The organism is Microbacterium sp. SORGH_AS_0454 (assembly GCF_031453395.1).
Taxonomy (GTDB): domain Bacteria; phylum Actinomycetota; class Actinomycetes; order Actinomycetales; family Microbacteriaceae; genus Microbacterium.
Map to the genome: position 1 here is coordinate 3,528,843 of NZ_JAVIYS010000001.1, position 40,536 is coordinate 3,569,378.

Genomic DNA, 40,536 nt, shown 5'->3' on the forward strand with positions numbered 1-40,536 from the left:
GTACGTGACCTCTTCGGCTGCGTCCGCGGGCGCGGGGCGAAGGGACGTGGTTTCGATGTCCGTCATGAAACACTCCTCCCCGCTCTTCCCGCGACTATACCTCGGAAATAATAGTTAGACAAACTAGTTACTAGCCTAGTATGTTCTAAGTGCAGTTAATCGCTTTCGAAGGGAGTACCCCATGGGCCACCTGTTCTACGGCACCTCGACCGACTCGATCCAGATCCCGGATCGCCTGCTCTCCCACATCAAGGTCGTCACGACCACCAAGCTTCGACGCAGCGAAAGCTTCACGCTCAGCTGGACGCACGTAGACGGCGCCCCCGGCCGCTCCACCCTGTGGCTGCAGCCCGCCATCCCTCTGCGCTTCGTCTTCGACTCCGCTGAGCCCGAGACCCTCAATTCCACCGCGCTGAAGAACATGGCCGACATGGCCAACTCCTCGGCCGGTCTCGTCGTCGACCTCGAGGTCGAGATTCCCGCGAGCGACAGTGCACAGCGTCCGCAGACGGTCCGCGCCAGCGTCCCCGCCCGCCGTACCCTTTCCGCGGCGGCCTGACATGACGACCCCGACGTCCACGTCCCCCGCTCCCCTGACGGCGGCCCGCGTCCTGTGGGCGAAGGTCGACACCGGTTTCTGGGTCGCTCACCGCGGCGGCGAGTATTTCGGCTGCGTCGACCAGGTCGCCGGTGGGTTCGTCTCCCGCGATGCTCACGGCGTACCGGTCGGCCGCTACGACACCCTCGACACGGCCAAGGCGTCGCTGCGTTCGACCACTCACCCGGCGAACGTCTCGCGCCGTCGCCGGTTCGAGCGCGCGACCGTGCTCACCGCTACCGGCGTGGGCGGTACGACCCTCGCCCTCGCGTTGACCGCCGGCGCCTTGGCACCGTACCTGTGATGGTCGTGGGCGACATCGAGCTTCGCGACGAAGCAGACGATTTCGAGGATGCCGCGAGCGCGGACTTCACCGAGCGCTTCGGCGTTCGTCCCCTGTGAGAGCGTCCACCCCCTGGACACGGACGGTGGTCCGTGACACCGTCGCTCCACACCGACGACGAAGAGGATGACCATGACGCATCACGACGGACGCGCGAACGACGCACCCGACCACGACTCCTCCGGGGCGGGAAGCGAGTCTCCCGAAGAGGGCGCCGCAGCCCAGCAGGATGCCGACGAGGCGGTCACCACCGAGGGGTCGCCCACCGGCCGCATCGACTGATCGTCAGAACGCGTACCGCACCCGGCAATACGGGAGCTTGAGCGCGATGAGGTCGCCCAGAGCGGCAACCGCTTGCGCCTTGAGCGGATGGCGATAGCGCACGTTCACCGCCCCGTTCTGCGACCTCTTCTCTTCTTGGACGGCGGGAGTCCACAGGAGTTCTTCCCCCTTCGGATGCCACCCGAGGTTGACCTCGTGGAGCCCTTCGTTGTGAGTGAGGAAGATCACCTCGCACGCGAGTTGTGCCTTCGCCCGGGCATGGAGGGCGGCGTCGAGCTGGTCGAACAGCTCCGCCCAGTCGGCCAGCCACGTCGGGGTGAGGATGACGGGTGAGAAGTTGACGTGCACCTCGTACCCGGCGTCGACGAAATCGTTGATGGCCGCGATCCGGGCGGCCATGGGCGAGGTGCGCAGGTCGGTGACCTTCGCCGTGGCCGCGGGCATGAGCGAGAAGCGGATGCGCGTCCGCCCCGCCGGGTCCCAATCCAGCATGTCGCGGTTGACGAACTTCGTCGCGAAAGACGCCTTCGCGGTGGGCGTCATGCGGAAGAGCTCACAGACGTCGCGTACGTTGTCGCTGATCATCGCGTCGACGGAGCAGTCGCCGTTCTCGCCGATGTCGTAGACCCAGGAATCGGGATCGCACTGGTTCGGCTCGGTTTTCGGCCCGCGCGCCGCCACATGCCGCGCGAGATGCCGGCTGATCTGGTCGATGTTCGCGAAGACCGTGATGGGGTTGCTGTACCCCTTGCGCCTCGGCACGTAGCAGTAACTGCACGCCATCGCGCAGCCGTTCGAGAGCGACGGGGCGATGAAGTCGGCGGATCGCCCGTTCACCCGCGTCGTCACGCTCTTCTTCACACCCAGCACCAGCGCCTCGGTCTTGATGCGCACCCAGCGCGCGACGTTGGTCTCGTCGCCGTGCACCTCGGGGATCTGCCAGTGCGAAGCGATGGGCACGATGTCGGCCTCGGGCCAGCGCGCGACGATCTCCCGGCCGCGCTCGAGCTCGAGAGCAGCGTCCTCCGCGTAGATGCGGGTGACGCGCAGCAGATCCTTGCGCTCGACAGGCATGGTCCTGTTCTACTCGGGGGTTCCGACATCGGTGGCGCCGGGCATCGGCTGGCAGCGCGGGCACCACCAGGTCCGCCGCTGCTCGGGGTCGTTCTGCACCTCGTCGCGCACCCGCACGCGGGTTCCGCAACGCAGGCAGGGCCGCCCCGCGCGCCCCGCCACCCAATGCGACGCCCCCTTCCGGCGGTCACCGGTCGTGACCTGGTACATGCCGGGCACGGTCGCCGAGATCCGCAGGCACCGTGCGGCGAGCGCCGTGAGCGCGTCGAGGTCGGTCATCCCGATGGGGGCGAAGGGGTGGATGCCGCGGAGGAAGGCGAGCTCGTTGACCCAGAGGTTGCCGAGCCCCGCGACGGCGGTCTGGTCCAGAAGCGCCGCGACGAAGGGCCGGTCGGGGCGTGACGAGAGTCGGCGCACCGCCTCGGCGGCATCCCAGTCGTCGCGCAGCGGGTCGGGACCGAGGTATCCGATCACATCGCTCTCGCTCGCGGTGGGGACGAGCTCGACGACGGGGAGATCGAGACCCCACACCTCTCGCCCGTCGTCGAGTCGTAGGCGCACCCGCGCCGTCTCGCGCACCGCGGACGGCAGGGAACGCCCTGCCCGCGTGATGGTCCAGCTCCCCTGCATGCGCAGGTGGGTGTGCAGGGTGGACCCGTCGTCGAAACGGGTGAGCAGGTGCTTGCCGAAGGTGTCGTATCCCTCGATGCGAAGACCCCCGAGAGAGCGCCCGGCGGCGTTGCCCGACCGCAGCTCCCCGTCTTGCACGCGCGCACCGAGGGTCGCGGCCTCGAGGCGTCTCCGGAGTCGGTAGACGCTGTCGCCCTCGGGCACGGCTACCGTGCGGCTACGTGCAGCTGGTCGTCGCGGGGAGCGAGGTCGGGGCGCAGGCGCGTGCCGAACTCGTGCCGGAGTGCGCTGAGCGCGGCCTGCCATCCCGCCAGGCCGTGCACGCCCGGGCCGGGGCTCGTCGACGACGAGCACAGGTATACGCCCTTCATCGGTGTGCGCCAGGGGTCGGGGCTGTAGACCGGGCGTCCCAGGAGCTGCGTGAGCGTGGGGGCGCCGGCCGAGATGTCGCCGCCGGGGAAGTTCGGGTTCCACGCCGCGATATCGACGGCCGTCCGAGACGACGAGGCCAGCACGGTATCGCGAAATCCCGGGGCGAACCGCTCGATCTGACGCACGACCGCCTCTTCACGATCGGCGGGGCTCCCCGACGGCACGTGGGTGTACGCCCACAGGACGTGTTTGCCCTCGGGCGCGCGGGTCGAGTCGAACAGCGTCGGTTGGGCGGCCAGGACGTAGGGGGCGTCGGGGAGGTCTCCCCGGGCCACCGCGTTCTCGGCCTCGGCGATCTCGGCGCGCGTGCCGCCGATGTGCACCGTGCCGGCGCGGGCGACATCGGCGTGGGCCCACGGCACGGGATCCGACAGGGCGAAGTCGACCTTGGCGACGCCGCCGCCGTAGCGGAACCTCTCGAGCACACGACGGTAGGACGCCGGCATCCGGTCACCGCAGAGCCGGATCAGCGAGCGCGGGGTCGTGTCCAGGAGCACGGCGCGGGCCGGAGGCAGCTCGTCGAGGGAGGTCACCTCGACACCGGCGCGCAGCACTCCCCCGTGAGCGCGGATGTCGGCGATCATCGCGTCGGCGATCGCCTGGCTGCCGCCGACGGGAATCGGCCACCCGCGGCCGTGACCGTAGGTGGCGAGCACGAGGCCCGCTCCCCCGGCGGCGAGGCTCGGCTGGTGCAGGATCGTGTGAGCCGAGACGCCGGTGATGAGGCTCGGTACGACCTCTTCCCGGAAACGCGCGTTCCACCACGGCCCGCCCTGCTCGAGAGCCCGGATGCCGAAGAAGAATGCCGCGAGGGGATCACCCGGGACGCGGAGAAGGGCATTCCCGGTGAAGTCGGCGACCCCGCGCAGGTGATCGACGAGGGGGCGCATGAGGCGCTCGTAGGCCGGACCGTCGGCACCGAGTCCCTCGGCTGCTCGCGACAGGTCGCGGTACGCCAGCCCCGCGCGGCCGCCGTCGAGCGGATGGGCGTACGAGACCTCGGGGACGACGAGAGGAACACGTCGGTCGAGACCGAACTCGCGGAAGAACCACGACTCCAGCGCCAGCGGATGCACGGCTGAGCCCACATCGTGCCGGAAACCGGGGAGGGTGAGTTCCGCGGTCGAGGCGGCACCGCCGAAGGTGTCGTTCCTCTCGTACACGGCGACCGAAAGCCCCGACCGAGCCAGTGTGACGGCGGCGGCGAGCCCGTTCGGGCCGGAGCCGACGATGATCGCGTCGTAGCTCTCGCTCATCGGTCGATCGGCTCCTTCTCGGCGGTGGACTCGTGGCCGAGCGCCGCCGCACCGCCCGTCGATCCGGGGGCGCCGCCCTCGGCCAGATAGGCCAGGCGGTGCAGGGTCTCGGCGTTGCGGTAGCGCGTGATCGCATCGAAGACCGTGTCGGGCAGAAGCGTCGTCGGGCCCGTGACGGGCTCCTCTTGGATACGTACGACGCAGCGATCACCGCGGGCCTTCACATCGATCGCCACGCGCGCGACGCCGATGAGTCCGCCATGGGGCTCGAGCACCGCGCGACGCGGCGGATCCCACTCGCGCATGACCGTGTTGTCGTTGACGACGAGCGGCCACGAGCCGAAGGAGTGGTGCAGCGTCGCCCCCTCGGCGGGCCACGACTCGGAGACATCGCGTATGCGTGAGGTGCCCACCACCCAGAGGGGATACAGCCATCCGTTCGCGAGGACCCGGAAAACGTCGTCGGGCGTGCAGTGCATCAGACGCACGTTTCGTGCCATGGGGCGTTCCTCCTCGGCATCCGGACCGACGGCGAAGACCCGATGGCCTTACCGACACCGCCCACGCTACGGCCCCTCTCGGACAACCGTCTCGGAGGTTGCGCCCGGACGCATCGCCCGATAGCGCTCAGGCGGCGGACGGGAGCACGAACCACGCGCGCGTGCCGCCCGCGGGAGAAACGTCGAGACCGATCGTGCCGCGGTGCGCCTCGACGATGCGCCGGCAGGTCGCAAGACCGATGCCGATCCCCTGCACCTCGGCACCATGGCCGCGCTGCATCGGCTCGAAGACGCGCTCGCGCAACTCGGGGTCGAGCGCATCGCCGTTGTCGTCGACGGTGATGCGCCACCCGTCGGAGAGGACCTCGACGCTCACCGCGATACGCGGTGCCCTCTCGGCCGCGACCGTGAACTTCACCGCGTTGGCGATGAGGTTCTGCAGAAGGACCCGCAGCAGCGTGTCATCGGCGTGCACGAACGACGTGCTCTCGACCATCACCTCGGCACCCGTGTTCGTGAGTGCGCCGTCGAGGTCCTCGAGGACGGCGTCGACCGTGTCGGACACATCGACCTGGGTCATGTGCGGGCGGGCGCCGCCCATTCGAGCGAAGTCGAGCAGATCGGTGACCATCGACGTCATGCGCCCGGCCGCGGCCTCCGCGCGGGCCAGCGCTTGAGCGGCGCGCGGGGCATCGACCATCTCGGGGCTGTCGGCCGCCAGTTCGAGAAAGCCCGTCAACGCGGTGAGGGGGTTGCGCAGATCGTGACTGACCTGCATGGCGAAACTCTCGAGTTGGGCGTTGGACTCGATCAGATCGCGCTGGACCCGGCGCAGTTCGAGAACGTCGATCACCTGGTGCGCGAGCAGATCGAGGGCGCGGCTGCTGGCATCCGAGAGTTCTCCCACCTCCGTGTCGAAGACGCAGAGCGTGCCGATCGCGACACCGGCCGGGGTGATGAGGGGGCTCGACGCGTAGAAGCGCGTGTGGGCGATCTCGCCGGTCACGAAGGCGTTCTGCGCGAAACGCGGATCGAGACGGGCGTCGGGGACGACGACGCGACCGGGAGTGCTGATGACGGCGGCGCACATCGAGTCCTCGCGGGCGCACGACGCGACCTGGATGCCGACCGCCGCGACCTGGTGCTGCATGCGGTCGTCGATGATGTTGATCACCGCGGTGGGCACGTTGCACACGGTCGCGGCGAGCTCGACGAGCCCCTGGAGGTCGGGCTCGGTGGGCTCGCCGACCAAGCGGTACTGCGCGATGGCATCGCGCCTCGTCACGTCATGTGCCGTGGACATGTGGTCCCCTCGTCCCTGAGAGCCCCGCCCGAAAGCCCCGCCCGAAAGCCTATCCGCACCGGGATACACCGCGGCCGTCCGATGGGAAAGGGGCTCGCCAACTCCTCCCACACCGCGGAGAGTCGAGCAATGAGTACTCCGACCTTCCCGCAGACCCCGTCCGACCCCTCGCAGCCCACTCCCTCGGAGCCCACCGCCCCGAACCCCTCCGAGCCGACGGTTCCGACGCCCGCGGAGCCGACCATTCCCCTCCCGCCCGAGACGGAGCCCGCACCCGCCGGCGCGTCGGACTCCTCCGCCGGAGCGTTCGCACGGACGGACGAAGACGCGACGGGGTCGGCGGAGATGGATGCCGACAACGCCGCGGAACAGGACGTCATCGACGCCGTCGACCCCGGCGGACAGCCCGACTGACCCCGGGGCCTGACAAGAGGGGCGGCGCCGAACTCGGCGCCGCCCCTCTTGTCAGGTCAGTATCGGATCACGGGTTGCCGCGCGTCCACAGCAGCAGGATCGCGACCGCCTGGAGCACGAGGCATCCGACCAGGATCGCCGTGCGACGACGCGGGGTCGACGACCACCGCTCGTCGCCGAGCAGGGGCGCCATCGGCATGAGCAGGCGGAACGTGCTCTGCTGCGGCAGGAACACCGCGAAGATGTACACGCCGTAGCTGAAGCCGTAGGCGACGACCATGAGGCCGAGCTTGCGGACGGGGCGCGACCACATCAGCGCTGCGAAAGCGACGATCAACGCGATGACCAGGACGATGCCGACGACGCCCAGGTGCGTACCCGCCTGACGGAACCACGGGGTGAACGGCGTGAACTCATCGTTGCCCACGTAGTCCAGCCACCAGCCGAGCTCGGTGCGGATGTAGGCGTTGTGCGTGCCCGTGACGTACTGCGCGATGTGGTTCCACGACAGACCCGCCGCGGCGATGACGAGACCGGATGCCATGAGCGAGAGCCACTCCCGCATCGGGAACGGATCGACCTTACGGCGGAAGAAACGCACGAGGAACACGATGCCGAGAGCCAGGCCCAGAGCCAGCACGCCCGGACGGGTGTAGGCCGTGATGAGGCCGATCGGCAGGATCCACAGGTAGCGCCGTTTGATCGCGAGCAGCATGCCCGCGAACATCAGCAGCATGAACAGGCCCTCGCTGTAGCCGATCACGAAGAGGAACGACATCGGGGCGAAGGAGAAGAAGACGACGGCCCACCAGGCGGGCTGCGGCTTGGTGACCGTGCGCATCAGCACGAAGAGCAGCCAGGTGGCGCCGAGGCTCGCCCCCAGGCTCAGGAGAACAGCGATGGGCTGCCAGCCGAGACCCGTGGCACCCGAGAGCACGCGGACCATCGTCGGGAAGACCGGGAGGAACGCCCAGTTGTTGGGCAGGATGTCGCCCGAGACGTTCATCGGCAACGACATGGGATAGCCCTGGGCGGCGATCTGACCGTAGCGGTCGGCATCCCACCCCGTGAGGTAGTCGAAGAAGGTGCCGAGTCGCTCGCTGTCGGGACCGAATCCCCAGCGCGCGGCCTTGGCGATCGAGTAGAAGCCCCACAGCATCGCGAAGTTGACCACGCGGGCGATGGCCCACAGGATCAGGACCTTGGTGAACGCGCCGCGCTCGATCGGGACGATGCCCTCGGGCTTGCGGAGGACGTCGTGACCGTACTGGCGCAGGGAACGACCGAGGCGCGAACCGCGCAGACGGTCGAGACGACTCGGTCGTGCGATGACGCGCGACGGACGCGTCGGGGAGACAAGCTCGCTCGGCGGTGCGCTCACTCGGAACCTTTCACAGGGGGAAGATGTGGGCGAGTGACGACGGTGTCTGGCCCGGACAAGTGCAGTTGGAGAGGATGGTACCGGATGAAACCGTGCGTTCCATCCGGTTGACTTTCGGGAAAATGACCTGGTCAGTGGCTGTCGCCCACGAGCTTCAGACCGACCACGCATCCCACCAGCCCCAGCACGAGCAGCGCCTTGACCACCGAGACGGTCTCGGTCCCGCTGACCATCGCGACCACGATCGTCAGCGCCGCGCCGATCCCGACCCACACCGCATAGGCGGTGCCCGTGGGGATCTCGCGCATCGCGAAGGCGAGGCCGCCCATGGACGCCACGAGCGCGACGCCGAAGATCACGCTCGGCCAGAGCTTGGTGAAGCCCTCGGTACGGCCGAGGGCGGTGGCCCAGACGGCCTCGAGGACGCCGGACAGGATGAGGACGATCCACGACATGGCTGTGCTCCTTGGCCAGTCTTGTCGCAGTCCGGGTACTGATCCCTCGTCCGGGGACGCGGGGGGCGTCCAGTCCCGAAGGTAGCGCGCCGACCTGGGCAGAACCCGGGCACCGCGGCATCCGCCCCTCTCGAGCCACGCATAAACGCTCTGCGCGCGCGGAAACACGCTCTGCTCGCGTTTCTGCGTGCACATCGCGTTTATGCGCGGGGATTGGGCCGGGGCGGGGGGCCGGGGCGTTGGGCCGGCGACCGGGGCGGCGGGGCGTCGGCCGGGGCGGAGCGGCGGCCGGGGCGGCGCGCCGACCTGGGCAAAACCCGGGCACCGCGGCATCCGCCCCTCTCGAGCCACGCATAAACGCTCTGCGCACGCGGAAACACGCTCTGCTCGCGTTTCTGCGTGCACATCGCGTTTATGCGCGGGGATTGGGCCGGGGCGGGGGGGCGGGCGGCCGGGGCGGCGGCCGGGGCGGCGGGGCGTCGGCCGGGGCGGGGGCGGCGACCGGAGCGGCGAGGCGGCGACGAGGCGGCGGCGCTGCGGGCCCGGCGTTGGGCCGGGCGTTCGGCGGGGCCGGGGGGGGCGGGGTGCCGGCATCCGGGGTCAGATCAGGAAGATGGATGCCGACCCGGGGTTGTGCGCGTGGACGAGGACGCCGAAGACCACGGCGTCGAAGAGCAGGTGCACCGTCACGACGTACCAGAGCGAGCGGGTCTTGAGGAAGAGGAACCCCTGCACGATCGCGAAGGGGATCGTCAGCAGCGGCCCCCACGCCTGATAGCCCAGCTCCCACAGGAACGACACGAACACGATCGCCTGCAGCAGGTTCGCGGTGAGGTCGGGGAAGTGTCGACGCAGCAGCGCGAAGACGGTGCAGATGAAGAAGAGCTCGTCCCAGATACCGACCGCGCCGACGCCCACGAACAGACGAGCGATGAGCTCGGGGGTGACGACCTCGGGCCAGTTGCGGTAGACGCCCGAGGTGATGAAGTAGAACGGCAGGATCAGGTAGCCGAGCACGATGACACCGCCGAGCCAGGCCCACTGCCACCAGGTCCATCGTCCGCCGCCACGCCACGGGAAGCGGATCGCGTTGTCGCGGTAGACGAAGCGCGAGATGACGTAGGGCACGACGACGGCCCCGCCCAGGGCGAGGGTGAAACGCACGAACGCGGCGTTGTCGAGTTCGGCGTGCAGCGGGATGAGGCTCACGATGAACTGGCCGATCGCGACGAGCGAGACATCGCGGGCGATGCTCGGCTCGTCGCCGCGAGCCAGCGCCACGCCGCCCCGGCGGTCGACCAGGATCCCGGATGCCACCGCGAGCGCGAGCAGGATCCAGCCCAGCCATACGACCTGGACGACGAACAGCGCCGGCGCAGCGAGGCACACCAACAGCGCCGGGACGAGCTTGGGCGTCCAGGTGGAACGCTCGCGGACCGGCACCGCGGTGTGCGCGGTCACGGCGAGACCCGCGTGTAGCTCAGGTCGCGGATGTCGCGGCCGACGCGCAGCCCCTTGCGCTCGAAGGCGGTGAGCACGCGGCCGTCGAAGCGCTCTGCCCACTCCCCCGCGAACGCGCGCTCGAAGCCGGGCGCTGCGTCGAGCACGTCGCGCATCTGATCGGCGTAGTCCTGCCAGTCCGTCGCGAGGCGCAGGGTGCCCCCGGGGCGCAGGGCCTGGGCGGCGATACGCGCGAAGTCGGGGGCGACGAGGCGACGCTTGGTGTGCTTGTTCTTGTGCCAGGGATCGGGGAAGAAGACCCAGAGCTCGTCGACGGATGCCGGCGGGAGCAGGTGCTCGAGAGCCTCGGGGGCGTTGGCCTCGACCAGGCGCAGGTTCTTCACGCCCTCGCGGTCGGCGTCGAGCATGGTGCGGGCGAGACCGGCGGTGAACACCTCGACGGCGAGGAAGTCGCTGTCGGAGTCGGCCGCTGCGGCGGAGACGATCTGGTGGCCCTGACCGGAGCCGATCTCGACCACGAGGCGGGCCGTGCGTCCGTAGACCTCGGCCGGGTCGATGGCCGTGCCCGCCTTCACGCTGGTCGTGGCCGCGGCGCGCTCGACAGGGAGCAGGTAGAACGGCGAGAGCTCGGCCCACGCGCGGTCCTGCGCCTCGGACATGCGGCCGCTGCGGCGGACGAAGGACACCGGCTTGTCACGGAAGACGGGGGTGGAGTCCATGGCATCCAGGCTAGGCGTCGCGGCGTCGGGAGTGTGCCGCACGGGCACCTTGCGGCCGCTCACGGGACGGTCACGAAATCGATGAGTTCCTCGACACGGCCGAGCAGGGCCGGCTCGAGGTCGCGGAAGGTGGTGACCTTCGACAGGATGTGCTGCCACGCGCGAGCCGTGTCGGCCTGCTCCTCGGCGGGCCAGCCGAGCGCCCGGCAGACGCCGACCTTCCACTCGATCCCGCGCGGCACCTCGGGCCATGCGGCGATGCCGAGCGCCCGGGGCGTGACGCACTGCCACACGTCAACGAAGGGGTGGCCGACGATGCGCACGTGCGCGCCGTGACGGCCCCGCGCGATCTTCTCGGCGATCCGCGACTCCTTGGAGTTCGGCACGAGGTGGTCCACGAGCACGCCGTACCGACGCTCGGCGGTGGGGGGCTCGGCATCCAGAGTCTGCTCGAGAAGGTCGACGCCCTCGAGGAACTCGACCACGACTCCCTCGGCGCGCAGGTCCGCACCCCACACCTTCTCGACGAGCTCGGCGTCGTGCTTTCCCTCGACGAAGATGCGGCTGGCGCGGGCGGTACGCGCGCGCTGGTCGGCCACGGCGAAGGACCCGGATGCCGTCCGCGTGCGCCCCTTCGCCGCGGCGGCGGGCGCCTTCAGCACCACGGGCTTGCCGTCGACGAGGAAGCCTCCGCCGAGCGGGAACAGCCGGCGCTTGCCGAAGCGGTCTTCGAGCTCGACGTTCGAGCCCTCGATGCGGGTCACCGCGCCGACGAAGCCGTCGCCCGCGATCTCCACGACGAGATCCGCGGATGCCGCGACCTCGGCGGGCCTGATGCGTCCGGCGTCGCGCCACCCGCGGGCGAGCACGTCGGTTCCGTAGCGGTCGTCCATGGTGTACCTCCGAGCGTCCGAGCCTAAGCGGCGCTCGCGTGCGCTCACAGCGGACGCGCCGCTCCTACCCCGGTGTCGGCGGTCGTTTATAGGGTGGACGCATCCGGCAACCGAAGGGGACTGCATGCGAAAGCCGAACGTGCTGCGCACGATGACGGTGCTGCTGCTCGCGTTCGTCGGAGTCCTGGTCGCTCCCCTCAGCGCCGCGGCGATCCCCCCGCCGACGCTCGGATCGAGCTATGTGCTCGACCAGGCGAACGTGCTCACCGATTCGCAAGAGGCCGATGTCCAGCGGCGCCTGCTCACGCTGTCGGAGCAGACGGGGCTCGACCTCTGGGTCGTGTACGTCGACGGCTTCCAGGATCCGACCGGTGCGGACGATTGGGCGAACGAGACCGCCAACCGCAACAACCTCGGCCCTCACCAGTATCTGCTCGCGGTCGCCATCGAGGGCGATACCTTCCAGTACTACCTCTCGGGCGACGTCGATGCGGGCGGGATCTCGGCGGCCCAGCTCACCTCGATCGAGCAGGACCAGGTGCAGCCGGCGCTCGAGGCGGGCGACGACGCGGGCGCGGCGGTCGCCGCGGCCGACGGCCTGCGCACCGCGCACGCGAAAGCGGGCGGCAACATGCCGAACCCTCCCCCGACGCCGGCGACGCAGAGCGGCCCGGCCATCGTGCCGATCGTCCTGGTCGGCGTGCTGTTGCTCGCTATCGCCGCCGGCCTCGTCTGGCTGGCCGTGCGTCGACGCCGTCGAGCGACGACGCCCGGTGCGGGTGGCACCCCGATCGAGAGCATCGACGACCTCTCCCGTCGCGCCGGTTCCGCCCTCGTGTCCACCGACGACGCCGTCAAGACGAGCGAGCAGGAGCTCGGCTTCGCCCGCGCGCAGTTCGGCGACGCCGCCGCAGCTCCCTTCGTCGAGGTGCTCGACCAGGCCAAGGCCGACCTCGACCGGGCGTTCTCGATCCAGCAGCAGCTCGACGACAGCACCCCCGAGACCCCCGAGCAGCAGCGCGCCGGCTATACCGAGATCCTGCGGTTGTGCACGGCCGCCGACGAGGCTCTGGATGCCAAGGCGTCCGCCTTCGACGAACTGCGCGCTCTCGAGGCAGACGCCCCCGGCGCCCTGGCCGCGATCCGCAGCCAGCACGCGACGGTCGCCGCGGGCCTGAGCGAGGCGGAGGCGAGACTCGCTCGCCTGACCGAACGCTTCAGCGACGACGCGCTCTCCCCCGTCGCCGACAACCCGGCCCAGGCTCGAGCGCGGCTCGAGCTCGCAAGCTCCCAGGAAGCGGAAGCCGCCGCCGCTCTCGCCGCCGGTCGCACCGGAGAAGCGGCCGTCGCCATCCGCGCAGCGCAAGCGGCCGTGGCCCAGGCCGACACCCTCGAGCGCGCCGTGGGTGCCCTAGAGGCATCCCTGTCGGACGCGAACCGACGCGCCTCGGCCCTCGTCGCGGAGATCGAGGGCGACCTCGCGGCGGCCGCCCGGCTGCCCGATCCCGACGGACGAGTCGCCGCCGCGGCGGCCTCGGCGCGGTCGCAGCTCGATGACGCGCGCGGTGCGCTCTCAGTGTCGCGCCCCCACCCCGCGCAAGCGATCGAGACACTGCAGCAGGCGAACGCCACCATCGACGCGGTGCTCGACGAGGCCCGCGACGCGGCCGAGCGTCGACGCCACGCCGAGAGCGAGCTCGACACGACACTCGCTCAGGCGCGCGCCCGGGTGACCGCGACCGAGGACTTCATCTCCACGCGTCGCGGGGCAGTGGGGGCCACAGCGCGCACGCGTCTCGCCGAGGCCGGTGCCGCCCTCGTGCAGGCCGAGCAATTGCGCATCGCCGACCCGGTCGCGGCCCTCGCCGCGGCCCAGCGCGCGGCCCAGCTCGCGGCCGCCGCCGATTCCGCGGCACAGAACGACGTCGGCGCCTTCGGCGGCGCAGCCGCCGGCGGCGGAGGCGACATGATGGGCGCGATCCTCGGCGGCATCGCCGTGAACGCCATTCTCGGCGGCGGGCGCTCGCGCGGTGGCTTCGGCGGTGGCGGACTGGGCGGCCTCGGCGGCCTCGGCGGCGGGTTCTCCGGCGGGAGCGGGCGCTCGCGCAGCGGAGGCTTCTCCAGCGGCGGACGCTCTCGAAGCGGCGGCGGCGGAGGCTTCTCGGGCGGTGGTCGCAGCCGCGCCGGCGGCGGGCGGGGATCGCGCCGCTAGTCCACCCCTCGCGGCCACGCCGTCCGATCACAGACAATTCGTAGAATCCGCCACCAGACTCGACATCGTCGCCCTCAGGAAGGAACACCCCGCATGGCCAAGCAGTCCATCTTCGGTCGCATCCAGACCCTCGTCCGCGCGAACGTCAACGCGCTCCTCGACCAGGCCGAGGACCCGCAGAAGATGCTCGACCAGCTCGTCCGCGACTACTCGAACTCGATCGCCGACGCCGAGTCGGCCATCGCCGAGACGATCGGCAACCTGCGCCTGCTCGAGCGCGACCACCAGGAAGACGTCCAGGCGGCGGCCGAGTGGGGCAACAAGGCCCTCGCCGCCAGCCGCAAGGGCGACGAACTGCGCGCCGGCGGCAACCTGAGCGAAGCCGACAAGTTCGACAACCTCGCCAAGATCGCCCTCCAGCGTCAGATCACCGCCGAGGGAGAGGCCAAGGCCGCCGCCCCCACCATCGCCGCGCAGACCGAGGTCGTCGACAAGCTCAAAGACGGCCTGAACGGCATGAAGACCAAGCTCGAGCAGCTCAAGGCCAAGCGCAACGAGCTCACCGCTCGCGCCAAGGTCGCCGAGGCGCAGAACAAGGTGCACGACGCCGTCAAGTCGATCGACGTGCTCGACCCGACGAGCGAGCTCGGCCGCTTCGAAGACAAGATCCGCCGCCAGGAGGCCCTCGCCGCCGGCAAGCAGGAGCTCGCCGCCTCGAGCATCGACGCGCAGTTCAACGCTCTCGAAGACGTCGGAGAGCTCACCGAGGTCGAAGCCCGTCTCGCGGCTCTCAAGGTCGGCGGTCCGCAGCGTGCCGCCATCGACGCACCGAGCCCCGACCAGGTCTGATCCACGACCGCGAGTGCACCGCCCGATCGATCAGGCGGTGCACTCGCGTCTCCCGCCGAGGGGAACCGCCATGACCCGATTCATCGTCGCTCCGCAGTGGCAGGGGTCGTCCTCCTCGCGCGCGATGCAGCTCGTCGACGGGGCCGAGGCCATCGCCGGCGACCTGCCGCGCGCCTCGACGATCGTCCTCGAACCCCCGGCCGAAGCCGGCGACGCGCAGGGCACCCGTGTGCAGCGCCACAGCGCGATCGTCCGCATGCGCGAGCGCATCGATGAAGCCGTCCGCGCCTCCGACGAACCCGCCGTGGTCGTGGGCGGCGACTGCGGAATCGCCCTGGGGGCCGTGTCGGCGATCGCGGGAGACGATCTCGCGGTCGTGTGGATCGACGCTCACCCCGCTCTGAACACCCCCGAATCCTCCCCGAGCGGAGCGTTCACCGGCATGGTGCTAAGGGCTATCGCCGGGGAGGGCGAGGCGCTCCTGCGCCTCGAGCCCGGCATCGCACCCTCGCGCCTCGTGCTCGTGGCCCCCCGTGCGTGGGATCCCGAAGAAGAGGCTTTCGTCGCCGCCCACGGGATCACCGTGGTCCGCGCCGAGGAGCTCGTCTCCCCCGACGCTCTGGCCGACGCCGTCGCCGCCACGGGAGCGACACGTGTGCACGTGCACGTCGGCCTCGACGCCCTCGATCCCGCCGACATCGGCGGCATCGCCCAGGCCGTGCCCTTCGGCGCGCGCACGGCCGAGGTCGTGGCATCCATTCGCCGCCTGCGCGAGCTGCTCCCGCTCGCGGGAGCGACACTGACCGAGTTCTCCCCCTCGAGCCCGGCGGCCGCCGTCGATGACCTGGGGACGATCCTGCGTCTGATCGGAGCGCTGGCATGAGCCCCCTCCCCCTGCCCCCGGAGGGCTGGCGCGAGCGAGCCGAACGGGCGGTGGCGCGCGGCCGCCGTTTCGACCGGTTCCTCCCCGGCGTCCTGCTCGACTCCCCCCTCAGCCGCGTCGGCTACTGGTACGGCTGCGCGGTGGGCTGGATCTGGGGGTCGATGTGGAGCACGGGCCGCATCGAGAAGCGTCTCGGTCTGTGGGTGTTCCGCGGGCTCCCGTCGTGGGCGTTCCCCCGCGGGGGCGTATGCGTGGGCGGCTGCTTCCTCACCGGCGACGACCGGCCGACCGACATCGTGCTCGGGCACGAGGCGGTCCACAAACGCCAATGGCGTCGGTACGGCTTCCTCATGCCGCTGCTCTACGCCCTGGCCGGGCGCGATCCCCTGCGCAATCGGTTCGAGATCGAGGCGGGACTCGTCGAGGGCAACTACGTCCGCCGCGGGGCTTGACCCACCGAACGAGAGCTAGCGGCCCGAGGGATTCTCCCCGCGCACGATCACAGCGAACGGGGCGGATGCCGAGCGAGACGGCGCGTATCGCCCAGCTTGCATCCGTCGAGGAGCGGGGGTGGCGCTTCAGCGCGCGGTGGCGAGGCCGAAGCGCTCGGGAGTGTGAATGGCCTGCGCGTCGACGCCGTGACGCGTGACGAGGTCGTCCACGATCTCGGCGGTGCCGAGGTATGCGCCGAGCAGGATGACGCGCGTGGCGTCGTCGTCGCAGCACAGCATCTCGCCGGCCCAGCCCGAGACGGCGCGGGCGAGGGCTTCACCGGCTGCGCAGCCGCGACCGGTACCGGGGGCACCGCCGCGACGCGAGCGGTCGAGCCAGGTCAGGGTCATGCGGGCGGGGGCCGTGATCGACCCGATCCACGACGCGTCGGGGACTTCGACGAACACGCGGCCGGTCGAGCAGATCGGCAGCGTCGCGAGCAGGGCTTCGAGCTCGGCGAGCGAGGTCTCGTCGGCCGTCACGAGGTGCTGCACGCGCGTGTGACGCGAGGCGCGACACGCTGCCGCATTGTGCTCGGTGGGGATCGACATGATGCCTCCACTATACCCGCGACATAGGTTTGCCTAACCTGTGTCCCTGCCCAGTATCTCGACATCGACACGATGCCGCGGGGGCGGCCCGGTCAGTCGATCAGCACCTCTCGCAATCGGTCGATCTCGCCCTGGGACATCCCGTTCGCGCGGAGGTAGCCCGCCGGCGAGCCGAAGTCCCGGTCGACCCGTTGCAGCAGCGCACGCATGACCGGGGCGGGCGAGCGGGTCGCGAGGGCTTCGGCGTGGACGTTGTCGGGGTGCACGGCGCGGATCGCCGCGAGGACCCGCGCATTGCGCTCGGCGGGGAGGAACTCCTCGGTGCGGGCGTAGTCGGCGATCACCGCCTCTCGATCGACCTCAGCCGCGGCGAGCGCGATCGCGACGGTCACCCCGGTGCGGTCCTTCCCCACGGTGCAGTGCACGAGCGCGGGCTGCGCGCCCAGGATGCCGCGGATCGCCGACACCACCCGCTCTGCGGAATCGTCGACGAGGGCGGCGTACATGTCGTCGAGGCTCAGGTCGCGCGCGAAGAAAGAGGCGACCGAGCCGAGGAACAGCGGCTCGTGCTGGATCTCGACCGCGGTATCGAGGCGGCTGGGAGCATGGGCGACCTCCGATTCGTCGCGCAGATCGATCACGCGTCGGATGCCGAGATCTCGGAGAGTCCGAGCGCCCGCGTCGTCGACGGCGACGAGGTTGCCGGAGCGGTAGAGCACGCCCGCGCGCGTGCGACGGTCTCGCGCCGGAAGTCCGCCGACGTCGCGGAAGTTCACCGCGCCCGAGACGAGCGAGCCGCTCATGCGGCGCCGTCCGCGTGCACGTGAGGCTCGCGCGGGCGCGTCGTCGCCGCAGGCGCGGCATCCGGGGCGATCGGCATCGGAGAGGAAGCGCGGGGCGGCACGGGGTATCGACCCGCGATGGCGACGCGATTGAAGGAATTGATGGCCACGAGCACCCAGCTGAGCGCGACGTACTCGGCCTCGCTCAGGATGCCGCCCGCTTGGTCGTAGACCTCGTCGGGGATGCCGTCCTCGTGGATGAAGGTGAACGACTCGGTCAGCTCGAGGGCGGCTCTTTCGCGCTCATCGAAGACGCCCGACTCCCGCCACGTCGCGATCTGGGCGATCACATCGGCGTCGAGCCCGGCTTTCACCGCGGCATCCACGTGCATACGCACGCAGTAGGCGCACCCGTTGAGCTGGGAGGCATGGATCTGGACGATCTCGCGCAGCCGCGCGTCGATGCCGGCCTCGGCGGCGAGTCGGCCGACGGTGCTCGAGAACGAGCGCAGAGCGGCGTACGCCTCGGGAGCCGACTTCGACAGGTGCACGCGCCGTTCTTCGCCCATGACCACAGCCTACGGCGGCTCCGCTCGGGTGGGGAGGGAAACGGTGACGCTCCGTGGCGCGGTGGTAGCGGCATCCCGTTCGCGGTGGAAGGCTGTTCCAATGCCCGAGCGCGACGAGTTCTCGTTCCTCCCCGCCCAGGCGGCCGATGTCGGCCGCGACCTCCCTCCCGTCGAACGGGTGCGGCTCACTCTCGCCGACGACCGCACGCTCAGCGGGCTGCGCTGGGGCGGGGCGCCCCCGGTGGTCACGCTGTTGCACGGCGCCGGTTTGAACGCCCACACCTGGGACACGACGCTCCTGCACCTGGGGGTGCCTGCTCTGGCTCTCGACCTCCCCGGCCACGGCGATTCGTCGTGGCGCGATGATGCGGCGTACGTCGCGCGCGTCCTCGCCCCCGATGTCGTCTCGGCCCTCGAGCGGTGGACGACGGCGCCGCAGGTGCTCGTGGGGCACTCGCTGGGCGGTCTCACGGCGGCCGCGGTCGCGGCATCCCGTCCCGATCTCGTCTCTCGCCTCGCGGTCGTCGACATCACATCGGGGGTCGACCCGAGCGCGGGTCCCGCGCAGATCCGCGCGTTCTTCGCCGGCCCCACCGACTGGTCGTCGCGGGAAGAACTCGTCGAACGCGCCCTCTCGTTCGGCCTGGGCGGTTCGCCCGAGGCCGCAGCGCGCGGGGTGTTCCTCAACTCGCGTCTGCGCCCCGACGGACGGGTCGAGTGGAAGCATCACTTCGCTCACCTCGCCGCGGCCGCCGCGAACGCCGGGGCCGATGCCACGACCCCGGATGCCGTGAAGGCTGTGCTGTCGGCAACCGGATGGGACGACCTGGGCGGGGTCACCGCACCCGTCACGCTCGTGCGCGGCGAGCGCGGTTTCGTCACGAAGACGGATGCCGAGGAGCTCGCGCGGCGTGTGCCCGGGGCCGACGTCCGGGTTCTGTCCGCCGGGCACAACGCGCAGGAGGAAGATCCCGAGGGCCTGGCGCGTTTGATCCGATCGCTCCTGACCACCCCCTGACCCGCCGACCCGAACCCGGTCGTCCCGCGTCGCGCACCGTCACAGACGGCGTCGAGGGAATACGGGTGAAAGTAGGCTGTTGCCACCCCTGCTCGGCATCCACAGCACCCTGATGCCTCGGCCTGCGAAAGGACACACCCCGCAATGCTGCGCCGCACCGCTCTCGCCACGAGCATGCTCCTGATCGGAGCCCTCCTGCTCACCTCGTGCACCGGCTCGAATACGACGCCGAACCCCACCGGAGAAGCCGACCCGAACGCCACCCTCACGGTGCGTCTGTCGCTGGAGCCGTCGAACCTCGACATCCGCCGCACCAGCGGCGCCTCGCTCGAGCAGGCTCTCATCGACAACGTCTACCAGGGCCTGGTCACCCGCAACGGCGACGACTCCAACGCGATCGCCCCGGCACTCGCCACGGCGTGGACGGTGTCTCCCGACGGACTCACCTACACCTTCACCCTCCGTCAGGGGGTGACCTTCCACGACGGCAGCGCGCTCACGGCCGAGGACGTCGTCACCTCGCTGCAGACGGCCAAGGACGACCCCACCATCCAGAACAGCTCCGACCTGGCGAACGTGGCCTCGATCGCGTCCCCCGACGCCTCCACGGTGGTCGTGACGCTCGCGAAGCCCAACATCGACTTCCTCTTCGCGATGACGGGCCGCGCGGGCCTCATCTTCAAGAGCGGCGACACGACCAACTTCCAGACCGCCGCCAACGGCACCGGTCCCTTCCGGGTCGAGAGCCGCAACGCCGGGCAGAGCCTGACCCTCTCGCGCTACGACGGATACTGGGGCGACAAGGCCGGCGTCGCCGAGGTCGTGCTCGACTACATTCCCGACCAGAGCGCCGCGACCAACGCGGCCGTCGCCGGCGACGTCGACGTGGCCCTCGAGATCGACCCCGAGCTGCGCGACCAGATCGAGGGCACGAACAACTTCTCGATCGAATCGGGTCTGACCACCGACAAGGGCACGCTGGCCTTCAACAACCAGCGCGCGCCGCTCAACGACCAGCGCGTGCGCGAGGCGCTGCGTCTGGCGATCGACCACAAGGCGCTCATCGACACCCTCGGCTCCGGCAGCGAGCTCTACGGCCCCATCGCCCCGCTCGACCCCGGCTACGAAGACCTGTCGGGAAGCATCTCGTACAACCCCGACCGCGCCCGCGAGCTTCTCGCGCAGGCGGGCGCCGAGAACCTCACCCTCACGCTGACCATCCCCAACGTCTACCCCACGACGATCCCGACCTTCCTCGTGTCGTCGTTCGCCGACGTGGGCGTGACCCTCAAGGTCAACTCGGTCGATTTCAGCACGTGGCTCCAGAACGTCTACAAGAACCACGACTACGACCTGAGCTTCGTGCGCCACGTCGAGGCCCGCGACTTCGGCAACTGGGCGAACCCCTCGTACTACTTCGGCTACGACAACGCCGAGGTGCAGGGCCTGTACGCCCAGGCGTTGGCGACCACCGACCAGCAGCAGTCCTCCGACCTGCTCGCCGAGGCCGCCCGCATCGTGAGCGACGAGGATGCCGCTGACTGGCTGTTCCTGTCGACACCGTTGACCGCGGTCGGCACGAACGTGGCGAACTTCCCGAAGAACTCCCTCAACGTGCGCCTGCCGCTCGCGGGCGTGACGGTCGCGGCGGAGTGATCCGCTACACGCTGACACGGCTGGGCCTGCTGGTGCTGGGCCTGGCCGTGGCCAGCGTGCTGATCTTCGTCTCGCTCCGGGTGCTCCCCGGCGACGTCGCGCAGCTGATCGCCGGCACCGAGGCGACGCCGGAACAGGTGGCCGCGCTGCGCGCGAGCCTGGGCCTGGAGGCCCCGCTCTGGACGCAGTACCTCGACTGGATCGGCGGGCTGCTGCGCGGCGACCTGGGCACCTCGCTCATCACGGGCGCCTCCGTCGTCACGGAGCTGGCAGACAAGGCCCGCGTCACCGTGCCGCTCGCGGCGATGTCGCTCACGGTGGCGCTGATGGTCGGCATCCCCTTCGGCGTTCTCTCCGCTCTCGGACGACGTCGCGTCGGCGGGACGGCGCTCAGCGTCGGGGCGCAGGCCCTGGCAGCGGTGCCCGTGGTGTGGGCGGGAATGATGCTCGTCGTCGTGTTCGCGGTGTGGCTGGGCTGGCTTCCGCCCCAGGGCTTCCCCCGGGCGGGGTGGAACGACCCCGCGGCGGCGTTCCGAGCCCTCATCCTCCCCGCCCTCACCATCGGCGTGGTCGAAGGGGCGATGCTGCTGCGCTTCGTGCGGAGCGCCACCCTCCAAGCACTCGGCCAGGACTACGTGCGCACCGCCGCCGCGAAGGGTCTCACCCGCACGCGCGCCCTGCTGAGCCACGGTCTGCCCAATGTGGGACTCTCGGTCATCACGGTGCTCGGCCTTCAGATCGCCGGGATCATCGTGGGCGCCGTCGTGATCGAGCAGCTCTTCACCCTTCCCGGTGTCGGGCGCATGCTGGTCACCGACGTCGCCGCGCGCGACCTGCCGAAGGTGCAGGGCGAGCTGCTCGCCCTCACGGGCTTCGTCCTTCTGGTCGGATTCCTCGTCGACCTCACCCACCGCCTCATCGATCCGCGTCAGAGGGAGGCCTCATGACCACCCTCCGGCGCCTCTGGAGTCTGGGCACCGGGCGATTCGGCATCCTGATCGTCGCTCTCGTCGTCGTCACGGCCGTCGTCTCGCTCTTGTGGACCCCCTTCGACCCGGCCTCCGTCGACGCCCGCGCACGCTGGAGCGACCCCTCGTGGCCGCACGTGCTCGGCACCGACAACAGCGGCCGCGACATCGCCAGCCTGCTGATGGCCGGGGCGCGCACGACCGTCATCGTCGCCGTCGGCGCGGGAGCGGTGGCCTCGGTGCTCGGCATCGCCCTGGCCGCCCTCGGCTCGCTCACCGCGCGGTGGATCCGCGAGAGCGTCGCGGTCCTCGTCGACATCCTCATCGCCTTCCCGGTCCTGATCATCGCCATGATGATCTCGGCCGTGTGGGGCGGCTCCCTCGCCGTGGTCATCTGGTCGGTGGGTATCGGGTTCGGAGTGAACGTCGCCCGCGTGACGCGGCCCGAGCTGCGGCGCGTGCTGCAGAGCGACTTCGTGCTCGCGGGACGGGCGAGCGGCCTGTCGAGCGCGCAGAACCTCACGAGGCACCTCCTTCCCAACGTCGCGCCGGTGTTCATCGTGCAGCTGTCGTGGGGCATGGCCGTGGCCGTGCTCGCCGAAGCGGGGCTGTCGTACCTGGGCTTCGGAGCGCCCGTGACCCAGCCCTCGTGGGGTGTGCTGCTCAGCGACCTGCAGGCGTACATCGCCGTGCACCCGCTCACCGTGGTCTGGCCGGGGCTGGCGATCACGCTGACGGTGCTCGGCCTGAACCTGCTGGGCGACGCGCTGCGCGAAGCTGCCGACCCCACCCTGGGCGAGCGCGCTCCCGCCGCGCGTACGCACGTGCCGGGGGTGGTCGCGTGAGCCTCGTCGTGACAGACCTGCGGATCGAGATCGGCGGTCGCGCCGTCGTCGACGGCGTCTCGTTCTCGGTCCCCGGGGGCGCGCGAGTGGGGCTGATCGGCGAGTCGGGATCGGGCAAATCGCTGACCGCCCTGGCGATCCTGGGGCTCTTGCCCGACGGCGCGCACGCCTCGGGCAGCATCCTCTGGAACGGCCGCGAGATCCTGGGGCTGCCCGATCGCGAGCTCGCACGCCTGCGCGGTGACGACATCGGCATGGTCTTCCAAGAGCCGCGCACGGCCCTGAACCCCATTCGCACGGTGGGTCGACAGATCGGCGAGTCGGTCCGCATCCACGAGGGCGTCTCGCGCCGCGAGGCGCTTCGTCGCGCCGTCGCCGAGGCGGAGCGCGTCGCGCTCCCCGACCCCGAGCGGCTCGTCTCGCGCTACCCGCACCAGCTCTCCGGCGGCCAGCGGCAGCGCGTCGCGATCGCCATGGCCCTGGCCTGCCGCCCGCGGCTGCTCATCGCCGACGAGCCGACCACCGCCCTCGACGTCACGATCCAGGCGGGGATCCTGTCGCTGCTGCGATCTCTCGTCCAGGATGCCGGGATGTCCCTCGTCTTCATCACGCACGACCTCGCGGTGCTCGCGCAGGTCGCCACCCACGCCGTGGTCCTCGAACACGGACGTGCGGTCGAGGAGGGCCCGGTCGCCGATCTGCTGAAGGCGCCATCGTCACCCGTCACGCAGGCCCTGTTGCGGGATGCGACCGCGACGCTGTGGCATCCCGAGCTCCCCGCTCGCGAGATCGCGACCGAAGAGGCCGAGGAGACCCCGTGACCGAGACGCTGATGCGGGCGCGAGGGCTCTCGCGCACCTACCCCACCCCGCGGACGCGGGGCGTCGGCCGAGCCGAGCGGACCGTGGGCCTCGCCGACGTCGACCTCTCGGTGCTCGCGGGGAGCGCCGTCGGCATCATCGGCGAGTCGGGGTCGGGCAAGTCCACCCTCGTGCGCCTGCTGCTGGGCCTCGACGTGCCGAGCGCGGGAACGGTCGAGGTCGACGGACGCCCCGTCGATGCTCGGGGTTCGGCGCGATCAGTGCACTGGCTGCGCCGGGCGACCGGCATCGTGTTCCAGGACCCCTACGCCTCGCTCGATCCCCGCATGAGCGTCGAACGCATCGTCGGCGAGCCGCTGTGGGCGCTGGGGGTCGAGGGCGACCGCCGCGCGCGCGTGCGCGAGGTGCTCGAGCAGGTCGGCCTCGACGCCGACATGGCCGCACGCTTCCCGCACGAGTTCTCGGGCGGCCAGCGTCAGCGCATCGCCCTGGCCCGCGCGATCGTCCACCGACCGCGCATCCTCGTCGGCGACGAGCCGCTGTCGGCCCTCGACGTCACGGTACGCGCGCAGATCCTGCGCCTGCTCGCGCGCCTGCGGGTCGAAGAGGACCTCACCCTCGTGCTCGTCTCGCACGACATCGGCGTGGTCCAGAACGTCTGCGACCAGGTGGTCGTGATGAAGGATGGCCGGGTCGTCGAGCAGGGGCCGACCGAGAAGGTGCTGCTGCAGCCGCAGGCGGCGTACACGCGGCAGCTGTTGGCATCCATTCCGACGCTGCCGGCCTGACGGTCCGTCTCAGACACGACGGACCCTGACTCGAGAACAGGGGAACGTCACGGGAACAGGCCGATTCGCCCCCGTTTCCCCTGTTCTCGTCGCATCCCCTGTTCTGGTGCCGGGGGCGAGGCACCGGATGCCGGCATCCGGCGTCGCGGGAGGATCACGCTCGGAGGGATCAAGGGATCCCTCGACGTCGGAGGTCGGCGCTACCCTCGGCGCATGACCCCCGGTATCGTCCCCCCGTTCCTGCTCGACCGACTCGCCTCCACCGACGACCCGCGCATGGCACGGGCCGCCGAAGCGGCGCGCAAGACCCTCGCCGTGCCGCGGCCGGCGCGTCCGACGCGAGCGCGCCTGCGGCTGTCCATCGAGGGCGACACCCTCGTGGCCGAGACGGCGCCGGTGCCCGATCGCGTCGTCTCCGACGCGGCGAACACCGAGAACCTCCCGGGTCGTCGCGTGCGCAGCGAAGACGACGCCCCGTCGGGCGACGCCGCGGTCGACGAGGCCTACGACGGTCTCGGCGAGACCTACGACTTCTTCTGGGATGCCTTCGCCCGCGACGGCATCGACGCCGCCGGTGGATCGCTGCTGGCCACCGTGCACTTCGGCGACGACTACGACAACACCTTCTGGAACGGCGAGCGCATGGTCTTCGGCGACGGCGACGGCGATGTGTTCGTCGGATTCACTCGGTCGCTCAGCGTCATCGCCCACGAGCTCGGGCACGGCGTCACCGAGGCCTCCGGCGGGCTCGAGTACCAGGGTCAGTCGGGCGCGCTCAACGAGTCGCTCTCCGACGTGTTCGGCGCCCTCGCCGAACAGCATCACCTCGGCCAGAGCGCCGACCAGGCGTCGTGGCTCATCGGCGAGGGCATCTTCGCCGCCGCGGTGCAGGGCGAGGCCCTGCGCTCGATGAAAGCACCGGGCACCGCCTACGACGACGACGTGCTCGGCAAAGACCCGCAGCCGGGGCACATGCGCGACTACGTCGAGACGACCGACGACAACGGCGGGGTGCACATCAACTCGGGCATCCCGAACCGGGCCTTCTACCTCGCCGCGACCGCGCTCGGCGGGTTCGCGTGGGAGCGCGCCGGTCTCATCTGGTACCGCACGATCACCGCGGGCACGCTGTCGCCCACCGCCGATTTCTCGGTGTTCGCGGCCGCCACCCTGTCGGCCGCGGCCAGCGAGTACGGTGAGAAGTCGGAGGAGGTCGCCGCCGTCCGTGCCGCGTGGGCCGGGGTCGGCGTCGAGGAGGATGCCGCAGCCTGACACCGCGAACGACGCCGAGGGCGCGGGGCGCTTCGTCGTCATCGTCGTGCGCTCGGGTGGGCTAGCGGGCCTGTCGAAGCAGTGGCGGGCCGAGCCCTCCCCCGAAGGTGCTCCGCGCTGGCGAGCGCTCGTCGAGAGCTGCCCGTGGGATGCCGCGGCCGAACCCTCCCCCGGAGCCGATCGCTACAGCTGGCGCATCGAAGTGCACCACGGTGACACGGCCGTGCACGAGGCCCGACTCGGCGACACCCAGGTCGAGGGCCCCTGGCGTGCGCTCGTCGACGAAGTGCGCCGCGCCGCGCCCGCCACACCCGTCCGCCGGTAGGAACGTTCGACCCGCGAGATCAGCCGAACAGCCGACGGCGAGGCTTCTTCTTCGGCGGGATGCTCTTCTGCAGGTACACCACGCCCAGCCAGCGCCCGAACTTGAAGCCGACGCGTCCCATGCGGCCGACCTCGGTGAAGCCGAGCTTCTCGTGCAGGGCGATCGAGGCGTCGGCGCCCTTGTCGCTGATGGCGGCGACCATCTCGCGGATGCCGAGCTCCTGGCACGCCGCGATCAGCGCCTCGAGCAGCGCGCGACCGAGGCCCTTGCCCGCAGCCGCCTGGCCGAGATAGATCGAGTTCTCGACGGTGTACCGGTACGCGGACTTCGACTGCCACGGCTGCACGAGCGCGTACCCGAGGATCTGACCGCTGGGCGACTGGGCGACGAGGAACGGCAGGCCGAGCTTGTGGAGGGTTGCGAACTTGTCGCGCCACTTGGCGAGCGACCAGGCCTTCTCGTCGAACGTCACCACCGAGTTGCGGACGTAGTAGTTGTAGATCTCGCGGATGTCGGGAACGTCGGCCTCGGTCGCCGGGCGGATCTCGAACGCGAAGGGTTGCTCGGGCTTCGGCGTCGGGCGCAGGTGGGCCGGCAACCGCCGCCGGCTCTTCTCGTACTCCTCTTCCAGCACCCCGCAACTCTACGGGCGTCGTGGTTTCGCGCGTGTGACGGATACGATCCCGGGGCGGGTTCGCCGCCCCGTGGCATCCCGTGTCGAGGACCTCAGGCGGGGATGCGCCAGTCCACGGGCTCGGCGCCCTGTTCTTCGAGCAGCGCGTTCACGCGCGAGAACGGACGGGAACCGAAGAAGCCGCGACTCGCCGACAGGGGTGACGGGTGCGGCGACGCAACGATCGCCGTGTCGCCGAGCAGGGGCGTCAGACCCTGGGCGTCCTTGCCCCACAGCACCGCCACCAGCGCAGAATCCCGCGCGACGAGACAGCGGATGGCGTGCTCGGTCACCCGTTCCCACCCCCATCCGCGGTGGGATGCCGGAGCCCCCGGCGCCACGGTCAGCACCCTGTTGAGCAGCATGACGCCCTGCGCGGCCCACGCCGAGAGATCACCGTGCGGCGCGGGGGCGACACCCAGGTCGTCGGAGAGCTCGCGATAGATGTTCGACAGGCTCCGCGGCAGCGGCCGCACGTGCGGGTCGACCGCGAACGACAGGCCGATCGGGTGGCCGGGGGTCGGATACGGGTCCTGCCCGACGACGAGCACGCGCACCGCATCGAGCGGGGTGCGAAAAGCGCGCAGCACGAGGTCGCCGGCGGGGAGGTACGGCTTGTCCTCTGCCCGCAGGCGGTTCCCGACCGAGGCGATGTCGGCGGCCACCGGCTCGAGCGCCTCGACCCATGAGGGGTCGATGAGGCCCGCGTCCGCGAGTTCGGCGAGCGTCATCGCGCTCACGCGGCGTCTTCCTCCTGCACGGATCCGAGGTGCGACCAGGGGAACTCGATCCACAGGGAGGTGTCTCGCCACGAGTAATCGGGGGCGATGATCGTCGTGGGCTTCGTGTAGATCACCGCGGAGCGCACGTCGGCGCCCTGCCGATTCAGGAGTTTCACGGCGAGATCGAGCGTGCGGCCACTGTCGGCGACGTCGTCGACGAGGAGCACCCGTCGTCCCGTGAGGTACGAGAGGTCGAGGGCGGGGGGCAGCACCTCGGGGGCATCGAGCACGGTGCCCACGCCCGTGTAGAACTCGACGTTCAGGGCTCCGCAGTTCTTCGCCCCGAGCCCGTACGCGATGGCCCCTCCCGGCAGCAGTCCACCGCGGGCGATCGCTACGACCACCTCGGGCTGGAAGCCGTCGGCCACGATCGCCCGGGAGATGTCGCGGGTGGCCCTCCCGAAGTCGTCCCAGCTCAGGCGTTCGCGTTCGTCCGTCACGGCGGATTCCTCTCCTCGTCTGCATTCACCCTAGGGGGCGCGGCGAGGAAGGCCGTCTACGAGCGCGAACCCACCGGGAGGATCATCGAGGTCGTCCCCGGGATGTCGACGAACCCGATCGCCGCCCAGTGCGCACGGTCGGCCCAGAACCCGGTCGATCCGTCGCTCCCCGTTCGCCGTGTGGTGAGCAGCGCGATGGTGTCGCCGTCGAACACCCGCGCGATGATGCGCACGAGCTCGTGACTCAGCGACGGTCCCTGGAGAGGATCCTCGACGTGGACCGAGGAGATGATGCAGAGGTTGTCGGTGAACAAGGAGGATTCGTCGACCAGGGAGATGAGTTCTCGGTCGACGAACGCAGAACTGATCGATGTGAGGTCCGCCCCGGCATCCCGCAGCTGCTCGACCCAGCGCGGGTTCGCGTAATGCACGCGGTACACGGTCGCTTCGGCCGAGCCGGGCTCGCCTGCGAGGAGGGCGACGCCCCCGGTACGAACCGTCGTCGCGTGCCAGACTTCGGGGTCGACGTCGTTGCCGGTGGTGCGAAGCGTGAGCTGGAACGCGGTCGCATCCGGGTCGGGTTGTTCTGCCATATGGCCCCCACGGCCTGTCGGAGTGTCGGGAGGCACTCGGCTTTTTCCCGACCATAGCGAAACGGTGCCCCGGACTTCTCATCTTCCGCGCTGGGAATGCAAGGTGGTATGCGGTAGGCGGCGGGCGGAAAAGCGCGCGAAAACGGGCGCCAACAGCATTCTTGCGCCGAAATTCGGGCAATCCTCACACAAAGATGAGAAGACGCTAATGTAAATCTCAGACAGAGATCGGCCCACCGGCACGCCTTTCCCCCTCAGGAGCCCGACGCAGTGAGCAGTACCTACATCGAAACCGGCGGACAGGTTCGGGTCTACGACTCCGGCGTCCAGGCTCACGATTCCCTCCCCCTCGGTACCTACCGGGTGCGATACAGCATCAAGGAGGGCTTCAGCCTCCTGCGCACCGAGAACCTCGGCGTGGGTTCGGAGAAGGTCTACGGCCGCCGCGAGGCCAAGGTCGACAAGATCTTCCGCACCTACGCGCGCTTCGAACGCAACCTCGGCGTGATGCTCTCGGGCAACAAGGGCCAGGGCAAGTCGATGTTCTTGCGCATGCTGGCCGCTCGCGCGATCGAGAGCGACATTCCCGTCGTTCTCGTCAGCGAGGATGCCGAGGGCATCGTCGACTTCCTCGAGACCCTCGACGAGTGCCTCGTCATCTTCGACGAGTTCGAGAAGACGTTCTCGTCCGGCCGCACCCCGCTCGACGGCCCCAACCGTCAGAACCAGTTCCTGACGCTGTTCGACGGGACGTCCTCGGTCAAGCGGATCTACTGCCTGACCGTGAACGACGTGCAGGACGTCAGTCATTACATCGTCAATCGACCGGGTCGATTCCACTACCACATGCGGTTCGACTACCCGAGCCCCGACGACGTGCGCGAGTACCTCCGCGACCAGGCGCCGCACGCCGCCGCGTGCGAGATCGAGAACGCCGCGCTGTTCTCGCGCCGCGTCAACCTCACGTACGATCACCTGCGCGCGATCGCCTTCGAGATGAACCACCCCGACGCCACGTTCACCGAGATCGTCGAGGATCTCAACATCAAGGCGGTCGAGCCGAGCACCTACCGCGTCGAGGCCACCTACCTCGACGGTTCGGTCCTCGCGGACGAATCGGTCCTCAACCTGCACGAGCGCAGCGACGTGAGCCGCACCGTCGAGCTGCGCGGCACCCACCGGGTGCTCTTCTTCTCGTTCGCTCCCCGGGATGTGGTCTTCGAGGACGACGGCAACATCACCGTCCCCATCCACAAGATCGAGGCGTTGGACGAGGACGAAGAGATCCCGGAGGAGCTCCCGACGCGCATCACCCTCACCCTCGTCGGGCAGGCCAGCTACTCGTTCGAGCGCTGAGGCCCTCCGTCGTCGAGGTCGCGGGGCTGCGTGACCCTCTTGTTGACCTCGCGGGTCGCGGAGAACTTCAGCACGCTGTAGTCCTCGACCCCGGCCCCGGCTCTCGGGATTGTCGCGAATGTTCAGCACGACATTGTGTCCCTTGTGCGACTGCGCGTAGAACTTGCCGAAACCCGTCAACGTGACGCGGTTGCCGGCATTCACCAGATCGAGAATCTCCCCGAAGATCGCTTCGTACGCCAACTGCGTGACCTTCGGAGACAATCCGGCGCGGTGGGACACGCGCTGGATGAATTCTCGCTTGCTCACCTTGGGCTCATCGGTTCTCATGACGGGCATTGCTCACCATCCCCTGCTCTTGTGCTCGGTTACGAACGTATGCGTCGACAACGTCGCGGGCAGAGGGGGTTGCCTCGCCGGTCGCGACGCGCACGTCATCGGCATCGTCGTTCGGGTAGACGAAACCGGGGTGGGCAGACGGGTGCGGTGAAGCTCCGGCCGCCGGACGGGCGACGCCACCGCGTTTCGGGTCGCGGGGGCGAATCGTCGTTTCTGCTCGTATTCGCGTCGATCCTACTCGCTTCGTCGACGTGCGAGCGTCGTGTTACTCGGCTTGCTCCCTGCTCGTCGACTCACGCGGTCAGACGAGCACGGATCGGATACACCGTGTCGTCGAAGATGACCTGCGCGGCCGCCCCCGTCCGTGCATTGACGAGGATCGGTGCCCGTAGGTTGACGAAGACGCCGTCCTCCCCGGGGTTCGCGACGACGAACATCCGCACCTCGTCGGCCGCCGCGCCGATGTCGACGAGCGCTGCCGCGGCGAGGGGAGGATCGTAGGCCAGACCGCCGCTTGCGGGGTCGAGCAGGAAAAGACGCACGTCGTCGATCGTGGAGCGAAGGGCGTACAGGCCCTCGGCTCCCTCGATCGGTTCCAGGAGGAAGGACGTGCGCGGCGCGAGACCGGGAAGCGACTTCGCGAACTCGACGTCCACGCTCGACAGGGGCAGGGCGGTCGTCATCTCACGAACTCCAAGAGAGTGGTCTGCAGGGTCTTGGCGGTGACCTGCAGGGCGGACTGATACACGAGCTCGGCGGACTTCAGCTTGATGTAGACCTCCAGGGTGTCGACGTTCTCGACCTCGGCGCGACGCGCCTCGATGTCCACGCCGACGCTCGCGTTCGTGGCCTGCGCGCGCTCGATCTGCGCCTGGCGCGCGCCCGTGACTCCCCGTGCGGTGACCAGCTGCTTCAGGTGGGCGTCCACCTCGGTGAGGCGTGAGCCCACGTCCGTTCCCGCCCGCAGGTCCGCGGCGACCTGCTGGAGGGTGGCGAAGACGCTGGCCTCGCCCACCCCGAACGCGTCCGCACCATCGAGGTCGACGCGCACCCTCTCGTTCTCCGAGATGCGGCGATCGACCGCCGCCCCCGGCACGCCGGTGAAGGCGAAGGTCGCGGGATCGAAGGCGCGACCGCTGTCGTCGGTGCCGGCGAACACGGTGCGACCGAGCACGGTGGCGTTGGCGTGCGAGAGGAGCTCGAGGCTCACGCTCTCGAGTTCGGCCGCGATCGAGTCGCGCGCGGCAGGGCTGAGCGCCCCGGAGTTGGCGCCCTGAGCGGTGAGATCGCGCGCACGGTTGAGCAGGTCGATGCTGGCGCCCAGCGCGGTGTCGGCCGTGGTGACCCACGTCAGCGCGTCGCTGATGTTGCGGGCGTACTGGGACGCGCGCGCCTGCTCCCCGTGCACGCCGAGGATGGCGGCGGCGACGGTCGGGTCGTCGCTGGGTGCGCGGATGGCGAGTTGCGAGGTCGCCTGGTCCTGCAGACGCGCGCGGTCGGCCAGGCCCGCCTGGAGCGTGCGCAGAGCCTGCTGATTGACGGTGCTGCTGGTGATTCGTCCGATCACGATGACTCCCGGATCAGCGGCCGACCAGGCCGACGCGGTTGATGAGGATGTCGAGGGCCTCGTCGACGGCGGTGAGCACGCGCGCCGCCGCCTGGTAGGCCGTCTGATAGGTGAGGAGGCTGATGGTCTCTTCGTCTCCGTCGACCGAAGCGTGGGACTGCTGACCCGAGACGGCGGCGATCGCGCTGCGGTCGGCCGTGTCGGCGCGCTGGACATCGCCGGCGACGGCGACTCCGAACCCGGTCACGAAGCTCGCCCATCCCTTGCTGGGGCCCGTCGCTGCTGTGGCGAGGGTCGAGATGCGGTCGGCCACGGAGGTGTCGAGAGCCCCCGCGCCGGGCGCGGCCAAGGCCAGCTGGTCGAGCGAGGTGGGCACCACGGACAATCCGAGGGCTGCGGGCCCGTCCGCCGCGAGCGCGAAGAAGTCTCCCCCGGCGGCGCCCGTCGACGTCTGTCCCGACCGGTGGATCTCGTTGACCGCCTGCGCGAGCGCGGTGGCCGTGGCGTTGTAGGCGTCGGCCACACGCGCGAGGGTGCCCCCGTCGGAGGCCGGTGCGAGGACGCCGATCGCCCCTCCCAGGGATCCGCCGGTGACCGCGACGGGCACCCCCGGCCGATCCGACCACGAGAGGGCGAGCCTCCCGGCATCGGCGAGAGTACGCGGCCCCTCGATCTGCAGGGTGCGACTCGAGTCGCCGCTGACCAGGGCGTTGCCATCGACCCGCAGGGTGAGGGTGCCGTCGTCTTCGACGCGACCCGTCGCCCCGACGGTCGTGGACAACTGCTGGGCGAGGACGTTTCGTTGGTCGATGAGCTCGTTCGCGCTGCGTCCGGCCTGCAGGGCCGAACGGATCTGTCCGTTCAGCGTGGCGACCTGGGTCGCGGCGACGTTGACGACCGCGACATCGCGATCCATCTGCGCGCGCAGGTCGGACCACTGCCCGACGGCGGCGTCGTAGCCGGCCGCGATCTGGCCGGCGAGCACGCGGGCGTTGGTGAGGACGACCTGAGCGGCCGCCGGCTCGGGGGTGTTGGCGAGGTCGGACCACCCGGACCAGAAGCGGTTCAGGTTGGCGGCCAGGCCGTCTTTCGTCGGCTCCGCCATCGCGGCTTCGGCTTTCTGCGCCGCCGAGGACCGCGCCGACCAGAATCCGGATGCCGAGAGGGCATCGCGGACGCGCGCGTCGAGCACCTCGTCGCCGAGGCGGGCGATGCCCTGCACGGAGACACCGTCTCCGACGGAGAGTCCCGTCGACCACAGCCCCGCCGTGCCGGGAGCGCTCACCGACGACTGCTCGAGGCGCTGACGGGTGTAGCCCGGGGTGGTCTCGTTGGCGATGTTCTGACCGGTGACTGTCATCCCGGCGCGCGCGGCGGCGAGAGCGGAAGCGGCCACGTTGAGTCCTGCGAAGGTCGACATCGTCTACACCTGCACGTCGAGCAGTCGGGACCCGGCGCCCGCGACGCGCGATCCGCTCGCCGCGTACTCGCCCGTGGGTTCACCGAGGCCCGCGATGGTCTCTTGCGTGACCCGCAGGGCCGTGCGCAGGTGCTGGTTGACCGACCCCTTCTTCTCCGCGATCTCCGCGGCGAGACCCGACAGGGCGTCGTGGTGCGATCCGAGCACCTCGCGCCACGCATCGGTGGGGGCGACGTCGACGAGCTCGCGCAACGAGGTCGCCTCGGGGACACCCCACTCGGCGGCGACATCGACGAAGAGGGCGTCACGCTCGATGGTGCCCGCGGTGAGGGCCTTGGCCACGCGGTCGACCTCCACGGTGGCGTGCTGGATCCAGCGCGTTCTCCCCGTCGACAGGAGCAACTCGAGTTCTTCGAGCTTGAACAGCATGAGCTCGAGCACCTCGCGCTGACGCAGCAGCTGCATGCTCAGGTCGGTAGCGGACACGTGAGTCACCTCGTTCGGGTCGAGTGGTGGGGCGGGTGCGCCCACCACGGGACCGACTATCGCGACGCGGCGACGCGCGAGTAACCCGTCAGTCCGATGCCCCGGCGCGCGCTCCCCCGCGCAGGGCGTCGAGCAGGTTGGTCTCGGCGTCCGCGGATCGCGACGCCGAGATGGCATCCTGATTCTCGTTCGAGACCGCCACGACGATCTCGCTGCGGTGGATGCGGGTGTCGCGGGGAGCGTCGATGCCGATGCGCACGCCGGTCGCCGTCACCCCGAGCACCGTCACCGTCACGTCGTCGCCGATCATGATGCTTTCACCGGGGCGTCGGGTGAGTACGAGCATGTGCGTGTGGCCGCCTTCCGTGGCTGAGGCGCCCGCGGCGCCGTCCCCCGCCAGACTACCTTTTCTTCTCGGTTACGAGCGTTCTCGACTCCCCTACGACGCCGGGAGGGCGATCTGCTCGGGGCGGACGACGCCCACGACGTCGGTGGCGAAACCGCCCGCGGCAGCTTCGTCGTAGGACAGGATCGGCATGCCCTCCACCTGTCCGGCCACGAGCGCCCGCACGCCCTGGCGCAGTGACGGGGCGCACACGAGCACCGGTTCGCCGCCCACGGGTTCGACGGCGGCCACCGCGCGGCGGACGCCCTCGATCAGCTGCATCGTCTGGTCGGCGTCGAGCACGATCTGCGCGCGACCCTCCACGTGCCGGAGCCCCTCGAGCATCTGCTGCTCGAGGAGCGTGTCGAACATCACCACGCGCAGACGCCCGTCCTGGGCGAAGCGTGCGGAGATCGCGGGCCCGAGAGCGCTGCGCGCGGCCTCGACGAGAGCGGGCACCTCCGTGGTCGACTTCGCGCGCAGGGCGAGCGCTTCGTAGATGCGGCCGAGGTCGTTGATCGAGACCCGCTCGGCGAGGAGGCTGGCCAGGACGCGCTGGATGAGAGCCAGCGGGAGCAGCGCGGGGGTCAGCTCCTCCACGACGCTCGGCTGGGTCTGCTTGAGATGGTCGGTGAGCTGGCGGACGTCTTCCAGGGAGAGCAGGCGGTGCGCGTGCGCGTGGACGATGTCGGACAGGTGCGTGATGATGACACTGGCCCTGTCGATGACGGTGGCCCCCGCCATGTCGGCGGCGTGCGACATCTCGGTCGGCACCCATCTTCCGTCGAGGCCGAAGACCGGATCGACCACGGCGGTGCCCGGAAGGTGCTCCAGCCCCGCGCCGATTGCGAGCACGTGCCCGCGGGGAACGACGCCGCGGCCCACCTCGATGCCGGCCACCAGGATCGCGTAGGTCTCGGCGGGAAGCCCCACGTTGTCGCGGGTGCGCACCGGCGGCATGAGCGTTCCCAGCTCGAGGGCCACCTTTCGCCGCAGCGACTTTACCCGGGACAGCAGGTCTCCCGCGCCGCCGGCGGCCAGGTCGACGATATCCGGGGAGAGGGAGATCTCCAGGGCGTGAACGCGCATGGTGTCCATGAGGTCGTCGGGGCCCTCGGCGGAGGCGGCCTCCTCCCGTTCGCGCGCCTCGGCGTCGGCCACGTCGGCGGCCGCGCGGTCGGTGTTCGCCTTGACCCGCGAGGCGGCGAACAGCAGCACGGCGCCGATCGCGAGGAACGCGAGGAAGGGCATGCCGGGGATCAGGCCCATCCCGATGGCCGCCATCGCCGTGATCAGAAGGGCGGTGCGCGACTGCAGGAGCTGGCGCCCGGCCGCGCGGCCGAGCTCGGCCTCGGCGTTCTCGCGCGTGACGATCATGCCCGTGGACACCGCCATGAGCAGGGCGGGGATCTGGGTGACCAACCCGTCTCCGATGGTGAGGAGGCTGTAGGTCTCGAGGGCCTTGTCGATGGCCATGCCGTGCATGGTCATCCCGATGATGATGCCGCCCACGAAGTTGATGACGAGGATGACGATGCCGGCGATGGCATCGCCCTTGACGAACTTGCTGGCGCCGTCCATCGCCCCGTAGAAGTCGGCTTCCGCCGCCACCTCGGCGCGGCGCGCTCGGGCCTGCTCGTCGGTGATGAGTCCGGCGTTGAGGTCGGCGTCGATGGCCATCTGCTTGCCCGGCATCGCATCCAGGGTGAAGCGGGCGCCCACCTCGGCGACGCGCTCGGCGCCCTTGGTGACCACGACGAACTGGATCACGGCGAGGATCAGGAAGATGACGAAGCCGATCACCAGCGAACCGCTGATCGTGATCTGCCCGAAGGCCTGGATGACCTGTCCCGCGTGCGCCTCGCTGAGCACGAGGCGCGTCGAGGCGACGTTCAGGCCGAGCCGGAACAGCGTCGCGACCAGCAGGAGGCTCGGGAAGACCGAGAAATCGAGCGGCTTCTTCACGAACATCGCCGTGAGCAGGATCAGCAGCGCGAAGGCGATGTTGGTCACGATGAGCAGGTCGAGCAGCCCCACCGGGATGGGGACGATGAGCAGCAGGATGATTCCCACCACGCCGACCGGGACGGCGCCCTTCGACAGCAGTTGACCGATCATGCGGTGCCATTCCTTCGTGTCATGGTTCTCGGGCGTCTACAGGCCGCGTCCGGTCAGGGCGGCCGGGGGCATCTCGAACGTCCCCTTGCGCGAGCCCCTCGTCTTCAGGTGTTGGACGAAGGCGAGGACCTGCGCCACGGCGGTGTACAGCTCTTCGGGGATCTCGCGACCGATCTCCACGCTCGCGTGCAGAGCTCGCGCGAGCGGGACGTCGCGCACGAGCGGCACGGCGGCCTCCTGGGCGCGCTCGCGGATCTTCTGGGCGATCACGCCGGCGCCCTTGGCGACGACGCGCGGAGCCGATGTCCCCGGCTCGTAGCGGAGGGCGACGGCGACGTGCGTCGGGTTCACGAGCACCACGTCGCTGTCGGCCACCGCGGCGATCATGCGGTTGCGACTCACCGCGAGCTGACGCGCTCGACGCTGCGAACGGATGAGCGGATCGCCCTCGCTCTTCTTGTGCTCGTCGCGCGCTTCCTGCTTGGTCATGCGGGTGTGCTTGCGGTTGCGCGAGATCACGACGAAGACGTCGATCGCCGCCAGGAGCAGGCCCACGACCACGGCCACCTGCAGCAGCGTCGCCACGGCCTGACCCGCCACCTCGAGCAGCCACGCGATGCGGTGACGACCGCTGCCCATGAGGATCGGCACAAGACCGGCGACCACGCTCCACAGCGCCGCTGCGATCGCCGCGGTCTTCAGCAGTGCCTTGATCCCCTCCCAGAGGGCCGCGACGCCGACGGTCCGCCTGAGCCCCGCGACCACGTCGAACTGCTCGACCCGCGCGGGAATGCCCCGCAGATGGATGCCGCCCTGGGCGATCGCCGTGAGGGTCGTGGCCCCCAGCACCACGATCAGAAGCGGCAGGAGCACCTGACCGACCGAGGCGATCGCGCCGCCCAGCGACTCGACGGCGGCGCCCACCGACGGGTCTCTCGCCACCGCCCCCACCCGCAGCGTCTGCTCCGTGAGCTCCGCCGAGGCCGAGGACAGCGTCGCGGGCATCATCACGCCGGCAGCGCCGATCCCCACCCACACCGTGAAGTCCTGGCTGCGCCCGATGCGCCCCTTCGCGATCGCCTTCTTCAGTCGCTCCGGAGTCGCTTTCTCGGTGCGCTCCCCGGCATCCGTCCCGCTCATCGGGTGACCCCGATCACGAGTCGGGCGGCCTCGTCCGCGATCGCGGAGACGATCGAGGGCAGGGCGGCGAAGACGAAGCCCACCAGCAGGAAGGTGAGTGCGATCTTGATGGGAAAGCCCAGCGCGAAGGCGTTGAGGGCGGGGGCCACGCGCGAGACGAGACCGAGCCCGACGTCGGCCAAGAACAGCACGATCAGAAGCGGACCTGCGATCTGCACCGCGCTGAGCAGCATCTGCCCCACCGCGGAGGTCAGCACCTCGGCGGGGCGCGACAGGTCCAGCGCCCCCGCGACCGAGACCGCGTCGAACGAGCGGAACAGGCCGCCCAGCACGAGCTGGTACGCGTCCGACGCGAACAGCAGCAGGATGGCGGTCATCTGGAACAGACGCGTGAACTGGGCGCCGTTGACGTTCATGCCCGGGTCGTAGGCCTGGGCGAGTTGAAAACCGCCGAAGGTGTCGACCAGGAAGCCCGCGCCCTGAACGGCGCTGAAGAGCACCAGCACGAGAAAACCGAGCAACGCCCCGACGAGCACCTGGCCCGCGGCCGCGAACAGGAACCCTGCGGTGTCCAGACGCTGGTATCCCGGAACGACCACGGGCGACACCGCCAGCCCGAGTCCCACCCCGAGCATCGCGCGCACCCGCATGGGGATCGAGCCGTGGCTGAAGGGCGGCGCGATCACCAGGAACGCCGTGATGCGCACGATCGCGAGGGCCGTCGCCTCGAGCCACCGGAAATCGACGGGGATGTTCATCCGCCGCCGTTCAGGAGCGACGGGAGGCGCCCGAAGAGCTCGTGCGTGAAGGCGACGGTCTCGGCGATCATCCAGTTGCCGCAGACCATGAGCGCGATCCCGACCGCCAGCAGCTTCGGCACGAACGACATCGTCATCTCCTGCACCTGCGTGATCGACTGCAGGAGCGAGATGGCGAAACCGACCACGAGGGCGGTGATGAGCAGAGGCGCACTGAGTTTGGCCGCGAGGATCAGGGCGCTCGCGCCGACGTCGATGACCGCTTCGGGGTTCATGCGCCGCCTCGATAGGACTGCACCAGCGAGGTGATCACCAGGCCCCACCCGTCGACGAGCAGGAACAGCAGGATCTTGAAGGGCAACGAGATCATGACCGGCGGCAGCATCATCATGCCCATCGACATCAGCGCGCTCGAGACGACGAGATCGATCACGAGGAACGGGATGAACACGATGAACCCGATCACGAAGGCCGCACGCAGCTCGCTGAGCATGAACGCCGGGATGAGGGTGTATAGCGGGATGACCTCGGGGCTGTCCGGGTTGGCCATCTGCGCGGCGCGATGCATCAGCGCGATGTCCTCTTCGCGCGTGAACTGCAGCATCCACGTGCGAAGAGGGGCTTGAGCTGCGTCGAAGGCCTGCCCGAAGTCGATCTGTCCCGCGGTGAAGGGCGCGACGGCGAGCTGATTGATCTCGGTCAGCACCGGCCACATGATGAACAGCGTCAGGAAGAGGCTGAGCCCCGCGAGCACCTGGTTCGGGGGGATCGACGGCAGTGAGAGCGCGTTGCGGGTGAGCGCGAGCACCACGAAGATCTTCGTGAAGCTCGTCATCATCAGCAGCAGAGCCGGCGCGACGCTGAGGACGGTGATGCCCAGCAGTGTCGTGATGCTGTCGGAGGGCGTGGCGTTGATGCCGTTGATGCTGACGCCGCCCGGCTCTCCGGTGGCCGCCTGAGCCACGCCGCCCGCGACGACGTCGCCGACGAACAGCACGGCCACGACCGCGAACAGCATCAGGATGCCGGCACCCCGACGCCCGCGGGAGCGCCGACGTCGGCGGGGCGCGATGCGCGGCGAGGGAACGGGCAAGACGGCACTCCGTGCGTGGGTGACGAGGCCGATCCGTAGCCAGGGGTCGAGCGATCCGTGCTCGCGACCGACTATCGCGACGCCGCCCGCACGCGGTAACCGTTCAGGCCGCGTGGGCCCCGGAGGTCTCGGCGCCGCGCGGGCTGCCGGCATCGGTCAGCGTCACGACGTTCTCGCTCCGCTCGGCGTCGTCGATCGGCGCCTCCTGCGTGTCGACGACGTCGATGCCCTTCTCGCTCACGCCGAGCACGTACCGGATGCCGCCGAACTCCGCGACGACGAGCTGGGCGCGACCACCGAGACCGGTACGGGCGACGACCGTGATCTTCTCGCTCCGCGGCCGGGAGGGGGACGCCGTCCGCGTCCGCGGGGAAAGGCCGGGGAGGTTCCGCAGCCGGCCGAGTCTCTGGGGGACAAGCGCCGAGAACGGCCCGCCACCCGCGGCCTGTCCTTTCTGCACGCGCTGGGCCAGGAAGAGCAGAAGCCCCACCACCGCCGCGAGCGAGACGACGGTGCGCGCCGCGAGGAGCAGTTCGTCCACGATCAGTCGGTCCCGGTCTGGTCGATGATGCGCTCGACGCGCACCGCGAAGTCGCCGTCGGCGACGACGACGGTGCCGTGGCCGATGAGGCGACCGTTGAGGGTGATGTCGGCGGGGGATCCCGCGGCGCGGTCCAACTCGACGACGTGACCGGGCTCGAGGCTCAGCAGGTCGCGCACGGGAAGTCGCGTGCGTCCGATCTCGACCACCAGCTCCATCTCGACCCCGGCGATCCGGCTGAGACGGGCCGGGCCCGTCGTGGACGTCGCCACGCGGGCGTCGTCGATGCGGATCGCCGCGCGGGCGACGGTGCTGCCGTCTTCGCGGACGAGGTCGAACACCTGCACACCGGCCTCGGTGAAGACGCTCGCGGCATCCATCTCCTCCCCCTCGCCGAGGGTGCCGGCTCCGAGCACGGCCACGGCCGCCTCGAAGGCGGGGTGCAGGCGGTCGGACAGCTGCTGATCGATCGAGCCGTCGTCGAGGGCCGCGGCATCCGCGACCTGGATCGCGATCCTCGCGCCCGGGGTGCCGCTGAAGGCGACGACGACCGCGCTGCCGGTCGCCCCGGGATCGGTGGAGGGCGTGGGCAGCACGGGGAAGCCGAAGGGGAGTTTCGCCGCGATCGCGGCGGCCATGGCGGCGGCGTGGAAGGTGCTCATCGGGTGGTCTCCTCGAGGATGGTGGTGATCGTGCACGCGAGCCGCGACCCCTGGGCACCGGGAACGGCACGTGCGACCGGGGTGTCGCCGACGACGAGTTCGAAGGGCTTGGTCTCGGGGTGAGAGAAGCGCAACAGGTCGCCCGGGGCGAGGTCGAGGACCTCTCCGGCGCCGATGACGCGGGGCGCGACGCGCAGCGACACCTCCAGCGGGGTGGCGAGCACCTGGTCGGCCGTCGCGCCCGCACGGTGGGCGGAGGCGGCATCGCGCTCGCTCTCGGCGAGTTGGTCGACGACGACGGCGGTGGGCAGCATGACCGTCGCGGTCGAATGCGACTCCCCCATCCGCATCGCGAACCGCGCGACGACGACGGCCTCACCGGGCGAGATGACCTGCAGGTACTGCGGGTTG

At 70.2% G+C, this 40,536-nt stretch carries 48 protein-coding genes, 1 pseudogene and 1 riboswitch (1 of these 50 cut by a window edge); of the genes and pseudogenes, 17 read left to right on the forward strand and 32 right to left on the reverse strand.

The genetic code is table 11. From position 1 onward, the window contains the following. On the reverse strand, positions 1-66 hold the beginning of the coding sequence (locus QE454_RS16980) for a MarR family winged helix-turn-helix transcriptional regulator (RefSeq protein WP_210071994.1). The gene continues 489 nt to the left of window position 1, outside the view; only the first 66 of its 555 coding nucleotides appear in the window; it begins with the start codon at positions 64-66; its stop codon lies beyond the left edge, outside the window. 115 nt (positions 67-181) lie between these two features. Between QE454_RS16980 and QE454_RS16985 the strand changes: the two genes are divergently transcribed. The 3 genes from QE454_RS16985 to QE454_RS16995 all read left to right on the forward strand — a co-directional run bounded on the left by QE454_RS16985 (position 182) and on the right by QE454_RS16995 (position 1,223). Next, complete coding sequence (locus QE454_RS16985) at positions 182-559, forward strand: hypothetical protein (RefSeq protein WP_307459405.1); 378 nt, start codon at positions 182-184, stop codon at positions 557-559. Position 560: 1 nt separating this feature from the next. Beyond that, positions 561-902: a hypothetical protein gene (locus tag QE454_RS16990; protein ID WP_210071996.1), complete on the forward strand. Its 342-nt coding sequence runs from the start codon at positions 561-563 to the stop codon at positions 900-902. A 171-nt stretch (positions 903-1,073) separates the two neighbouring features. Next, positions 1,074-1,223: a hypothetical protein gene (locus tag QE454_RS16995; RefSeq protein WP_307459402.1), complete on the forward strand. Its 150-nt coding sequence runs from the start codon at positions 1,074-1,076 to the stop codon at positions 1,221-1,223. 3 nt (positions 1,224-1,226) lie between these two features. Here the strand turns inward: QE454_RS16995 and QE454_RS17000 are convergent, their stop codons facing one another. The 5 genes from QE454_RS17000 to QE454_RS17020 form a co-directional block, all read right to left on the reverse strand. Further along, on the reverse strand, positions 1,227-2,297 hold the full coding sequence (locus QE454_RS17000) for a spore photoproduct lyase family protein (protein ID WP_307459398.1): 1,071 nt from the start codon (positions 2,295-2,297) through the stop codon (positions 1,227-1,229). A gap of 9 nt (positions 2,298-2,306) precedes the next feature. Then, positions 2,307-3,131 carry a DNA-formamidopyrimidine glycosylase family protein gene (locus tag QE454_RS17005; protein ID WP_307459395.1) on the reverse strand — a complete coding sequence of 275 codons (825 nt, stop codon included), beginning with the start codon at positions 3,129-3,131 and terminating at the stop codon, positions 2,307-2,309. Between the two features lie 2 nt (positions 3,132-3,133). Beyond that, on the reverse strand, positions 3,134-4,615 hold the full coding sequence (locus QE454_RS17010) for an NAD(P)/FAD-dependent oxidoreductase (RefSeq protein ID WP_307459392.1): 1,482 nt from the start codon (positions 4,613-4,615) through the stop codon (positions 3,134-3,136). Next, on the reverse strand, positions 4,612-5,115 hold the full coding sequence (locus tag QE454_RS17015; protein ID WP_210072001.1) for an SRPBCC family protein: 504 nt from the start codon (positions 5,113-5,115) through the stop codon (positions 4,612-4,614). The genes QE454_RS17010 and QE454_RS17015 overlap by 4 nt, the downstream gene beginning before the upstream one ends. A 127-nt stretch (positions 5,116-5,242) precedes the next feature. Continuing rightward, positions 5,243-6,418 (reverse strand): ATP-binding protein, encoded by a 1,176-nt coding sequence (locus QE454_RS17020; RefSeq protein WP_307459390.1) that lies wholly within the window; start codon positions 6,416-6,418, stop codon positions 5,243-5,245. 129 nt (positions 6,419-6,547) lie between these two features. On the opposite strand from QE454_RS17020, the gene QE454_RS17025 reads away from it, so the two are divergent. After that, positions 6,548-6,832 carry a hypothetical protein gene (locus tag QE454_RS17025; protein WP_267786498.1) on the forward strand — a complete coding sequence of 95 codons (285 nt, stop codon included), beginning with the start codon at positions 6,548-6,550 and terminating at the stop codon, positions 6,830-6,832. Between the two features lie 67 nt (positions 6,833-6,899). On the opposite strand, the gene QE454_RS17030 is transcribed toward QE454_RS17025, so the two are convergent. From QE454_RS17030 to QE454_RS17050, 5 genes are all read right to left on the reverse strand, one after another. After that, positions 6,900-8,213: a hypothetical protein gene (locus QE454_RS17030; protein WP_210072004.1), complete on the reverse strand. Its 1,314-nt coding sequence runs from the start codon at positions 8,211-8,213 to the stop codon at positions 6,900-6,902. A gap of 131 nt (positions 8,214-8,344) precedes the next feature. Next, on the reverse strand, positions 8,345-8,668 hold the full coding sequence (locus tag QE454_RS17035; RefSeq protein WP_307459383.1) for a multidrug efflux SMR transporter: 324 nt from the start codon (positions 8,666-8,668) through the stop codon (positions 8,345-8,347). A 10-nt stretch (positions 8,669-8,678) separates the two neighbouring features. Further along, positions 8,679-8,743, reverse strand: a riboswitch (guanidine-III (ykkC-III) riboswitch). Between the two features lie 525 nt (positions 8,744-9,268). Further along, positions 9,269-10,129, reverse strand: a complete 861-nt coding sequence (locus tag QE454_RS17040) for a CPBP family intramembrane glutamic endopeptidase (protein ID WP_307459380.1) — start codon at positions 10,127-10,129, stop codon at positions 9,269-9,271. Further along, positions 10,126-10,848: a tRNA (guanosine(46)-N7)-methyltransferase TrmB gene (trmB, locus tag QE454_RS17045; protein ID WP_141375489.1), complete on the reverse strand. Its 723-nt coding sequence runs from the start codon at positions 10,846-10,848 to the stop codon at positions 10,126-10,128. The genes QE454_RS17040 and trmB overlap by 4 nt, the downstream gene beginning before the upstream one ends. A gap of 59 nt (positions 10,849-10,907) precedes the next feature. After that, a complete protein-coding gene (locus QE454_RS17050; protein WP_307459375.1) occupies positions 10,908-11,741 on the reverse strand; it encodes a DUF3097 domain-containing protein in 834 nt (277 codons plus the stop codon). Positions 11,742-11,865: 124 nt separating this feature from the next. Here QE454_RS17050 and QE454_RS17055 point away from each other — a divergent pair, with 124 nt between their 5' ends. The 4 genes from QE454_RS17055 to QE454_RS17070 all read left to right on the forward strand — a co-directional run bounded on the left by QE454_RS17055 (position 11,866) and on the right by QE454_RS17070 (position 16,137). Next, positions 11,866-13,953, forward strand: coding sequence for a TPM domain-containing protein (locus tag QE454_RS17055; RefSeq protein ID WP_307459371.1), 2,088 nt, complete (start codon positions 11,866-11,868; stop codon positions 13,951-13,953). Positions 13,954-14,046: 93 nt separating this feature from the next. After that, positions 14,047-14,802, forward strand: a complete 756-nt coding sequence (locus QE454_RS17060) for a PspA/IM30 family protein (RefSeq protein ID WP_074694165.1) — start codon at positions 14,047-14,049, stop codon at positions 14,800-14,802. Positions 14,803-14,872: 70 nt separating this feature from the next. Then, on the forward strand, positions 14,873-15,685 hold the full coding sequence (locus QE454_RS17065) for an arginase family protein (protein ID WP_307459365.1): 813 nt from the start codon (positions 14,873-14,875) through the stop codon (positions 15,683-15,685). Continuing rightward, positions 15,682-16,137 carry a Fe-S oxidoreductase gene (locus tag QE454_RS17070; RefSeq protein ID WP_307459362.1) on the forward strand — a complete coding sequence of 152 codons (456 nt, stop codon included), beginning with the start codon at positions 15,682-15,684 and terminating at the stop codon, positions 16,135-16,137. Before QE454_RS17065 ends, QE454_RS17070 begins: the two co-directional genes overlap by 4 nt. A 126-nt stretch (positions 16,138-16,263) precedes the next feature. On the opposite strand, the gene QE454_RS17075 is transcribed toward QE454_RS17070, so the two are convergent. From QE454_RS17075 to QE454_RS17085, 3 genes are all read right to left on the reverse strand, one after another. Then, on the reverse strand, positions 16,264-16,728 hold the full coding sequence (locus QE454_RS17075; protein WP_307459359.1) for an SIP domain-containing protein: 465 nt from the start codon (positions 16,726-16,728) through the stop codon (positions 16,264-16,266). Positions 16,729-16,820: 92 nt separating this feature from the next. Then, positions 16,821-17,531 carry a tyrosine-protein phosphatase gene (locus QE454_RS17080; RefSeq protein WP_307459356.1) on the reverse strand — a complete coding sequence of 237 codons (711 nt, stop codon included), beginning with the start codon at positions 17,529-17,531 and terminating at the stop codon, positions 16,821-16,823. Then, positions 17,528-18,079: a carboxymuconolactone decarboxylase family protein gene (locus tag QE454_RS17085; protein ID WP_307315723.1), complete on the reverse strand. Its 552-nt coding sequence runs from the start codon at positions 18,077-18,079 to the stop codon at positions 17,528-17,530. Before QE454_RS17085 ends, QE454_RS17080 begins: the two co-directional genes overlap by 4 nt. 100 nt (positions 18,080-18,179) lie before the next feature. Here QE454_RS17085 and QE454_RS17090 point away from each other — a divergent pair, with 100 nt between their 5' ends. From QE454_RS17090 to QE454_RS17125, 8 genes are all read left to right on the forward strand, one after another. Further along, the gene (locus QE454_RS17090; protein WP_307459352.1) at positions 18,180-19,097 is read left to right on the forward strand and encodes an alpha/beta fold hydrolase; all 918 of its coding nucleotides are present in this window, start codon (positions 18,180-18,182) and stop codon (positions 19,095-19,097) included. A gap of 144 nt (positions 19,098-19,241) precedes the next feature. Continuing rightward, positions 19,242-20,753 (forward strand): ABC transporter substrate-binding protein, encoded by a 1,512-nt coding sequence (locus QE454_RS17095; RefSeq protein ID WP_307459348.1) that lies wholly within the window; start codon positions 19,242-19,244, stop codon positions 20,751-20,753. Beyond that, complete coding sequence (locus QE454_RS17100; protein ID WP_307459342.1) at positions 20,750-21,700, forward strand: ABC transporter permease; 951 nt, start codon at positions 20,750-20,752, stop codon at positions 21,698-21,700. Before QE454_RS17095 ends, QE454_RS17100 begins: the two co-directional genes overlap by 4 nt. Continuing rightward, positions 21,697-22,566, forward strand: coding sequence for an ABC transporter permease (locus QE454_RS17105; protein WP_307459339.1), 870 nt, complete (start codon positions 21,697-21,699; stop codon positions 22,564-22,566). Before QE454_RS17100 ends, QE454_RS17105 begins: the two co-directional genes overlap by 4 nt. Further along, positions 22,563-23,387 carry an ABC transporter ATP-binding protein gene (locus tag QE454_RS17110; protein WP_210072016.1) on the forward strand — a complete coding sequence of 275 codons (825 nt, stop codon included), beginning with the start codon at positions 22,563-22,565 and terminating at the stop codon, positions 23,385-23,387. The genes QE454_RS17105 and QE454_RS17110 overlap by 4 nt, the downstream gene beginning before the upstream one ends. Then, positions 23,384-24,175: an ABC transporter ATP-binding protein gene (locus QE454_RS17115; RefSeq protein ID WP_307459336.1), complete on the forward strand. Its 792-nt coding sequence runs from the start codon at positions 23,384-23,386 to the stop codon at positions 24,173-24,175. The genes QE454_RS17110 and QE454_RS17115 overlap by 4 nt, the downstream gene beginning before the upstream one ends. A gap of 213 nt (positions 24,176-24,388) precedes the next feature. After that, positions 24,389-25,447, forward strand: a complete 1,059-nt coding sequence (locus QE454_RS17120; protein WP_307459333.1) for a M4 family metallopeptidase — start codon at positions 24,389-24,391, stop codon at positions 25,445-25,447. Beyond that, positions 25,434-25,772, forward strand: a complete 339-nt coding sequence (locus QE454_RS17125; protein WP_210072019.1) for a protealysin inhibitor emfourin — start codon at positions 25,434-25,436, stop codon at positions 25,770-25,772. Before QE454_RS17120 ends, QE454_RS17125 begins: the two co-directional genes overlap by 14 nt. 19 nt (positions 25,773-25,791) lie before the next feature. Here the strand turns inward: QE454_RS17125 and QE454_RS17130 are convergent, their stop codons facing one another. From QE454_RS17130 to QE454_RS17145, 4 genes are all read right to left on the reverse strand, one after another. Further along, entirely contained in the window at positions 25,792-26,406 is a 615-nt protein-coding gene (locus QE454_RS17130) for a GNAT family N-acetyltransferase (RefSeq protein WP_307459329.1), read from the reverse strand. A 92-nt stretch (positions 26,407-26,498) separates the two neighbouring features. After that, a complete protein-coding gene (locus QE454_RS17135; protein WP_267789381.1) occupies positions 26,499-27,176 on the reverse strand; it encodes a uracil-DNA glycosylase in 678 nt (225 codons plus the stop codon). A 5-nt stretch (positions 27,177-27,181) separates the two neighbouring features. Continuing rightward, positions 27,182-27,667, reverse strand: coding sequence for a phosphoribosyltransferase (locus tag QE454_RS17140; RefSeq protein ID WP_210072021.1), 486 nt, complete (start codon positions 27,665-27,667; stop codon positions 27,182-27,184). A gap of 56 nt (positions 27,668-27,723) precedes the next feature. After that, positions 27,724-28,260, reverse strand: coding sequence for a hypothetical protein (locus QE454_RS17145; protein ID WP_309668777.1), 537 nt, complete (start codon positions 28,258-28,260; stop codon positions 27,724-27,726). 270 nt (positions 28,261-28,530) lie between these two features. Between QE454_RS17145 and QE454_RS17150 the strand changes: the two genes are divergently transcribed. Continuing rightward, complete coding sequence (locus tag QE454_RS17150) at positions 28,531-29,616, forward strand: AAA family ATPase (protein ID WP_210072023.1); 1,086 nt, start codon at positions 28,531-28,533, stop codon at positions 29,614-29,616. A gap of 150 nt (positions 29,617-29,766) precedes the next feature. Here the strand turns inward: QE454_RS17150 and QE454_RS17355 are convergent. The 14 genes and pseudogenes from QE454_RS17355 to QE454_RS17215 all read right to left on the reverse strand — a co-directional run. Then, positions 29,767-29,955: pseudogene (locus QE454_RS17355) on the reverse strand (HU family DNA-binding protein); the annotation flags it as partial. Between the two features lie 293 nt (positions 29,956-30,248). Next, on the reverse strand, positions 30,249-30,638 hold the full coding sequence (fliW, locus tag QE454_RS17155; RefSeq protein ID WP_210072025.1) for a flagellar assembly protein FliW: 390 nt from the start codon (positions 30,636-30,638) through the stop codon (positions 30,249-30,251). Next, positions 30,635-31,522, reverse strand: coding sequence for a flagellar hook-associated protein 3 (locus QE454_RS17160; RefSeq protein WP_307459316.1), 888 nt, complete (start codon positions 31,520-31,522; stop codon positions 30,635-30,637). The genes fliW and QE454_RS17160 overlap by 4 nt, the downstream gene beginning before the upstream one ends. 13 nt (positions 31,523-31,535) lie before the next feature. Continuing rightward, positions 31,536-32,942, reverse strand: coding sequence for a flagellar hook-associated protein FlgK (gene flgK, locus QE454_RS17165; protein ID WP_309668778.1), 1,407 nt, complete (start codon positions 32,940-32,942; stop codon positions 31,536-31,538). A 3-nt stretch (positions 32,943-32,945) separates the two neighbouring features. Further along, positions 32,946-33,428, reverse strand: a complete 483-nt coding sequence (gene flgN / locus QE454_RS17170) for a flagellar export chaperone FlgN (protein ID WP_267786465.1) — start codon at positions 33,426-33,428, stop codon at positions 32,946-32,948. A gap of 88 nt (positions 33,429-33,516) precedes the next feature. Beyond that, positions 33,517-33,774: a carbon storage regulator CsrA gene (gene csrA / locus QE454_RS17175; protein WP_210072028.1), complete on the reverse strand. Its 258-nt coding sequence runs from the start codon at positions 33,772-33,774 to the stop codon at positions 33,517-33,519. Between the two features lie 93 nt (positions 33,775-33,867). Next, positions 33,868-35,931, reverse strand: coding sequence for a flagellar biosynthesis protein FlhA (locus tag QE454_RS17180; RefSeq protein ID WP_309668779.1), 2,064 nt, complete (start codon positions 35,929-35,931; stop codon positions 33,868-33,870). Positions 35,932-35,967: 36 nt separating this feature from the next. Next, a complete protein-coding gene (locus tag QE454_RS17185) occupies positions 35,968-37,071 on the reverse strand; it encodes an EscU/YscU/HrcU family type III secretion system export apparatus switch protein (RefSeq protein WP_210072030.1) in 1,104 nt (367 codons plus the stop codon). Next, positions 37,068-37,829, reverse strand: a complete 762-nt coding sequence (locus QE454_RS17190) for a flagellar biosynthetic protein FliR (RefSeq protein WP_210072031.1) — start codon at positions 37,827-37,829, stop codon at positions 37,068-37,070. Before QE454_RS17190 ends, QE454_RS17185 begins: the two co-directional genes overlap by 4 nt. After that, entirely contained in the window at positions 37,826-38,104 is a 279-nt protein-coding gene (gene fliQ / locus QE454_RS17195; protein ID WP_210072032.1) for a flagellar biosynthesis protein FliQ, read from the reverse strand. The genes QE454_RS17190 and fliQ overlap by 4 nt, the downstream gene beginning before the upstream one ends. Continuing rightward, positions 38,101-38,847, reverse strand: coding sequence for a flagellar type III secretion system pore protein FliP (gene fliP / locus QE454_RS17200; RefSeq protein WP_210072665.1), 747 nt, complete (start codon positions 38,845-38,847; stop codon positions 38,101-38,103). Before fliP ends, fliQ begins: the two co-directional genes overlap by 4 nt. A gap of 178 nt (positions 38,848-39,025) precedes the next feature. Next, complete coding sequence (locus QE454_RS17205) at positions 39,026-39,463, reverse strand: flagellar biosynthetic protein FliO (protein WP_210072033.1); 438 nt, start codon at positions 39,461-39,463, stop codon at positions 39,026-39,028. Positions 39,464-39,465: 2 nt separating this feature from the next. Next, positions 39,466-40,125: a FliM/FliN family flagellar motor switch protein gene (locus QE454_RS17210; RefSeq protein ID WP_307459307.1), complete on the reverse strand. Its 660-nt coding sequence runs from the start codon at positions 40,123-40,125 to the stop codon at positions 39,466-39,468. After that, a partial coding sequence (locus QE454_RS17215; RefSeq protein WP_309668780.1) for a FliM/FliN family flagellar motor switch protein occupies positions 40,122-40,536 on the reverse strand: 415 nt, incomplete at its 5' end. The genes QE454_RS17215 and QE454_RS17210, both read right to left, overlap by 4 nt.

What these genes read in the sequence shown, in the direction of transcription:
- QE454_RS16985 (WP_307459405.1), top strand. Translation starts at nt 182, where the DNA reads ATGGGCCACCTGTTCTACGGCACCTCGACCGACTCGATCCAGATCCCG.
- QE454_RS16990 (WP_210071996.1), top strand. Translation starts at nt 561, where the DNA reads ATGACGACCCCGACGTCCACGTCCCCCGCTCCCCTGACGGCGGCCCGC.
- QE454_RS16995 (WP_307459402.1), top strand. Translation starts at nt 1,074, where the DNA reads ATGACGCATCACGACGGACGCGCGAACGACGCACCCGACCACGACTCC.
- QE454_RS17000 (WP_307459398.1), bottom strand. Translation starts at nt 2,297, where the DNA reads ATGCCTGTCGAGCGCAAGGATCTGCTGCGCGTCACCCGCATCTACGCG.
- QE454_RS17010 (WP_307459392.1), bottom strand. Translation starts at nt 4,615, where the DNA reads ATGAGCGAGAGCTACGACGCGATCATCGTCGGCTCCGGCCCGAACGGG.
- QE454_RS17015 (WP_210072001.1), bottom strand. Translation starts at nt 5,115, where the DNA reads ATGGCACGAAACGTGCGTCTGATGCACTGCACGCCCGACGACGTTTTC.
- QE454_RS17020 (WP_307459390.1), bottom strand. Translation starts at nt 6,418, where the DNA reads ATGTCCACGGCACATGACGTGACGAGGCGCGATGCCATCGCGCAGTAC.
- QE454_RS17025 (WP_267786498.1), top strand. Translation starts at nt 6,548, where the DNA reads ATGAGTACTCCGACCTTCCCGCAGACCCCGTCCGACCCCTCGCAGCCC.
- QE454_RS17035 (WP_307459383.1), bottom strand. Translation starts at nt 8,668, where the DNA reads ATGTCGTGGATCGTCCTCATCCTGTCCGGCGTCCTCGAGGCCGTCTGG.
- trmB (WP_141375489.1), bottom strand. Translation starts at nt 10,848, where the DNA reads ATGGACTCCACCCCCGTCTTCCGTGACAAGCCGGTGTCCTTCGTCCGC.
- QE454_RS17050 (WP_307459375.1), bottom strand. Translation starts at nt 11,741, where the DNA reads ATGGACGACCGCTACGGAACCGACGTGCTCGCCCGCGGGTGGCGCGAC.
- QE454_RS17055 (WP_307459371.1), top strand. Translation starts at nt 11,866, where the DNA reads ATGCGAAAGCCGAACGTGCTGCGCACGATGACGGTGCTGCTGCTCGCG.
- QE454_RS17060 (WP_074694165.1), top strand. Translation starts at nt 14,047, where the DNA reads ATGGCCAAGCAGTCCATCTTCGGTCGCATCCAGACCCTCGTCCGCGCG.
- QE454_RS17065 (WP_307459365.1), top strand. Translation starts at nt 14,873, where the DNA reads ATGACCCGATTCATCGTCGCTCCGCAGTGGCAGGGGTCGTCCTCCTCG.
- QE454_RS17070 (WP_307459362.1), top strand. Translation starts at nt 15,682, where the DNA reads ATGAGCCCCCTCCCCCTGCCCCCGGAGGGCTGGCGCGAGCGAGCCGAA.
- QE454_RS17075 (WP_307459359.1), bottom strand. Translation starts at nt 16,728, where the DNA reads ATGTCGATCCCCACCGAGCACAATGCGGCAGCGTGTCGCGCCTCGCGT.
- QE454_RS17080 (WP_307459356.1), bottom strand. Translation starts at nt 17,531, where the DNA reads ATGAGCGGCTCGCTCGTCTCGGGCGCGGTGAACTTCCGCGACGTCGGC.
- QE454_RS17085 (WP_307315723.1), bottom strand. Translation starts at nt 18,079, where the DNA reads ATGGGCGAAGAACGGCGCGTGCACCTGTCGAAGTCGGCTCCCGAGGCG.
- QE454_RS17090 (WP_307459352.1), top strand. Translation starts at nt 18,180, where the DNA reads ATGCCCGAGCGCGACGAGTTCTCGTTCCTCCCCGCCCAGGCGGCCGAT.
- QE454_RS17095 (WP_307459348.1), top strand. Translation starts at nt 19,242, where the DNA reads ATGCTGCGCCGCACCGCTCTCGCCACGAGCATGCTCCTGATCGGAGCC.
- QE454_RS17105 (WP_307459339.1), top strand. Translation starts at nt 21,697, where the DNA reads ATGACCACCCTCCGGCGCCTCTGGAGTCTGGGCACCGGGCGATTCGGC.
- QE454_RS17120 (WP_307459333.1), top strand. Translation starts at nt 24,389, where the DNA reads ATGACCCCCGGTATCGTCCCCCCGTTCCTGCTCGACCGACTCGCCTCC.
- QE454_RS17125 (WP_210072019.1), top strand. Translation starts at nt 25,434, where the DNA reads ATGCCGCAGCCTGACACCGCGAACGACGCCGAGGGCGCGGGGCGCTTC.
- QE454_RS17135 (WP_267789381.1), bottom strand. Translation starts at nt 27,176, where the DNA reads ATGACGCTCGCCGAACTCGCGGACGCGGGCCTCATCGACCCCTCATGG.
- QE454_RS17145 (WP_309668777.1), bottom strand. Translation starts at nt 28,260, where the DNA reads ATGGCAGAACAACCCGACCCGGATGCGACCGCGTTCCAGCTCACGCTT.
- fliW (WP_210072025.1), bottom strand. Translation starts at nt 30,638, where the DNA reads ATGACGACCGCCCTGCCCCTGTCGAGCGTGGACGTCGAGTTCGCGAAG.
- flgK (WP_309668778.1), bottom strand. Translation starts at nt 32,942, where the DNA reads ATGTCGACCTTCGCAGGACTCAACGTGGCCGCTTCCGCTCTCGCCGCC.
- csrA (WP_210072028.1), bottom strand. Translation starts at nt 33,774, where the DNA reads ATGCTCGTACTCACCCGACGCCCCGGTGAAAGCATCATGATCGGCGAC.
- QE454_RS17180 (WP_309668779.1), bottom strand. Translation starts at nt 35,931, where the DNA reads ATGATCGGTCAACTGCTGTCGAAGGGCGCCGTCCCGGTCGGCGTGGTG.
- QE454_RS17185 (WP_210072030.1), bottom strand. Translation starts at nt 37,071, where the DNA reads ATGAGCGGGACGGATGCCGGGGAGCGCACCGAGAAAGCGACTCCGGAG.
- QE454_RS17190 (WP_210072031.1), bottom strand. Translation starts at nt 37,829, where the DNA reads ATGAACATCCCCGTCGATTTCCGGTGGCTCGAGGCGACGGCCCTCGCG.
- fliQ (WP_210072032.1), bottom strand. Translation starts at nt 38,104, where the DNA reads ATGAACCCCGAAGCGGTCATCGACGTCGGCGCGAGCGCCCTGATCCTC.
- fliP (WP_210072665.1), bottom strand. Translation starts at nt 38,847, where the DNA reads ATGCTGTTCGCGGTCGTGGCCGTGCTGTTCGTCGGCGACGTCGTCGCG.
- QE454_RS17210 (WP_307459307.1), bottom strand. Translation starts at nt 40,125, where the DNA reads ATGAGCACCTTCCACGCCGCCGCCATGGCCGCCGCGATCGCGGCGAAA.